General features: G+C 66.4%; 50 protein-coding genes (1 of these 50 cut by a window edge). 29 read left to right on the top strand and 21 right to left on the bottom strand.

Annotation, left to right across the window (positions count from 1 at the left end; all coding sequences use genetic code 11):
- Positions 1-1,042, bottom strand: a 1,042-nt coding sequence (sucC, locus tag ACIGHN_RS19455; protein ID WP_396505629.1) for an ADP-forming succinate--CoA ligase subunit beta, incomplete at its 3' end; no start/stop codon positions are given.
- 207 nt (positions 1,043-1,249) lie between these two features.
- Between sucC and argC the strand changes: the two genes are divergently transcribed.
- Entirely contained in the window at positions 1,250-2,182 is a 933-nt protein-coding gene (argC, locus tag ACIGHN_RS19460; RefSeq protein ID WP_056171188.1) for an N-acetyl-gamma-glutamyl-phosphate reductase, read from the top strand.
- Positions 2,183-2,227: 45 nt separating this feature from the next.
- Here argC and recX read toward each other — a convergent pair whose 3' ends face one another.
- Together recX and recA are read right to left on the bottom strand one after the other, a co-directional pair.
- Positions 2,228-2,680, bottom strand: coding sequence for a recombination regulator RecX (gene recX / locus ACIGHN_RS19465; RefSeq protein WP_056411201.1), 453 nt, complete (start codon positions 2,678-2,680; stop codon positions 2,228-2,230).
- Between the two features lie 85 nt (positions 2,681-2,765).
- Positions 2,766-3,833, bottom strand: a complete 1,068-nt coding sequence (gene recA, locus ACIGHN_RS19470; RefSeq protein WP_056411202.1) for a recombinase RecA — start codon at positions 3,831-3,833, stop codon at positions 2,766-2,768.
- Between the two features lie 142 nt (positions 3,834-3,975).
- On the opposite strand from recA, the gene ACIGHN_RS19475 reads away from it, so the two are divergent.
- Positions 3,976-4,533, top strand: a complete 558-nt coding sequence (locus ACIGHN_RS19475; protein ID WP_396505630.1) for a MarR family winged helix-turn-helix transcriptional regulator — start codon at positions 3,976-3,978, stop codon at positions 4,531-4,533.
- A 105-nt stretch (positions 4,534-4,638) separates the two neighbouring features.
- Here ACIGHN_RS19475 and ACIGHN_RS19480 read toward each other — a convergent pair whose 3' ends face one another.
- Positions 4,639-5,616 carry a LysR substrate-binding domain-containing protein gene (locus ACIGHN_RS19480; RefSeq protein WP_396505631.1) on the bottom strand — a complete coding sequence of 326 codons (978 nt, stop codon included), beginning with the start codon at positions 5,614-5,616 and terminating at the stop codon, positions 4,639-4,641.
- Positions 5,617-5,723: 107 nt separating this feature from the next.
- Between ACIGHN_RS19480 and ACIGHN_RS19485 the strand changes: the two genes are divergently transcribed.
- The 5 genes from ACIGHN_RS19485 (at position 5,724) to ACIGHN_RS19505 (ending at position 11,431) form a co-directional block, all read left to right on the top strand.
- Positions 5,724-6,689, top strand: a complete 966-nt coding sequence (locus ACIGHN_RS19485) for a tripartite tricarboxylate transporter substrate binding protein BugE (RefSeq protein ID WP_396505632.1) — start codon at positions 5,724-5,726, stop codon at positions 6,687-6,689.
- 178 nt (positions 6,690-6,867) lie between these two features.
- Positions 6,868-7,815, top strand: a complete 948-nt coding sequence (locus tag ACIGHN_RS19490) for an N-formylglutamate amidohydrolase (protein WP_396505633.1) — start codon at positions 6,868-6,870, stop codon at positions 7,813-7,815.
- Positions 7,816-8,008: 193 nt separating this feature from the next.
- Positions 8,009-8,683 (top strand): response regulator transcription factor, encoded by a 675-nt coding sequence (locus tag ACIGHN_RS19495; RefSeq protein ID WP_056171164.1) that lies wholly within the window; start codon positions 8,009-8,011, stop codon positions 8,681-8,683.
- A 64-nt stretch (positions 8,684-8,747) separates the two neighbouring features.
- Positions 8,748-10,199 carry a sensor histidine kinase gene (locus ACIGHN_RS19500; protein ID WP_056171161.1) on the top strand — a complete coding sequence of 484 codons (1,452 nt, stop codon included), beginning with the start codon at positions 8,748-8,750 and terminating at the stop codon, positions 10,197-10,199.
- A gap of 209 nt (positions 10,200-10,408) precedes the next feature.
- Positions 10,409-11,431: a tripartite tricarboxylate transporter substrate-binding protein gene (locus ACIGHN_RS19505; RefSeq protein WP_396505634.1), complete on the top strand. Its 1,023-nt coding sequence runs from the start codon at positions 10,409-10,411 to the stop codon at positions 11,429-11,431.
- A 252-nt stretch (positions 11,432-11,683) separates the two neighbouring features.
- Here ACIGHN_RS19505 and ACIGHN_RS19510 read toward each other — a convergent pair whose 3' ends face one another.
- From ACIGHN_RS19510 to ACIGHN_RS19520, 3 genes are all read right to left on the bottom strand, one after another.
- A complete protein-coding gene (locus ACIGHN_RS19510; RefSeq protein WP_396505635.1) occupies positions 11,684-12,439 on the bottom strand; it encodes an SPOR domain-containing protein in 756 nt (251 codons plus the stop codon).
- Between the two features lie 157 nt (positions 12,440-12,596).
- Positions 12,597-13,454 carry a biotin--[acetyl-CoA-carboxylase] ligase gene (locus ACIGHN_RS19515; RefSeq protein ID WP_056171154.1) on the bottom strand — a complete coding sequence of 286 codons (858 nt, stop codon included), beginning with the start codon at positions 13,452-13,454 and terminating at the stop codon, positions 12,597-12,599.
- Positions 13,451-14,152 (bottom strand): SET domain-containing protein-lysine N-methyltransferase, encoded by a 702-nt coding sequence (locus ACIGHN_RS19520; protein ID WP_396505636.1) that lies wholly within the window; start codon positions 14,150-14,152, stop codon positions 13,451-13,453. The genes ACIGHN_RS19515 and ACIGHN_RS19520 overlap by 4 nt, the downstream gene beginning before the upstream one ends.
- Positions 14,153-14,317: 165 nt before the next feature.
- On the opposite strand from ACIGHN_RS19520, the gene ACIGHN_RS19525 reads away from it, so the two are divergent.
- The 17 genes from ACIGHN_RS19525 (at position 14,318) to ACIGHN_RS19605 (ending at position 36,082) form a co-directional block, all read left to right on the top strand.
- On the top strand, positions 14,318-17,242 hold the full coding sequence (locus tag ACIGHN_RS19525; protein WP_396505637.1) for a DNA topoisomerase III: 2,925 nt from the start codon (positions 14,318-14,320) through the stop codon (positions 17,240-17,242).
- Positions 17,242-17,475 carry a hypothetical protein gene (locus tag ACIGHN_RS19530; protein ID WP_396505638.1) on the top strand — a complete coding sequence of 78 codons (234 nt, stop codon included), beginning with the start codon at positions 17,242-17,244 and terminating at the stop codon, positions 17,473-17,475. Before ACIGHN_RS19525 ends, ACIGHN_RS19530 begins: the two co-directional genes overlap by 1 nt.
- A gap of 209 nt (positions 17,476-17,684) precedes the next feature.
- Positions 17,685-18,461 carry a helix-turn-helix transcriptional regulator gene (locus tag ACIGHN_RS19535; protein ID WP_396505639.1) on the top strand — a complete coding sequence of 259 codons (777 nt, stop codon included), beginning with the start codon at positions 17,685-17,687 and terminating at the stop codon, positions 18,459-18,461.
- Positions 18,462-18,911: 450 nt separating this feature from the next.
- On the top strand, positions 18,912-19,517 hold the full coding sequence (locus ACIGHN_RS19540) for a YbhB/YbcL family Raf kinase inhibitor-like protein (RefSeq protein ID WP_396505640.1): 606 nt from the start codon (positions 18,912-18,914) through the stop codon (positions 19,515-19,517).
- 171 nt (positions 19,518-19,688) lie between these two features.
- Positions 19,689-20,027, top strand: a complete 339-nt coding sequence (locus tag ACIGHN_RS19545) for a DUF4124 domain-containing protein (protein ID WP_396505641.1) — start codon at positions 19,689-19,691, stop codon at positions 20,025-20,027.
- 154 nt (positions 20,028-20,181) lie between these two features.
- Positions 20,182-21,162, top strand: coding sequence for a glycerophosphodiester phosphodiesterase family protein (locus tag ACIGHN_RS19550; RefSeq protein WP_396505642.1), 981 nt, complete (start codon positions 20,182-20,184; stop codon positions 21,160-21,162).
- 182 nt (positions 21,163-21,344) lie between these two features.
- On the top strand, positions 21,345-22,124 hold the full coding sequence (locus ACIGHN_RS19555; RefSeq protein ID WP_396505643.1) for a tyrosine-protein phosphatase: 780 nt from the start codon (positions 21,345-21,347) through the stop codon (positions 22,122-22,124).
- Between the two features lie 144 nt (positions 22,125-22,268).
- Positions 22,269-22,649: a BPSL0067 family protein gene (locus ACIGHN_RS19560; protein WP_396505644.1), complete on the top strand. Its 381-nt coding sequence runs from the start codon at positions 22,269-22,271 to the stop codon at positions 22,647-22,649.
- 32 nt (positions 22,650-22,681) lie between these two features.
- On the top strand, positions 22,682-23,116 hold the full coding sequence (locus ACIGHN_RS19565; RefSeq protein ID WP_396505645.1) for an STY0301 family protein: 435 nt from the start codon (positions 22,682-22,684) through the stop codon (positions 23,114-23,116).
- Positions 23,117-23,261: 145 nt separating this feature from the next.
- Positions 23,262-23,726 carry an STY0301 family protein gene (locus ACIGHN_RS19570; RefSeq protein ID WP_396505646.1) on the top strand — a complete coding sequence of 155 codons (465 nt, stop codon included), beginning with the start codon at positions 23,262-23,264 and terminating at the stop codon, positions 23,724-23,726.
- Between the two features lie 204 nt (positions 23,727-23,930).
- The gene (locus ACIGHN_RS19575) at positions 23,931-24,404 is read left to right on the top strand and encodes an STY0301 family protein (protein ID WP_396505647.1); all 474 of its coding nucleotides are present in this window, start codon (positions 23,931-23,933) and stop codon (positions 24,402-24,404) included.
- A gap of 746 nt (positions 24,405-25,150) precedes the next feature.
- Positions 25,151-28,555 (top strand): type I restriction-modification system endonuclease, encoded by a 3,405-nt coding sequence (gene hsdR / locus ACIGHN_RS19580; protein WP_396505648.1) that lies wholly within the window; start codon positions 25,151-25,153, stop codon positions 28,553-28,555.
- Positions 28,556-28,579: 24 nt separating this feature from the next.
- Positions 28,580-30,163, top strand: coding sequence for an N-6 DNA methylase (locus ACIGHN_RS19585; RefSeq protein ID WP_396505649.1), 1,584 nt, complete (start codon positions 28,580-28,582; stop codon positions 30,161-30,163).
- A complete protein-coding gene (locus tag ACIGHN_RS19590) occupies positions 30,160-31,230 on the top strand; it encodes a YhcG family protein (protein ID WP_396505650.1) in 1,071 nt (356 codons plus the stop codon). The genes ACIGHN_RS19585 and ACIGHN_RS19590 overlap by 4 nt, the downstream gene beginning before the upstream one ends.
- A complete protein-coding gene (locus tag ACIGHN_RS19595) occupies positions 31,223-33,133 on the top strand; it encodes a restriction endonuclease subunit S (RefSeq protein ID WP_396505651.1) in 1,911 nt (636 codons plus the stop codon). The genes ACIGHN_RS19590 and ACIGHN_RS19595 overlap by 8 nt, the downstream gene beginning before the upstream one ends.
- A complete protein-coding gene (locus tag ACIGHN_RS19600; RefSeq protein WP_396505652.1) occupies positions 33,117-35,090 on the top strand; it encodes a chromosome segregation protein SMC in 1,974 nt (657 codons plus the stop codon). Before ACIGHN_RS19595 ends, ACIGHN_RS19600 begins: the two co-directional genes overlap by 17 nt.
- Positions 35,087-36,082 (top strand): DUF5655 domain-containing protein, encoded by a 996-nt coding sequence (locus tag ACIGHN_RS19605; RefSeq protein WP_396505653.1) that lies wholly within the window; start codon positions 35,087-35,089, stop codon positions 36,080-36,082. The genes ACIGHN_RS19600 and ACIGHN_RS19605 overlap by 4 nt, the downstream gene beginning before the upstream one ends.
- A 169-nt stretch (positions 36,083-36,251) precedes the next feature.
- On the opposite strand, the gene ACIGHN_RS19610 is transcribed toward ACIGHN_RS19605, so the two are convergent.
- The gene (locus ACIGHN_RS19610; protein ID WP_396505654.1) at positions 36,252-36,896 is read right to left on the bottom strand and encodes an NADPH-dependent F420 reductase; all 645 of its coding nucleotides are present in this window, start codon (positions 36,894-36,896) and stop codon (positions 36,252-36,254) included.
- A 121-nt stretch (positions 36,897-37,017) separates the two neighbouring features.
- The gene (locus tag ACIGHN_RS19615; RefSeq protein WP_396505655.1) at positions 37,018-37,854 is read right to left on the bottom strand and encodes a pirin family protein; all 837 of its coding nucleotides are present in this window, start codon (positions 37,852-37,854) and stop codon (positions 37,018-37,020) included.
- Between the two features lie 136 nt (positions 37,855-37,990).
- Here ACIGHN_RS19615 and ACIGHN_RS19620 point away from each other — a divergent pair, with 136 nt between their 5' ends.
- Complete coding sequence (locus tag ACIGHN_RS19620) at positions 37,991-38,911, top strand: LysR family transcriptional regulator (protein ID WP_396505752.1); 921 nt, start codon at positions 37,991-37,993, stop codon at positions 38,909-38,911.
- Positions 38,912-39,024: 113 nt separating this feature from the next.
- Here ACIGHN_RS19620 and ACIGHN_RS19625 read toward each other — a convergent pair whose 3' ends face one another.
- The 11 genes from ACIGHN_RS19625 to ACIGHN_RS19675 all read right to left on the bottom strand — a co-directional run bounded on the left by ACIGHN_RS19625 (position 39,025) and on the right by ACIGHN_RS19675 (position 53,917).
- Positions 39,025-42,615 carry an AAA family ATPase gene (locus ACIGHN_RS19625; protein WP_396505656.1) on the bottom strand — a complete coding sequence of 1,197 codons (3,591 nt, stop codon included), beginning with the start codon at positions 42,613-42,615 and terminating at the stop codon, positions 39,025-39,027.
- Positions 42,612-43,856 (bottom strand): exonuclease subunit SbcD, encoded by a 1,245-nt coding sequence (sbcD, locus tag ACIGHN_RS19630; RefSeq protein ID WP_396505657.1) that lies wholly within the window; start codon positions 43,854-43,856, stop codon positions 42,612-42,614. Before sbcD ends, ACIGHN_RS19625 begins: the two co-directional genes overlap by 4 nt.
- An 87-nt stretch (positions 43,857-43,943) precedes the next feature.
- Complete coding sequence (locus ACIGHN_RS19635) at positions 43,944-45,074, bottom strand: YhcG family protein (protein ID WP_396505658.1); 1,131 nt, start codon at positions 45,072-45,074, stop codon at positions 43,944-43,946.
- Between the two features lie 139 nt (positions 45,075-45,213).
- A complete protein-coding gene (locus tag ACIGHN_RS19640; protein ID WP_396505659.1) occupies positions 45,214-45,852 on the bottom strand; it encodes a flavin reductase family protein in 639 nt (212 codons plus the stop codon).
- Positions 45,853-45,893: 41 nt separating this feature from the next.
- Positions 45,894-47,021 (bottom strand): M20 family metallopeptidase, encoded by a 1,128-nt coding sequence (locus ACIGHN_RS19645; protein WP_396505660.1) that lies wholly within the window; start codon positions 47,019-47,021, stop codon positions 45,894-45,896.
- 75 nt (positions 47,022-47,096) lie between these two features.
- Positions 47,097-48,029, bottom strand: coding sequence for an alpha/beta hydrolase (locus ACIGHN_RS19650; RefSeq protein WP_396505661.1), 933 nt, complete (start codon positions 48,027-48,029; stop codon positions 47,097-47,099).
- Positions 48,030-48,077: 48 nt separating this feature from the next.
- Entirely contained in the window at positions 48,078-49,088 is a 1,011-nt protein-coding gene (locus tag ACIGHN_RS19655) for an ABC transporter ATP-binding protein (protein ID WP_396505662.1), read from the bottom strand.
- Complete coding sequence (locus tag ACIGHN_RS19660; protein ID WP_396505663.1) at positions 49,085-50,098, bottom strand: ABC transporter ATP-binding protein; 1,014 nt, start codon at positions 50,096-50,098, stop codon at positions 49,085-49,087. Before ACIGHN_RS19660 ends, ACIGHN_RS19655 begins: the two co-directional genes overlap by 4 nt.
- Positions 50,099-50,100: 2 nt before the next feature.
- On the bottom strand, positions 50,101-51,069 hold the full coding sequence (locus ACIGHN_RS19665) for an ABC transporter permease (protein ID WP_396505664.1): 969 nt from the start codon (positions 51,067-51,069) through the stop codon (positions 50,101-50,103).
- 18 nt (positions 51,070-51,087) lie between these two features.
- Entirely contained in the window at positions 51,088-52,062 is a 975-nt protein-coding gene (locus ACIGHN_RS19670) for an ABC transporter permease (protein ID WP_056171089.1), read from the bottom strand.
- Between the two features lie 226 nt (positions 52,063-52,288).
- Positions 52,289-53,917, bottom strand: a complete 1,629-nt coding sequence (locus ACIGHN_RS19675) for an ABC transporter substrate-binding protein (RefSeq protein ID WP_056411253.1) — start codon at positions 53,915-53,917, stop codon at positions 52,289-52,291.
- Positions 53,918-54,274: 357 nt separating this feature from the next.
- Between ACIGHN_RS19675 and ACIGHN_RS19680 the strand changes: the two genes are divergently transcribed.
- The 4 genes from ACIGHN_RS19680 to ACIGHN_RS19695 all read left to right on the top strand — a co-directional run bounded on the left by ACIGHN_RS19680 (position 54,275) and on the right by ACIGHN_RS19695 (position 57,159).
- Positions 54,275-54,667 carry a VOC family protein gene (locus ACIGHN_RS19680; protein ID WP_056171083.1) on the top strand — a complete coding sequence of 131 codons (393 nt, stop codon included), beginning with the start codon at positions 54,275-54,277 and terminating at the stop codon, positions 54,665-54,667.
- Positions 54,668-54,857: 190 nt separating this feature from the next.
- A complete protein-coding gene (locus ACIGHN_RS19685; protein WP_396505665.1) occupies positions 54,858-55,466 on the top strand; it encodes a methyltransferase domain-containing protein in 609 nt (202 codons plus the stop codon).
- On the top strand, positions 55,456-56,223 hold the full coding sequence (locus tag ACIGHN_RS19690) for a tRNA-uridine aminocarboxypropyltransferase (RefSeq protein ID WP_396505666.1): 768 nt from the start codon (positions 55,456-55,458) through the stop codon (positions 56,221-56,223). The genes ACIGHN_RS19685 and ACIGHN_RS19690 overlap by 11 nt, the downstream gene beginning before the upstream one ends.
- 60 nt (positions 56,224-56,283) lie before the next feature.
- A complete protein-coding gene (locus ACIGHN_RS19695) occupies positions 56,284-57,159 on the top strand; it encodes a PA4780 family RIO1-like protein kinase (protein ID WP_396505667.1) in 876 nt (291 codons plus the stop codon).
- A gap of 44 nt (positions 57,160-57,203) precedes the next feature.
- Here the strand turns inward: ACIGHN_RS19695 and ACIGHN_RS19700 are convergent, their stop codons facing one another.
- Positions 57,204-57,292: the 3' end of a DNA-3-methyladenine glycosylase gene (locus tag ACIGHN_RS19700; protein ID WP_082517035.1), read on the bottom strand. The gene runs 574 nt beyond the window's last position; 89 of the gene's 663 nt are visible here — the last part of the coding sequence; its start codon lies off the right edge, out of view; the stop codon is at positions 57,204-57,206.

Raw genomic sequence — 57,292 nt, forward strand, 5'->3', positions numbered from 1 at the left:
CCACCAACGGCGGCGGCATCTTGACGTGCGCCCCAATGCCCACCGGGGTGAACACGGCCTCCCGGGCCGTGAACGGGCCGGCGCCGAAGATGTTGACCAGAATGCCTTCGACCTTGGGGTTCTTGAGCATGATCTTGAAGGCTTCGGTGACCTTCTCGGGGGTGGCACCACCGCCCACGTCCAGGAAGTTGGCCGGCTCGCCGCCGAACAGCTTGATGGTGTCCATGGTGGCCATGGCCAGGCCGGCGCCGTTCACCAGGCAGCCGATGTTGCCGTCGAGGCTGATGTAGGCCAGGTCGAACTTGGAGGCTTCCACTTCGGCCGGATCTTCTTCGTCCAGGTCACGGAAGGCCACGATTTCGGGGTGGCGGAACAGCGCGTTGGCGTCGAAGTTGAACTTCGCGTCCAGGGCCATCAGGTTGCCCTTGGAGTCGCAGTTCAGCGGGTTGATTTCCACCAGCGACGCATCGGTTTCCATGTAGCACTTGTAGATCTTGGCGAAGATGTCTACGGCCTGGTCGATGGAGGCACCGGTCAGGCCGATGGCGGCTGCGACCTTCTTGCTTTGCTCGGTGGTGATGCCGGCAATCGGATCGATCATCTCGGTGATGATCTTCTCGGGGGTGGAGTGGGCCACTTCCTCGATGTCCATGCCGCCTTCGCTCGACGCGATCAGGGCGACCTTCTGCGTGGCGCGGTCGGTGACCAGGGACACGTACAGTTCGTTCTTGATGTCGGCGCCGTCTTCGATGTACAGGCGGCGGACCTTCTGGCCTTCGGGGCCGGTCTGATGGGTCTTGAGCTGCATGCCCAGGATCTCGCCAGCGATGCGCTTGACGTCGTCAATGGTCTTGGCAACCTTCACGCCGCCGCCCTTGCCACGGCCACCGGCGTGGATCTGGGCCTTGACCACCCACACGGGGCCGCCGAGCTTCTGGGCTGCTTCGACGGCTTCTTGCACCGTGAATGCGGGAATGCCACGCGGAACGGGCACACCAAAATTGCGCAAGATTTCCTTGCCTTGGTATTCGTGAATCTTCATGAGGTCTCTCTCAGGGAAGGGTGATAGTTACCCGTTTACCATGAACAGTTGTCTGGCCGCGGGCTTGGGACATGGCAACCGGCGACTGTATCATGTTGCGACGCACCATCCTTGTGCAGACCTGACGGCCCCCATGGCTTCGCCACGGGCAACTCACCCTTGTTTTCTTCGGCGGCCCAGCGGCTGCTTTCTTGCAGGAGTCACTCCATGTCCAGAGTCTTTATCGATGGCGAAGCCGGCACCACGGGCTTGCAGATCCGTGAGCGGCTGCAGGCCATGCCGCAGGTCGAGCTGGTCAGCATTGCGCCCGAGCTGCGCAAGGACCCGGCTGCCAAGCGCGACCTGATCGCTGGCGTGGACCTGGTGGTGCTGTGCCTGCACGACGACGCCGCCCGCGAGACCGTGGCCATGGTCGACGGCATCACGCAGAGCACCGGCCGCGCGATCAAGATCATCGACGCGAGCACCGCGCACCGCACGGCGCCGGGCTGGGTGTTCGGTTTTCCGGAACTGGCTGCAGGGCAGCCCGAGGCCGTGGCCGCGGCCGACCGCGTGTCCAACCCCGGCTGCTACGCCACCGGCGCCATTGCGCTGCTGCGCCCGCTGGTGGACGCCGGCCTGGTGCCCCAGGACTTCCCCCTGGCCCTGCCGTCGGTCAGCGGATATTCGGGCGGCGGCCGCACCATGATCGAGGCGTACGAGGCGGGCACCGCGCCGCTGTTCGAGACCTATGCGCTCACGCTGCAGCACAAGCACCTGCCCGAAATCATGCGCTACACCGGCCTCACGCGCCGGCCGATCTTCGTGCCGTCGGTGGGCAACTTCCGCCAGGGCATGCTGGTGCAACTGCCCCTGCACCTCGACCTGCTGCCGGGCGCGCCCAAGGCCGCCGACCTGCACGACGCACTGGCCGCCCACTACGCAAAAAGCAACACGCCCGAGCAGTGGGTCAGCGTGCTGCCGCCCACCGCGGACGGCAAGCTCGATGCCACCGCGCTCAACGACACCAACAAGCTGGAACTGCGGGTGTTCGCCAATGAAGAGCACCGCCACGCCGTGCTGATCGCCCGCCTGGACAACCTGGGCAAGGGCGCCAGCGGTGCCGCGGTGCAAAACCTCAAGTTGATGCTGGGGCTCTGAGGAGGGGGGGCTGCGCTGGAGCCGCCCGGTGCTGGCGGCCTCAACTCAAGCCTGCGGCGCCTCGCCGCGCACCACACGCCAGGTGATCTCGCTGGAGAATCCGCGTGTCACCAGAAAGCGCACCTGCTTTGCGCGCTGCTGGGGGTCTTCGGCCACCGCGCCGAATTTGCGCTGCCACACGGCGTGCGCGCGGGCCCATTCGGTGTCTTTCAGCCGGGTGAGCGCTTGTTGCGCCGTGTCGGGGTCGATCCCCTTGGCCTGCAGTTCCTGGCGGATGCGGTTGGCGCCCAGGCGGCTTGCGCGCTGGTGCAGCACCGACTCCACCACCCGGGTTTCGCTGATGAAATCGCGGGCCTCCAGGTCGTCCAGCAGGGCGGCCAGGTCCTCGCCCTCCTGCACATGGGGCGCGAGCTTGCGCTGCAGTTCAGCGCGGGAGTGCTCGCGCTGGCTCAGCAGCCGCAGCGCCCGGCCCTTGAGCGACAAAGTCGTGAAGCCCATGGCGGATGGTCGTTGTTATCAAATTCATAGCAGCTACCGCTTGTCAATCAAGCGGTAGCGGGCTATTTTCATCAATAACGGACGCTCACTCCTCGGTGGCGGCCGCGGCCTTGGTCACGGCGGCTGCCTGCAGTGCCACGCCCAGGCCTTCACGCACCTTGTTCTCGATCTCGCGGGCGAGGTCGGGGTTTTCGCGCAGGAACTCGCGGGCGTTGTCGCGGCCCTGGCCGATCTTCTCGCCGTTGTAGGCATACCAGGCGCCCGACTTCTCCACGATCTTGGCCGTCACGCCCATGTCGATGATCTCGCCCTCGCGGCTGATGCCTTCGCCGAACAGGATGTCGAACTCGGCCGTCTTGAAGGGCGGGCTCACCTTGTTCTTGACCACCTTGACCTTGGTTTCGTTGCCGATGGCTTCGTCGCCCTTCTTGATGGTGCCGGTGCGGCGGATGTCCAGGCGCACCGAGGCGTAGAACTTGAGCGCATTGCCGCCGGTGGTGGTTTCGGGGCTGCCGAACATCACGCCGATCTTCATGCGGATCTGGTTGATGAAGATGACCATGCAGTTGGTCTTCTTGATCGTGGCCGTGAGCTTGCGCAGCGCCTGGCTCATCAGGCGGGCCTGCAGGCCGGGCAGCGAGTCGCCCATTTCGCCTTCGATTTCGGCCTTGGGCGTGAGGGCCGCGACCGAGTCGATGACGATCAGGTCCACGGCGCCGGAGCGCACCAGGCTGTCCACGATTTCCAGGGCCTGCTCGCCGGTGTCGGGCTGGCTGATGAGCAGGTCGGGCACGTGCACACCCAGCTTCTGGGCGTACTGGATGTCCAGCGCGTGCTCGGCGTCGACGAAGGCGCAGGTGCCGCCCTGCTTTTGCATCTCGGAGATGACCTGCAGCGTGAGCGTGGTCTTGCCCGACGATTCCGGGCCGTAGATCTCGACCACCCGGCCGCGGGGCAGGCCGCCCACGCCCAGGGCCACGTCCAGGCCCAGCGAGCCGGTGGACACCACCTGGATGTCTTCGATCACCTCGCCTTCGCCCAGGCGCATGATCGTGCCCTTGCCAAACTGCTTCTCGATCTGGGCGAGCGCGGCGGCCAGCGCCTTGGCCTTTTCGGTGTTTGCGGGGTTGGTGCCTTTGACTGCGACGTCCATGAGAAACTCCTAGGAAAAACAACAGGTTGGATGTGTGTGCGTCCTCTGCGGTTAACCACAGGCTGGATGCTTGAACAGTAGTTTATGCGACCTGTTTCGCCAAAACCAAGCAGTATTTGGTCAGTTTGCCTGACAATCCGGCATGGCCGAAAACTCCCCGTCTAGCCCCACTGCCCACCCCCCGCCAGGGGCTGCCTGGCCCCGCGTGGACGACGGCTGGCGCCAGACCCACCTGGGCCGGCTGCTGGGCCATGCGATGCGCCGCTTCGATGCCCGGGTGCTGCAACTCATGGCGCACAACGTGGAGGTGCCGCTGGCGCTGTCCAACCTGGCGGCGCGCGACCAGGTGACGGCCGCGCATGTGCACATCACCCGCCACCTGGCGCTCCAGGGCGACCGGCTGACCGACCTGGCCCAGCGTGCCGGCATGACCAAGCAGGCCATGGCCAACCTGGTGGACCAGTGCGAAGCCTGGGGCCTGGTCACGCGCGAGGCCGACCCGCTGGACGCCCGCGCCCGGCGCGTGCGCTTCACGGCCACCGGCCTGGCCTGGGTGCAGGCCTTTCGCGACGCCGTCACCCAGGCCGAGGCCGAGTTCCGTGCCGAGGTGGGCCCTGACGTGGCCACGGTGGTGGCCATCGGGCTGGAAGCGTATGCGGGCGGCGATGCGCAGTGGCTGGCCGCCGGCCGCCGCGAGTGAGCCGCGCCGCTGACCACGCGTCCCCGCAGAGCCCACCTGACCCCGTGCAACGCGACCAGGTCCGCCCCGCGCATGGCTGCCGGGGCCCATGCACCGCTGCGCTGCTCAAGGCACCGGCAATGCACCCGTGCCCGCGCCCTGCGCCGCAGGCACCGCGGGCGTTGCGCCCGGAGGCTCGGCGCACACCAGCAGCCACTGCAGAAAGCACTGCAGCGCATGCAGCTGCGTGCGGCCCTCGGGGTAGCAAAACCAGTAGCCCATGTCGCTCAGGTAGCCGCCGCGCAGGGGCTGGTCCGCCAAGGGCTCGCGCACCAGCCCCGCGGTGATCTCGTCCTGCACCAGGCAGCGCGGCACCAGCGCCAGCCCCATGCCGGCCATCACCGCGCGGATCATGGTCTGGAACTGGTCGAACTGCGGCCCGGCCAGCGGGTCGATGAGGCCCGCCACCTGGTGCGTTTCGCTCCAGCGCAGCCAGGCATCGGGCACCGTCACGTGGCGCAGCAGCGTGTGCTGGGCCACGTCGCGGGGGCTGTTGAGCGGCCAGTCGGCCACGCGGGTGCGCGGGGCGATCAGTGCGACGTCGTTGCCGGTCAGGTAGTGGGCATGGGCGCCGGGCCAGTGGCCTTCGCCGAACAGGATGGAGCAGTCGAGCTCGGGCCGCTCGAAGTCGTAGCTGTGCACATAGGGCACGAAGTGCAGCGTGACCTGCGGGTGCTGCTGCTGAAACTGCGGCAGGCGCGGGATGAGCCACTTGGCACCGAACGTGGGCAGGCTGGACAGGTGCAGCGCACCGCCGCCGTCATCGCTGGTGATCAGCTCCAGCGTGGCGGCCTCGAGCTGCGCCAGCACCGCGCGCACGGCTTTTTCGTAGCGCTCGCCCGCCGGGGTCAGCGACAGGCGCTTGCGGTTGCGCTCGAACAGCGCCACGCCCACCCAGCCCTCCAGCTCCTTGATCTGCTTGCTCACTGCGCTCTGCGTGAGGTGCAGGGCCTCGGCGGCGCGCGAGACCCCGCCGAACCGCGTGACGGTCGAAAACGCCCGCAGCAGGTGCAGGGGCGGTGAAAGGCGGCGCAGGGAGGACATCGTAAGTTCTCACATCATTCCATTCAGGAATGTTATCAGGCATATCCATTGCTTGGTAGGGCTCACCAGTTCATTTAACCTTCAGATTCTTCATAGGAGAACCCCACATGCAACGCCGTCACCTGCTGTCCGCTCTGGCTGCCGTATCTTTCGTTCCTGGAATGTCTATGGGGCAAGAGGGCAAGCCCCTGCGCATCGTCGTGCCCTTCCCGCCCGGGGGCGCCACCGACATCACGGCCCGCAGCCTGCAGGAGTCGCTGGCCCGCATCCTCAAGCAGCCCGTGGTGCTGGACAACCGCGGCGGCGCGGGTGGCTCCATCGGCATGTCCGAAGTGGCGCGTGCCCCGGCCGACGGCCTCACCATCGGCGTGGCGACCCTGTCCACGCACGGCGTGAACCCGGCGGTCTTCAGCAAGCTGCCCTACAACCCCACCAAGGATTTCGTGGGCGTGACCGAGATCGTGAAGGCCCCGGGCGTGATCGTGATCAACCCCACGGTGCTGCCCGTCAAGGACTTCGCCGACCTGGTCAAGTACCTCAAGGCCAACCCCGGCAAGATCTCGTACGCCACCCCCGGCAACGGCACCATTGGCCACATGTGGGGCGAGCTGTTCAAGAGCAGCACCGGCACCGCCATGGTGCACATCCCCTACCGTGGTGCAGGACCGGCCGTCAACGACGTGCTGGCCGGCCAGGTGGCGGTGTACTTCGACCAGGTGGCCTCGTCGCTGCCGCACATCAAGTCCGGCAAGCTCAAGGCCCTGGCCGTGTCGTGGCCCGAGCGCCTGGACGTGCTGCCCGACGTACCCACCTATGCCGAGCTGGGCTTCAAGCAGGCCAACGAGCCCTCGTGGTTCGGCCTGGTGGCACCTGCCGGCACACCGCCCGCTGCGGTCGAACGCATCCAGCAGGCCGTCGCCCAGGCCTTGAAGGAGCCCGCGGTGCGCGAGCGCCTGGCCGGCCAGGGGCTGTACCCCTCGGGCACCACGTCCAAGGACTTCACCGCGCAGATCGGACGCGAGATCGACAAGATGAAGCGCGTGGCCGCATACGCCAAGATCGCGCTGGACTGACTCGCCCTGAACTGATACCCCCGGGAGGCCTTGTTCCGCAGGTGCAAGGCCCCCACCTGGGCAGGGTGCCGTCCCTGCCCGGCCGTTAGCCGGATGCCATGGCGCCTGAGGGATAACCATGGCCCTATTCCGGTCTGGGAGGCTAGGCCAGCCGCCCCCATTTGCGCACACTCTGCCTATGCATGCAGCCTTGAAACTCATCCACCACCGATTCCAGCAGGCCCAGCCCGGCCTGAGCGGTTCGCCCGGGCACACATCGCCCGCTCCTGCCACAGCTACCGCTGCCGCCATGGTGACCGCCGTGCCCGGCAGCACGCCGCTGGTGCTCGACTCGCCGCACAGCGGCACCCAGTACCCGGTCGACTTCGGCTCGGCGTGCGACCTGCCCACGCTGCGCCGCGCCGAGGACACGCACGTCGAGAAGATCTACGCCTTTGCCCCGGCCCTGGGCGTGGCCTGGATCGAAGCGCACTTTCCGCGCATCTACCTCGATGCCAACCGCGACACCACCGAGCTCGACACGTCGCTGCTCGACGGCCCATGGACCGACCCCATCTCCACCGACCCGCAGGTGCTCAGCAAGGTGCGCCTGGGCAAGGGCCTGGTGTGGAAGTTCACCGACGAGGGTGAGCCCATCTACAACCGCCTGCTCACCGTCGATGAAGTGCGTGCGCGCATCGACCGCTGCTGGCGCCCCTACCACGCTGCCGTGGCGCAGGCCATCCAGGCCGCCCATGCGCGCCACGGCTACAGCATCCACCTCAACTGCCATTCGATGCCCGCCGTGGCCGGCCGCTTTGCGACCGAGTTCCCGGGCCTGGAGCATGCCGACTTCGTGGTCGGCGACCGCGACGGCACCACCGCCAGCCCGGCGCTGTCCGCACTGATCTGCGACCACCTGCGCGCGTGCGGCTACAGCGTGGAATACAACCACCCCTACAAGGGCGTGGAGCTGGTGCGCCGCTACGGCAACCCCGCGCAGAACCGCCACAGCATCCAGGTCGAGATCAACCGCAAGCTCTACATGGACGAGCGCACGCTCGCCCAGAACCCGGAAGGCATGGCACGGCTGCAGGCCGACCTGAAGACCCTGGTGCACAAGCTGCTGGCGCACGACCCGCGCTGACGACGGCAACGACGGCGGCGGCGGTGGTTGTACACGCCCCACAGGCAGCGCAGACACCGGGCGGTCTGCGCCTGCCCGCCCGGTCGGCAGGTGTGAACCGGTTTGCGCCAGTGGCCTGCCGCTGCGCCCGCGCCGCCTAGAATCGGCAGCAGGCGCGGCGCCAGACCGCAGCCATCCACCAGGAGACACCCGCATGCGCATCCTCATTGCCGAAGACGACCAGGTGCTCGCCGACGGGCTGCTGCGCACGCTGCGGGGATCGGGCGCCGTGGTGGACCACGTGGCCAGCGGCACCGAGGCCGACGCCGCCCTGCTCACCAACAACGAATTCGACCTGCTGATCCTGGACCTGGGCCTGCCCAAGTTGCACGGCCTGGAGGTGCTCAAGAAGCTGCGCAGCCGGGGCTCGGCGCTGCCGGTGCTCATCCTCACCGCAGCCGACAGCGTGGAAGAGCGCGTGAAGGGCCTGGACTTCGGCGCCGACGACTACATGGCCAAGCCGTTTTCGCTGCAGGAGCTCGAAGCCCGCGTGCGGGCCCTCACGCGCCGCGGCATGGGCGGCACCAGCAGCGCCATCAAGCACGGCCCCCTGGTGTACGACCAGGCCGGCCGCGTGGCCACCATCGACGGCAAGATGATCGAGCTTTCGGCCCGCGAGCTGGGCCTGCTGGAAGTGCTGCTGCAGCGCGCCGGCCGGCTGGTGAGCAAGGAGCAACTGGTGGAGCGCCTGTGCGAATGGGGCGAAGAGGTCAGCAACAACGCGATCGAGGTCTACATCCACCGCCTGCGCAAGAAGATCGAAGGCGGGCCCATCCGCATTGCCACGGTGCGCGGCCTGGGCTACTGCCTCGAGAAAATTCCAGGCTAGCTCCTGAATTGATAGCTGCTGGCGCTTGATGGACAAGCGGTAGCGGCCCAAAAGGCTTGAAACCTTGAAAATCTTCCAGCGAGAGCAGCGCTCCCTCTTCGGCGAGATCCTCGACTGGATGCTCACGCCGCTGCTGCTGCTGTGGCCCGTCAGCCTGGCGCTCACCTGGCTCGTGGCCCAGGGCCTGGCCAACAAGCCGTTCGACCGGGCGCTCGAATACAACGCCCATGCGCTGGCGCAGCTGGTGTCGGTGTCCGGCGGCAAGGTGCAGTTCAACCTGCCGCAGCCCGCCAGCGAGATTTTGCGGGCCGACGACTCCGACATCGTCTACTACCAGGTCATCGCGCCGGGCGGCGAGTTCCTGTCGGGCGAGCGCGAGCTGCCCGAGCCGGCGGGCGACGAAGTCCCCCAGTCCGGCGAGGTGCGCCTGCGCGATGCCGAGATGCGCGGCATCGAGATCCGCGTGGCCTACATCTGGGTGCGCCTGCCGCTCGAAGGCACGCCCCTGGCCCTGGTTCAGGTGGCCGAGACGCGCGAAAAGCGCAGCGTGCTGGCCACCGAAATCATCAAGGGCGTGATGCTGCCGCAGTTCGTCATCCTGCCGCTGGCGGTGCTGCTGGTGTGGCTGGCGCTCGCGCGCGGCATCCAGCCGCTGAACCAGCTGGAGCAGCGCATCCGCGCGCGCAACCCTGACGATTTGTCTCCGCTGGACGACCGCACCGTACCGCTCGAAGTCGCGCCCCTGGTCTCGTCGGTGAACGACCTGCTGCAGCGCCTGAACGACTCGCTGGCCACGCAAAAGCGCTTTCTGGCCGACGCGGCGCACCAGCTCAAGACCCCCCTTGCAGGCCTGCGCATGCAGGCCGACTTGGCCCAGCGCGAGGGCACCAGCACCGAAGAGCTCAAGCGCTCGCTGCAGCAGATCGGGCGCTCCAGCATCCGCGCCACGCACACCGTCAACCAGCTGCTGGCCCTGGCGCGCGCCGAGGGCAGCGGCGTGGGGATTGCGCGCCAGCCCTGCGACCTGGCGCGGCTCGTGATCGAGGTGGTGCGCGACTCGGTGCCCCGCGCGCTCGACAAGCGCATCGACCTGGGCTACGACGGCGCCGAGCCCGGCTCGCCGGGCGTGCTGCTGGATGGCAATCCCACGCTGCTCAAGGAGCTGGTGCGCAACCTGCTCGACAACGCCATCAACTACACGCCCTCCACACCCGCCAAGCCCGGCGTGGTCACCGCGCGCGTGCTGGCCGACACCTTCGGCCACGTGCTGCTGCTGCAGGTGGAAGACTCCGGCCCCGGCGTGCCCGAGGCCGAGCGCGAACTGGTGTTCCAGCCGTTCTACCGGGCCCTGGGCAGCGAGGCCGACGGCTCGGGTCTCGGTCTGCCCATCGTGCTGGAGATCGCGCGCAAGCACGGCGCCGAGGTCACGCTGGAAGACGCGCGCCCCGGCCACCACCCGCCCGGCGCGTGCTTCAGCGTGCGGTTTGCGGCGCGGGACGCGGTGGCGGGGGGCTGACGGCGTGCCCGGCGCCCGTTGACTGTCAACTGAACGGGACATCACTGCAGGGCTTTGCATCGCACGGCATCGCGCCAACGCGCCGCACACCCAGCCCCGTAGCCGCACATTCCACCGCGGAATGTGATGAGGCCCAAACATCGTTAGCCAGCGCGGCATCGCCTGCCCAGAATGGGCCGCAGCACATGCCGCGAGGCGAGGACCCCACGATGCCCACCACTACCAGCCGGCGCAAGCTGCTGATCTCCACCGCCGCAGCCTGCCTGGGCGGCCCACTACAAGGCCTCGCCCACGCACAGGGGCAGCCGGCTTCGGCCGGCAGCGCACCGCAGGCCCGGCCCAGCCAGCCCGTGCGGCTGCTCGTGCCCTTTGCCGCAGGCGGCGCCACCGACATCACCGCGCGCGTGCTGGCGGGGCCGCTGTCGCAGTGGCTGGGCGTGCCGGTGGGGGTGGAAAACCGCCCCGGCGCGGGCGGCGCCACCTGCATGGCCGAGGTGGCCGCTGCCGCCCCTGACGGCACCACACTGGGCGTGGCCACGCTGTCCACGCATGGCGTGAACCCCGCGGTCTACAAACAGCTGCCGTACAACGCGCTCGACGGCTTCACCCCCATCACCGAGATCGTCAAGGCCCCGGGCGTGCTGGTGGTGCACCCCGGCCTGCCGGTGCGCGACTTTGCGCAGTTCGTGCAGCACCTGAAGGCACGGCCCGGCCAGTTGGCCTACGCATCGCCGGGCAACGGCACCATCGGGCACATGTGGGGCGAACTGCTCAAGAGCAGCGCCAATGTGCGCATGACCCACCTGCCCCAGGCCGGCGCCACGGCCGCGCTGGCCGAGGTGCTGGCGGGCCGGGTGCCGGTGTACTTCGACCAGGTGGCCTCGTCGCTGCCGCACATCCAGGCAGGCCGCCTGCGGGCGCTGGCCGTGTCGTGGAACCAGCGCCTGGCCGTGCTGCCCCAGGTGCCCACCTACGCCGAGCTGAGCCTGTTCTCCAACAACGACCCGTCATGGTTCGGCCTGGTGGCCCCCGCCGGCATGCCGACCGCCGCGGCGCGCCGGCTGCGCGATGGCGTGGCCGCCGTGCTCAAAGACCCCGGCGTGCTGGCGCGCCTGGCCGAGCAGGGCCTGTTCGCATCCGGCAGCCTGCCCGACGAGTTTGCCGCGCAGATCCGCAAGGAGGTGGAGAAGATGCGCCGCGTGAGCCGGTTTGCGCGGATCACGCTGGATTGAAGAGGGGGGCTGCCGCGTCCACCGCCGCAGGCAGGCAACACATCGCCTGCGGTGTTTGCCTAGGGTGCCATGTCGGTGGATTGCGGCGCGCCGCGGTCTGTCTCTGCACAACCCCGATGCATCCGGCAAAGGCGCGTAGCCTCAAGGATCTGAATGCTTTGAGCCTCTACCGCTGGTTGGGCAAGCGCTAAGAGCTATATTTTTTATAGCAACGAGCAACGAGCAACGAGCAACGAGCAACGAGCAACGGGCCTAGCCGCAGTTGCGCAGCGTCTTTCCCGCCATGGCCGTGCGCAGCACCTCCAGCTGCGGGCGCAGCGCGTCGGTCACTGCCGGCAGGCGCAGGGTGAAGCCGGCGGTGTCCGGCCGCTCCTGGATCACGCGCGCGGTGCGCACGCCCTTGGTGGCCAGGTTGGCCAGCTCGCGCTCGGCGGCGTCCTTGGAGGCAAAGCGGCCGAGCGACAAACCCAGCTCCAGCGTGCCGCCCGCGCGGTCGTGGTCCACCTTGCGGGCGCGCAGCTCGGCGCGCTTGCGGTCCAGCGTCTCCTGGTCTTCGAAGCGGCCCATGTAGACCATCCAGCGGCCCGGCACGGGCGTGGGGTCGATCACCCAGGTACCTTGCGGCAGGTTGGCGGCGGCAGTGCGCAGCGCCTCGACCTGGCGTTCGTCGAACACGCCGGCCTGCAGGCATTCGGCGGATTCGGTGGGGGTGGGGGGAGGGGAAGACGAAGAGGCAGCATCGCTGGACGCCGTGGCCGTGCCGGACGAAGAGCCGGGGGTGGCCGGGGCCGCCGAAGAGGAGGGTGAGGTACCGGAGGAGGACGACGGGGACGTCTTGCCCGGGTTTACGCGCAGTATCTGCAGCGTCTCGGGCCGGATCTGCTGGTCCATCCGCTGGGGCTCCGCCTGCTCCTCCGGAGCCAGCCCCCAGCTCTTGAGCAGCCCTTGCGACCACGCGTAGTACCCCGCATTGGCCAGCAGCAGCACGATCACGGCAAGTCGCAGCATGGTGTCCTTTCAGTCGCGGTGTCCGACCAGCGTAAGTCCAACGCACCTACCGTAAAAACTGGCGCTACCCCCGCCAGCGCCACCGTGGAGCCGGCTTTGCCGGGCCAGGGGTGGCGTCCCCCTGTGGGGGATGACGCGAAGCGGCTCAGGGGGAATCTCATGCCACCGGCCGCACGCTGATCTCGGAACTGGTGATCGCCTGCATGCCCGCGTCCGTGTGCACCAGCAGCGCGCCGTCCTCGCCCACGCCGTGCGCAGTGCCCGCCGTGCCGTCGCTCAGTGTCACCGCGCGGCCTTGCAGCACGTCGCGCGCCGCAAAGCGGGGCTGCATGGGGCCGAAGCCGTAGCCTTCGAACGAGCGCAGCAGGCTCACCAGCGGCGGCACGATGCGCAGCAGCGCGGCGGGTGCATCCAGGCCCGGCTCCACGTCCTGCAGGCTGCCGGGCGGCATGCTCATGCCGTCGCCGCTGCGCGGCAGCACGTTGATGCCGATGCCCACCACCACGTAGCGCTGGTAGCGCTGGGTGTGGGGCAGCCCGCCAGCGGCGGGCGCCGCGCCCTGCGGCGACACGAAGCTGGCCGTCTCGACCAGGATGCCGCCCAGCTTGCGGTCGCCGCCCGCGCCGCCCAGCCACAAGTCGTTGGGCCACTTCAGGCCCACGCGCGCAGGGTGCGCCGCGCCGACGGACGGCAGCACGGGCTGCAGGCTCTCGGCCACGCTCACACCCACCGCCAGCGACAAACCCGACCAGTCGGCCGGCGCCAATGGCAAGCCCAAAGACATCATCAAAGACGATCCGATATCGCTCTGCCAGGCCCGCCCCATGCGGCCACGGCCGGCGGTCTGCTGCTCGGCCACGAGCAGCGTGGGGTCGCACTGGCCGGCGCGTGCGCGGCGCATCAGCTCGGTGTTGGTCGAATCGATGCTGGGCAGCACCTCGACGGTAAAACCGGGTAACAACGGTGACACCGCTTCCCACACGGCCTCTGCGGGCCAGCGGATGGGCGCGGTCACGCGCGGCGGCCCTGGGCGGTCTTCGCCTGGGGCTGGGCCGGCTTCACGGCCTTGGAGGGTTTTGCCGTCTGGGGGGTCTTTGCGGTCTTGGCCGCTTTGATGGGCTTGGCGGGCTTGGCGGCTTCTGCGGCCTGGCTGGCCTTCGTGCCTGCTTTCACCGCCTTGGCTGTTTTGTCTGCTTTCGCCGGGCTGCGCGGCACCGGCGGTGCCCAGCCGCGCTTGGGCGCCAGCAGTGTGCCGCGGCAGTTGGCGTTGCCGCACCAGCAGGGGTATTCGGCCTTGAGCTTGGGGGTGTAGCGCTCTTCGATGATCAGGCCGTAGTCGTAGTTGAGCTCTTCGCCTGCCTTGATATTGCGCAGCGCCGTGATGAAAATGCGGCCGTCCCGTTCGTCGGCGTAGCAGTTGGGGTTGCAGCTGTGGTTGATCCAGCGCGACGAATTGCCGCCGAACTTTGCGTCGATCACGCGGTCTTCATCCACATGGAAGTAAAACGTGTGGTTCGGTTGCAGCGGGTCGTGGGGGTGGCGGTCCTGCGCCTCCTGCCAGCTGATGACCTCGCCGGTGTACTCCACCAGCACCTCGCCCTCGGCGATGTCCTGCACGGCAAACACGCCGTTGCCGTGCACTGCCGAGTGCCGGGTCTGGATGCGGCGACCCGGGGCGATGGTGGGGGCAGCAGGCGATGCAAAGCGGGGCATGGCAAAAACTCTGTTAACTTGATAGTGCACACGTGTGTGCGTGCGCGTGCATGTATGCGTACGTACATGCGCGCGAAACCCGAATTGTAGAAGCGCCCGGGCCGGACCCGGTCGCTTGGCCCCAGAACGCAGAACGAACGACGACAGGCAAGAGCCCCCCAAAAAATGACCAAGACCCTGGTAATTGCAGAGAAACCCTCCGTGGCACAGGACATCGTGCGCGCCCTCACGCCCGTGGCGGGCAAGTTCGACAAGCACGACGACCACTTCGAGAACGACCGCTACGTGGTCACCAGCGCCGTGGGCCACCTGGTCGAGATCCAGGCGCCCGAGGAGTTCGACGTCAAGCGCGGCAAGTGGAGCTTTGCCCACCTGCCCGTGATCCCGCCGTACTTCGACTTGAAGCCCGTGGACAAGACCAAGTCGCGCCTGAACGCGGTGGTCAAGCAGGCCAAGCGCAAGGACGTCACGCAACTCATCAACGCCTGTGACGCGGGCCGCGAGGGCGAGCTGATCTTCCGCCTGATCGAGCAGTACGCCGGCGGCGCCAAGCCCCTGGGCAAGCCCGTCAAGCGCCTGTGGCTGCAGTCCATGACGCCGCAGGCCATCCGCGACGGCTTCGACGCCCTGCGCACCGAGCAGCAGATGGCGGGCCTGGCCAGCGCCGCCCGCAGCCGCAGCGAGGCCGACTGGCTGGTGGGCATCAACGGCACCCGCGCCATGACCGCGTTCAACTCGCGCGACGGCGGGTTCTTCCTGACCACCGTGGGCCGTGTGCAGACGCCCACGCTGTCGCTGGTGGTGGAGCGCGAAGAAAAGATCCGCAAGTTCGTGAGCCGCGACTACTGGGAAATCCACGCCACCTTCGGCGCCGAAGCGGGCGAGTACCCCGCCAAGTGGTTCGACCCCAAGTGGAAGAAGGGCGAGGATGTGGAAATGCGCGCGGACCGCGTCTGGTCCGCCGCCGAGGCCACGGCTATTGCCAACGCCGTGCGCGGCAAGCCGGCCACCGTCACCGAAGAGAGCAAGCCCACCACGCAAGCGTCGCCCCTGCTGTTCGATTTGACCAGCCTGCAGCGCGAGGCCAACGGCAAGTTCGGCTTCTCGGCCAAGACCACGCTGGCGCTGGCGCAAAGCCTGTACGAGCGCCACAAGGCCCTGACCTACCCGCGGACCGACTCGCGCGCGCTGCCCGAGGACTACCTGCCGGTGGCCAAGCAGACCTTCGAGATGCTGGCCGACAGCGGCATGCGGCATCTGGCGCCGCACGCGCTCACCGCGCTGAACAACAACTACGTGCGCCCGTCCAAGCGCATCTTCGACAACAGCAAGGTCAGCGATCACTTTGCCATCATCCCCACGCTGCAGGCACCGAGCGGCCTGTCCGAAGCCGAGCAAAAGCTGTACGACCTGGTCGTGCGCCGCTTCATGGCGGTGTTCTTCCCCAGTGCTGAATACACCGTCACCACGCGTATTTCCACCGTCGCACCGCACAGCTTCAAGACCGAAGGCAAGGTGCTGGTCAAGCCGGGCTGGCTGGCCATCTACGGCAAGGAAGCGGCCGACGAGGTCGAAGGCGGCAAGGAGGGCGACAAGGGCCAGAATCTCGTGCCCGTCAAACCCGGCGAAAGCGTGAACACCCTGGCCGCCGACCCCAAGGGCCTCAAGACCAAGCCCCCCGCACGCTACTCCGAAGCCACGCTGCTGGGCGCCATGGAAAGCGCCGGCAAGCAGATCGACGACGAAGAGCTGCGCTCTGCCATGCAGGAAAAGGGCCTGGGCACGCCAGCCACGCGCGCGGCCATCATCGAAGGCCTGCTGACCGAAAAGTACATGCTGCGCGAAGGCCGCGAGATCATCCCCACGGCCAAGGCCTTCCAGCTCATGACGCTGCTGCGCGGCCTGGAGGTCGAAGAACTCTGCCGCGCCGACCTGACCGGCGAATGGGAGTTCAAGCTCTCGCAGATGGAAAAGGGCCAGCTCAGCCGCGAATCCTTCATGGCCGAGATCGCCGCCATGACCGAGCGCATGGTCAAGAAGGCCAAGGAATACGACCGCGACACCATCCCCGGCGACTACGCCACGCTCGAATCGCCCTGCCCCAACTGCGGCGGCACGGTGAAGGAGAACTACCGCCGCTTTGCCTGCGTGGGCAAGCCGGGTGCGGAAGGCTGCGGCTTCAGCTTCGGCAAGTCGCCCGCGGGCCGCACCTTCGAGACGGCCGAGGCCAACGCGCTGCTGCGCGACAAGAAGATCGGCCCGCTGGAGGGCTTTCGCTCCAAGGCGGGCTGGCCCTTCACGTCCGAGATCGTCATCAAGTACGACGACGAGGCGCACAACTACAAGCTCGAATTCGACTTCGGCGACGACAAGAAGGGCGAGGAGTCCGGCGAGCTGGTGGAGTTTGAAGACGCCTCGCTCGGCCCCTGCCCCATCTGCGGATCGGAAGTGCACGAGCACGGCAGCAACTACGTGTGCAGCAAGGCCGTGCCCACCGCGGCGCAGCCCACGCCGAGCTGCACCTTCAAGAGCGGCAAGATCATCCTGCAGCAGCCCGTGGAGCGCGAGCAGATGACCAAGCTGCTGGACACCGGCAAGACCGACCTGCTCGACAAGTTCGTGAGCATGCGCACCCGCCGCGCCTTCAAGGCCCACCTGGCCTGGGACAAGGACGCGGGCAAGGTCAACTTCGAGTTCGCGCCGAGCAAGTTCCCGCCGCGCCCCGGCGCTGTCGCCAAGGCCGCCGCGGCCAAGGTCGCCAAGCCCGGCGCCGCCGCCAAGAAAACCGCCAAGCCCGCAGCCGCCAAGAAGGCCCCGGCCACCAAGACCGCGGCCGCCAAGGCACCGCGCAAGGCCGCCGCCGGCAAGGCCCCCAGCGCCGCCCTGGCCGCCGTGATCGGCACCGATCCCGTGGCCCGCCCCGAGGCGGTGAAGAAGCTGTGGGAATACATCAAGGCCCACAACCTGCAGGACCCCAAGGACAAGCGCACCATCGTCGCCGACGACAAGCTGCGCGCGGTGTTCGGCAAGGACAGCGCCGGCATGTTCGAGCTGGCGGGCATCCTGGGCAACCACCTCGGAGGCGAATGATGACCCCTCAAGCTGAACGCACAACGTCGCGGGTAGGCCGCGTCTGGCGCGCCGCCCTCACCACGCTGGGGGCCGTCGTGGTCGTGGGCGCGCTGGGTGGCTGCGGCAGCACCAGCACCTCAGGCTCCGCGCGCTCCAGCGACCCCGCGAGCCAGCAGCAGCAGCAGGGCGGCAGCGGCGTGACGGTGTTCGGCGATATCGATGTGAACGTGACGCGGGAGCGCACGCGCTGAGGTATTGAGGTGAAGGCCTGTGGTGGTGAGGCGGCGAGGCTTGAGGTGCCGAGGTGTGCATCTGGTTCAGCGTCGCTCGCGTCCATTCGGCGCCGCGGTGGCCACCGCATGCAGTCGGCATGCCCGCATCGCATCGCATCGCATCGCGTCACCAGCCTGGACCGCACAGGTGATCGCCGCCCACCCGCACCCCTGGAAAGAGTGATGTGATGGGCGAGCCCGCACTGTCCCTGCAGATCGCCACCACGGTCCACCACCGCATCCACACCGTCACCGTGCGCATGGATTCGGTGGGCTGGGTGGTGTCGGGCACCAAGCACCTGGTCGCGCCCGGCGGCGGGCACCGCTACGCGAGCGGGCGGGTGTTCGTACTGCCGCGCGGCGCGCAGTGGGAGGTCGTCAACGACCCGGCGCCGCAAGGCCGCTATGTCGCGCGCCTGCTGTGTTTTGCGCCCGAGCTGGTGGCGCAGTTCCACCGGCAGTTCGGCCAGTTCGCGGCGGTGGCACCGGTGCAGGGCTGCGCCGGCATCGCTGCCGATGCGGCGTTCGAAGACAGCTACATGCGCGCGGTAGCCGCGCTGGAGAGCGACGGCAGTTCGCAGGCACTGCGCGAACACCGCGCGCTGGAGGTGCTGCTGCTCCTGGCCGAGCTGGGCATCGTCTTCGCTCCCCCCGGCGAACTGGGCTGGGCCGAACGCGTGCGCCGCCTGGTGGGCCCGAGCCCCCAGGCCGACTGGACGCTCGAGCGCATCGCCGCGGCCTTCGCCATCAGCCCCAGCACCCTGCAGCGCCGCCTGGCGCAAGAGGGCGACACCGTGAGCCAGTGCCTGCGCGACGTGCGGCTGGAGACGGCGCTGGTGCTGCTGCAAAGCTCCACGCTGCAGGTGTCCGAGATCGCCGGCCGCTGCGGGTACGAATCGCACAGCCGCTTCAGCGCCGCATTCCGCGAACGCTTCGGCTTCCCGCCATCGCAACTGCGGCCGTGACGCGTGGGCTGTTCTGATCTGCGGGCAAACGACAAAACGACAAACCGTTCACGCTGAGCTCGTCGAAGCGCTGCGCAGGGCTTCGACAGGCTCAGCCCGAACGGGTTGTGCAAGTGATGCCGTTGGAAATGCACTGAAAAAGAAGCCCGGTCCGTTCACGCTGAGCTCGTCGAAGCGCTGCACAAGGCTTCGACAGGCTCAGCCCGAACGGGTTGTGCAAGTGATGCCGTTGGAAATGCACTGAAAAAGAAGCCCGGTCCGTTCACGCTGAGCCTGTCGAAGCGCCGCGCAAGGCTTCGACAGGCTCAGCCCGAACGCCCTGGGGTGTGACCGAGCGCGACCCCCCTGACGCGCAGCGCACAGCGATTGACGCCGCCGGGCCAGCGCCAAAGCAGGGCGCGAAGCACCATCAAGGCCTTGTTCCACACCGCTATTGCAGGAGCCTTCTTGATGCAACAACGTCCATTGCTTCACCGCCGCCTTCTGACCACCATCGCCACACTGGGCCTCGCACTGACAGCCGGCACGCTGGCCGTCACAGCCGCCCACGCCCAGGCCTTCAGCCTCAGCAGCCCCGACTTCGCCGCGGGCGGCACGCTGCCCCAGCGCTTCGAGTTCAAGGGCTTTGGCTGCGCAGGCGACAACCAGTCGCCCGCGCTGCGCTGGAGCGGCGCGCCCGCCGGCACGCAAAGCTTTGCGGTCACCATGTACGACCCCGACGCACCCACGGGCTCGGGCTGGTGGCACTGGTCGGTGGTGAACATCCCCGCCAGCGTGACCGAACTGCGTGCCGATGCGGGCGCGGCGGGCGGCGCGCAACTGCCGGCAGGTGCCAGCCACGTGCGCATCGACTACGGCGTGGCCGCGTGGGGCGGCACCTGCCCGCCCGAGGGCGATGCGCCGCACCGCTACATCTTCACGGTGCATGCGCTCAAGGTACCGCGGCTCGACCTGCCCGCCGACGCCACCGCGGCGCTGGCCGGCTATATGGTCAACGCCCACAGCCTGGGCAAGGCCACCCTCACCGCCCGCTACGGGCGCCCCGCGGCCCGGTAGGCGCGCTGCGCACCCGGGCGCCCGGGCCATGGCAGTGGCCGCAGTGACCGCAGTGACCGTGTCGGGTGGAGCGGGGCGAGGTGGGCACTTGCGTTGTCTTGCCGTAAGCTCGCGGCGTCCGGCCCGTGCCAGCGCGGGTCGTCCCTGCCCACAGCCCTGAAGGTCCCACCCATGCGCAGTACCCGCGAACGAGCCCTCTGGTCCATCGCCCTCGCGCTGCTCTTGGCCGCTGCCGCCGCCGCATGGTGGACGGCCGACCAGTGGCTGCCGCACGCGGGCCCGTGGGCCGACCAGGCGTGGAAAAAAATCACCCGCCCCGGCCCGGACACGCTGCCACCGGGCCAGCAGGCCGGCCAAGCCCGCGCAGCGCGCGGCGGCGCCTCGGAGCCGCTGCCCGCGCAGCCCCGCAAGTGCGTGCAGGACGGCCGTGTCACCTACACCGACCAGCCCTGCCCCAAGGGCAGCCGCGAGCAACCCGTGGACGGCGCCGTGACCTCGCTGCCGAAGTAATGCAAGTAACTCCTGCCGGCGCCATCAAGATTGGAGCGCATGGCATTCCCGGTAGTAAGGCTGTCCCGCATGTGCCAGGCCCCCGGGCCCTGTCACCAGACTGCCTTGGTGCGTCGATAGAGTCGGCCTCTTTTCCAAAATGGAACGATCCCCCATGAAAGCCTTCTCCCTGGCAGCCGTCTGCCTCTGTGCCCTCATCGTCACCGGCTGCGGCGGCAGCGACGACGCTCTGGCCCAACCCCAGGTCATCGCGCACCGCGGCGCCAGCGGCTACCTGCCCGAGCACACGCTGGGCGGCTACGAACTGGCCATCCGCATGGGCGCCGACTTCATCGAGCCCGACCTGCAGATCACCAAGGACGGCGCACTCGTGGCCATCCACGACGACACCCTGAACCGCACCACCAACGTGGCCACGCTCTTTGCGCAGCGCAACGGCGGCTACAAGGTGGCCGATTTCACCCTCGCAGAAATCAAGACGCTGACCGTGGTGCCCACCGGCACAGGCAAGGTCAGCTACCCCGGCTTTGTGCCCAGCGCCACCAGCCCCTTCACCGTGCCCACCTTTCAAGAGGTGGTGGACTTTGCCAAGAAGCAAAGCAGCGCCGTGGGCCACGAAGTGGGCATCTACCCCGAGGCCAAGCAGGCCGACCCGATCATGGAAGACGGCATCCTCAAGACGCTGAACGCCAACGGCTACAACGGCACCAGCAAGATCTTCATCCAGTCGTTCAGCGACGCCACGCTGCGCAGCCTGCGCAACAAGCAGATCGCTCAGAACAACAAGATGCCGCTCATCCTGCTGGGCGTGGCCACCACCGCGGCCGACGGCAGCGTGCGCATGGGCGTGACGGGTGCCACCGGCGTGCAGCCGCTCACGCTGAAAGACGTGGCCAGCTTCAACGAAGGCGTGGGCGTGCTCATCAACAACACCACCTACCCCGTCACCAAGGCCTTCATCGACCAGGCCCACGCCGCAGGCCTGAAGGTGCACGGCTGGACTTTTGCGCAGGCCGACGCCACGCTGGCTGCTGCAGAGTTCCGCAAGTACCTGGACATGGGCATGGACGGCATGTTCGCCAACTACCCCGACCTGGCCGTGACCACGCGCAACGCCTACGTGCAGGGCAAGTAACGGCGCGCTGAGGGGAGCGGCCCGCCGTGTGGCCCACGGCGGTGACAGCCCGGGCTGCGCATTTGGGCTAGGCTTGGAGCCTGTGCCGGCCCGTCACTCCCGTGGCGCCGGCCCAGCACCACCACCAGCCACCCCACGAAAGTCCCCACGTACATAGCCACGTACAAAAGCACGCACTCGCCATGCCCCAGCAGCCCGCCTCCACGCACTCCACCGCCAGCCCCACCCGATCCCTCCCCTTCGCGGGCGCCAGCAACTTCCGCGACCTGGGCGGCTACATCGGCCGCGACGGGCGCGCGGTCAAGTGGCGCCACCTCTTCCGGTCAGACCACCTGGCCGCGCTCACCCCGCAAGACCAGGCCCTGCTGGCCCAGCTGGGCGTCACCCGTGCCATCGACTTTCGCGGCCAGGCCGAAAGCGCCGCCTACGCCTACGCCCTGCCCGGCGTGGCCTACCACCCGCTGGTGATCGAGCCCACGGTGGTGCAGCGCGCGCTGGAGCTGCAGCGCACAGGCCGCCAACTCACCGCGCAAGACGCCGTGGTGCTGATGCAGGACACCTACCGCGGCTTCGTGCACGACAACGCGCCGCGCTTTGCCGAGCTGTTCCAACTGCTGCTGGCAGGCAGCGAGCCGACGCCCGTCGTCTTTCACTGCACGGCAGGCAAAGACCGCACCGGCTTCGCCGCCGCCCTGATCCTGCTAAGCCTGGGCGTGCCGCGCGATGTGGTCATGCAGGACTACCTGCTCACCAATACCCTGTACCGCCGGCCTGAGGGCATGGGGAGCCACGTACCGGAAGAAGTTCTGTCGGTGCTGTGGCGAGTGCAGGAAGAGTTTCTGGATGCGGCGCTGCACATGGTGGACAACGACTTTGGCGGCGTGCAGGCGTATCTGGTGGATGTGCTGGGTGTGGATGCGGCGGCGCAGGAGGCGTTGGTGGGGCGGTATTTGCAGAAGTAGCGGGGGTGGCAGGTTCGGAGCGCAATTGGTTGCACCTCTCACGTTTGCGCTCTGTTTTTTGCTTCTAGACTCCTCCGGCTCAAGCAGTGCGGCCTTCCGACCCAGATGCTGGGGCGTGAACAACCTCTCATCTGAAAGTCATGTATGCCGTACGTTTATGAGGACCCGGAGTCGCTCGCCGGCGGGAAACTGGTACGAACCCATCAGTGCGTCGCGCTGGTCAAGCACTACGCCCGTGCGCCAGCCACCTCGTTGTGGCGAGAAGGAGCTACTGTCAAAGGCAATTTGCTGCTCACCAAGGGCACGGTCATTGCGACCTTCGTCAACGGCAAGTATCCCAACAAGCCCACCGGCAACCACGCAGCGTTCTATGTCTCTCAGGATGCCTCAGGCATCACCGTGGTAGACCAGTGGACCGGCAGCGGCAAAATCCGCAAGCGCGTCCTGCCTTTCCTGGGCAAGGACAAGACCGGTAAGTTCGTCGATCCCAGCGGCAATGGCGATGCCTTTTCAGTTGTGGATTAATCGTTATGCCATGCAAAGAATCTCTGGCATTCGTGCTCATAACCCTCGGCGCTCTTTCCGCCTGCGCACAGGCCACCGAAACGGCACTGGCGCCCTCTGCCAGCGTGTGTCCACGCTCGCTGCAGGTCCAGCAAACGCCTTCGGACAAGGTGCCACCTGATTGGCAGGTGCGCGGCAGCAACAAGAGTTTTCCCCTTTCCAATGTTGGGTTTTATCAAGGTCCCCCTGAGCTGCTCATGCAGAAGGTACCGTACCGCACCTACCGTAAAGGCAAGACGCTGCACTCTCAGTGGATCTTCCCACCCTCTACTCAACAGTATTGGGTGGCATGTGAATACTCCAGCACCGATGCTGTAGCCACAATGCCGCTGGACAAAAGTGTTACTGGCTGCACGGCAGAACACGACCTCAATACGTCACCGCCTACCGTTAAAAGCTGGGCCTGCCAAAGCACAGCGCGCCCCTGAAGCGCGACGTGAATGATGAATCGCCGCAAGCGGGTGAGCCATGCTGCAGCTAATCCGAGCGCGGTCGCTACAACCCGATGCGCTGGCTGAACATCCGCCGCCTCTCCACTTTGCCGTCGCCTTTATTTGTCGTGGAGTAGTCGCTATGGCAATTCGCTGGAGCTCAATATTTTTTCTTGCGCTATTTGCAGCCACGGGTAGCGTCATCGCCCAAACCGGCCACGCCTTGCCCAGCGTCGCGCACGAGGGCACATGCCCTGCGTTCATAGAGGTACAGCAAACGCCCATCGGCGAACTGCCGCCAGGTTGGCAGGCGGTTGGCAGCACGCGCAAGCATTACCTCAACAACGTATCGTTCTACTACGGGTCGCCCGATCCGATGGCGATACTGGCGCCCGACAGCGAGCAGCGCAGGGGCAAGACGTTGACGTCGACTTGGCCGCTCACGCCCCAAGACCTCCCTTACTGGGTCGGCTGTGAGTACGGGCGAACAGCCGCGATAGTCGCCAAACCGCTCGACAAGAGCCTGACATCGTGCTCCGTGCAACACGATCTGACCAGTTCACCCATCACCCTCAAGCGGTGGTCGTGCAGCAGTGGCGGCTTGTGATAAATCGGGCGAAAGAGGTAGCCGCGGGGCAGTGGGATGTTTGGGGATCGTGAAGAGCCGCTGGCAAGCGCAGTGGGTTCACGACTTCGTCAAGTTTTTGCTCATAAAGTTATAGCTGCTAGCGCTTGTTCAGTAAGCGGCAGAGGCCAATTCGGCTCAATTTTTACCTCACGCTCCCCCTCTACACCGAGCGCAGCCGTCACCATGATCATCCACCGCCACATCGTCTTCCTGCTCATCGGTCCTGGCTCAATGGCTCTCGCCATGGCGCAATCAGCACCTGGCCCCGACGCAACGCCAACGCCAACGGGCAGCCCGTGTCCGCAATCCCTGCAAGTCCAGCAAACGCCTTCGGACAAGGTGCCCCCTGATTGGCAAGTCCGCGGCAGCGACAGCAGCTATCCCCTGTACAACGTGGGTTTTTATGAAGGCCCGCCGGAGCTGCTCGTGCAACAGGTACCGCACCGCACGCAGCGCCGGGGCAAGACGCTGCACTCCCAATGGATTTTCACGCCCTCTACGCAACAGTATTGGGTGGCCTGTAAGTACTTCGGGACGTCTGCGGTAGCCACCAGGCCTCTCGACCGAAGCGTTACCGGCTGCACGGCAGAACACGACCTCGATAGATCACCGCCCGTCGTCAAACGATGGAGTTGCCAGAGCCAAACGCGCCGTTGAAGTACGCCTTACCGCTGGGTCGCTGACAGCTGTGAGACGGTTGTCCAGCGAATCCGCAGGCGCCGATGAGCAATGATGCGGTTAGCGCCCGATAGTCGGTGGCGCAAGGTTGTTACGCAACGTAGGCTCGCAAGCCAGCTAGATGAGTTATTCGAAAAAGCTTGCGTCTTCTATCCCGCCACGTACTCGAACTTGTCATGAGGGGTGGTCATTGACTTGATCCGTGCGTTGGCAATCACGAAGTGGGGTGTAGTGGACGGGACTCGGCTGTGGACTCGATGGCATGTCTCGCGCCAGGCCAGCTGCCTCTGACATTTGATAGTTGCCCCATTCGCTGTAAAACACTACATATTGATACATGAGTAAGCAGGCCCATATAGTGGCGGCGCAGCATGGCTTTCGATGCCGGCACTGCACTGGCCGTGTCTGATGTCGCTGCGCACCGCGACTGGCTAAGTGGGTGGAGCAAAAACGCGATGGCGACTATGGGCTGTGACACAAAGTGCCGATTGGGCTCAAATAAACCTACCTCAACTTTGACTTCAAAAACGACAGCAAGATACACAGATGCGTGGCGCACGCAGAGACGGTGCAGGAGGCTATGTGTTGTGCGGCAACTCGGGCGCCGCAGAGGTTGGTTCTGGCGTGAATGCGATGTCGATGTCGAAGACCATTCCTCAATTCCCTCTTTGAGGAAAATTGAGCTCGGCGCGCCTAGCGCAAAGTAGCCTCTGACCCTAGCACCTATGCCTCAACGTATTCAATCCAACTTCGACATGCTGCACTCGTATGAGGAGCAGTTGTGGCGCCTGGGGGCCTTGGCCGAGCGGTATTTTGCGCAAGACCCCAACACCAGCTTGCTCAAGCTCAGGCAATTCTCAGAAATACTGGCGCAGTCTCTGGCGGCCAGAGTCGGTCTTTTGACGAATCCTGCGGAAACCCAGTACGAACTCGTACGGCGCCTGCAAAACGAAGGGGCCTTGCCCAGAGAGGTTAAGCAGGTCTTCGACCAGATCCGCATCAACGGCAACGCTGCAAACCACGCGCTGGCCGGGAATCACGCGGGAGCCTTGTCTACACTCAAACTTTGCTGGCAGCTGGCGCTGTGGTTCCATCGCACGTTCAAAGACGCAAACCACCGATCTGGTCCCTTTGTTCCGCCCCAGCCACCGAGCAACGAAACCGCAGAGCTGCAAGCCGAGCTGACGCGGCTGCGGGAGGCCGTTGCAAACTACCAAGTTCAAAATGAGCAGGCCGGTGCAGAGCTTGCGCATACCAAAACGCAGCTTTCGTCGCTGAGTGAAGAGCGTGCTCTCTGGGAACAGTTGGCGACAGAGGCCGATGCAGCCAAAGCGCGCTTGGCAGACCAACTTTCGGCCCTGCAATCTGCAGCTGTTGCAGCTCCGTCAACGCAGTACGCTTCGCTGCTCCAGTCAGCCAACGTTGCAGCCACCAAGGTACAGCTGGACGAGGCAGAAACCCGTCGCATCATTGACGCCCAGTTGCGGCAAGCGGGCTGGGAAGCAGACAGTGAAAGCTTGCGGTACAGCAAAGGGGCCCGCCCGGTACGTGGCCGCAACATCGCCATCGCCGAATGGCCCTGCGATGGCTACTCCGCCGACTACGTGCTTTTTCAAGGGCTCACACCGATGGCAGTGGTCGAGGCCAAGCGAAAGAACATCGATGTGTCCGGCGCTCTGCAGCAAGCCAAACGCTACAGCCGCACATTCACGACCAGCTCAGACGTTCATCTCCATGAGCGCAACTGGGGCTCCCAGTCTGAATACCGCATTCCCTTTGTCTTCTCCGCCAACGGACGCCCGTATTTGCGACAGCTGTCTACCAAAAGCGGCATCTGGTTTTGCGACCTGCGCCACCCTGAGAACCGTAGCCAGGCGCTGGATGGCTGGTACAGCCCCGACGGGCTCAAGCATCTGCTGGCAGCAGATGAGGTCAAAGCCCACCAGCAATTGGACAACACCGAGTTCAACTTCGGCTTTCCACTGCGCCCATACCAACAACAGGCCATCCGCGAGACGGAGGCGCGCATAGGCCGGGGCCAGCGCGACATCTTGTTGGCCATGGCCACAGGCACCGGCAAAACCAAAACCTGTATTGCCTTGATCTACCGCCTGCTCAAAGCGCAACGCTTCAAACGCGTCCTGTTTTTGGTGGACCGATCGGCATTGGGCGAGCAAGCCGCCAACGCCTTCAAAGACACCCGCATGGAGCGGCTGCAAACCTTTGCCGAAGCCTTTGGCATCAAAGAGCTGGATGCCCAGGTGCCAGACGATGACACCGCCGTCCACATTGCCACTGTGCAGGGCATGATGCGGCGCGTGTTGCTTCCTGTTGATGGCGTTGCACCACCCACAGTGGACCAATACGACTGCATCGTGATCGACGAATGCCACCGCGGCTACACGTTGGATCGCGAGATGTCAGACACCGAACTCAGCTTTCGGGGCTTTGACGACTACATCTCCAAGTACCGACGGGTGCTCGACTACTTTGATGCCGTCAAGATCGGCCTGACAGCCACTCCGGCACTGCACACCACCGAGATATTTGGTGCTCCGGTGTTCACATACAGCTACCGCGAGGCCGTGGTGGATGGTTACCTGGTGGATTACGAGCCACCCATCCAGATCCACACCGATCTGTCCAAAGGGGGTATGCACTGGAAGGTGGGCGAAGAGGTCAAGGTCTACGACGCGCAGCGCAACCAGATCGAGCTTTTCAAGGCACCTGATGCCATCGACCTCAACGTTGAAGACTTCAACCGCAAGGTCATCACCCGATCTTTCAATGAGGTGGTGTGCAATCAACTCGCCCAAGAGATCGACCCCACGGGCAAGCGCAAAACCCTCATCTTCTGCGTCAACACCGACCACGCCGACTTGGTGGTGGATGTGCTGAAAGCCGCTTTTGAAGCCCAGTACGGTAGCGTAGAGGACGACGCCGTCATCAAAATCACCGGCAATGCCGACAAGCCGCTGGAGCTGATCCGCCGCTTTAAAAACGAGCGCCTGCCCAACGTAGCGGTCACGGTCGACTTGCTCACCACCGGTGTGGACGTGCCCGAGATCTGCAACCTCGTCTTCCTGCGACAGGTCAACAGCCGCATCTTGTTCGACCAGATGCTGGGCCGCGCCACCCGCCTGTGCGACTTTGACGGCGACCCCAAAGACAGCTTCCGCGTTTTTGACGCCGTGCGTATTTTTGAAGCCATCGGCAACATGACGGCCATGCGCCCCGTGGTGGTCAACCCCAGCATCAGCTTTGCGCAGCTGGAGCAAGAAACGCTGGCCGTGCAAGACACCGCCGCTCGCGAGCTAGTGCGCGAACAGTTTTTGGCCAAGTTGCAGGTCAAGAAGCGCCACCTCGGCGCACAGGCCAAGCAAGACTTTGAAACCAAGGCAGGCATGACGCCCGAGGCCTTCATCCAAAAGCTGCGCACCCTGTCGGTGGACGAAATCGCCAACTGGTTCATTCAAAACCCCCAGCTGGGCGAAATACTCGACCGCAAGCGCGAAGGGCGTGGCATGTCTGTTTTTGTCTCCGACCATCCCGATGCTCTCGCTGGCATCGAGCGCGGCTACGGCACCGCCAGCAAGCCCGAGGACTATTTAAAAGCCTTCAAGGACTTCATCGCCAGCCATGGCAACGAGCTGCCGGCGCTCATCACCGTGCTTACCCGCCCGCGCGACCTCACGCGCAAGCAGCTCAAAGAACTGGTGCTGGCGCTCGACCAGGCTGGCTTTACCGAAACCCGCCTGGCCACCGCCTGGCGGGAGCACAGCAACCAGGACATTGCCGCCCGCATCATTGGCTACATTCGCCAGGCAGCCATGGGCGATGTCCTGCTGCCCTATGCCGAGCGCGTGGACCACGCCCTGCAAGACCTGCTGGCCAAACCCTTGGCAGGCAAACCCTGGACGCAACCCCAGCGCGACTGGCTCAAGCGCATTGCGGCGCAAACCAAAGCCAATATGTTGGTAGACCGCGAAGCGCTGGACGACCCAGACCTTATATTCAAGCGCGACGGCGGGGGCTTTACCCGCCTGGACAGACTTTTCAACGGCCAGCTCCAGCCCGTGCTGGAAGCCTTTAATGACGCACTGTGGGCCGACGACCAAAAGTCTGCCTGACCGCTATTTCCCCGCTCCCTGTCAATGACTGCAATCAAACCCGCGGCGTCGGACATCGTCGCCAAGCTCTGGAACCTGTGCAACCTGCTGCGCGACGATGGAGTGACCTACCACCAGTACGTGAGCGAGCTCACCTACCTGCTGTTCTTGCGCATGATGCAAGAGACTAGCCAAGAAGACGGCCTGGTCATCTACAAGTCGCCCAAGAAAGGTGAGCCTGTCGAAAGAATGGAAGGCACCCGCTGGGCCGACCTGATGGCGGCATCGGCTCCAGACCGGCTGGACATGTACAAAGAACTGCTGCTGGACTACGGCCTGCACGGCCGTGGCAGCGTGCAGCAAATCTACGCCAACGCCAGCACCTTCATCACCAAGCCCGCCACCTTGTCCAAGTTGGTGGTAGAGATCGACAAGCTCGACTGGTACAGCGTGCAGCGCGACGACCTGGGCGACTTGTACGAAGGCCTGCTGGAGCGCAACGCCAGCGAAAAGAAAAGCGGCGCAGGCCAGTACTTCACGCCCCGCGATTTGATCGACAGCATCGTGGCCGTCATGCAGCCCACGCTGGACGACGTGGTCCAAGACCCCGCCTCGGGCACCGGCGGCTTCCTGATTGCCGCCAACAACTACCTGCGCGACAAGTACCCGGTGGATGATCGCACCGAAGCACAGCAGCGCAAGTACCGCCACACTACCTTTTACGGCATGGAGCTGGTGCAAGACACCCACCGCCTGGCGCTCATGAACATGCTGCTGCACGGCATCGAAGGCGGCATCCAGTTTGGCGACACTCTGGGCGAAGAAGGCACCCGCCTGCCGCAGGCCACGCTCAACCTCAGCAACCCACCCTTCGGCACCAAAAAAGGCGGCGGGCTGCCCACCCGTACCGACTTCACCTACCCCACTACCAACAAGCAGTTCTGCTTTTTGCAGCACATCTACCGCAACCTGGCCCCCGGTGGCCGCGCCGCCGTGGTGCTGCCCGACAACGTGCTGTTTGAAAGCAATGTGGGCGCGGACATCCGCCGCGATCTGATGGACAAGTGCAATCTGCACACTGTTCTAAGGCTGCCCACCGGCATCTTCTACGCCCAGGGCGTCAAGACCAACGTGCTGTTCTTCACCCGTGGCAAAACCGACAAGGGCAACACCAAAGAAGTGTGGGTGTACGACATGCGCGCCAACATGCCCCAGTTTGGCAAGCGCACTCCCTTCACCCGCGAGTATTTCCGTACCAAGCCCGATGCCCCGGCCAGTGTGCCGCGCGACAAGTTTGAAGACGTGTTTGGCGCCGACCCCTGCGGCGGCCCTGCAGCCCTTGCCCAGCGCGTGGACGCGGGCGAGGCAGGGCGCTGGCGCAAGTTCACGCGCGAACAAATCAAGGCCCGTGGCGACAACCTGGACATCAGCTGGCTCAAAGACGATAACGCCGAAACCGCAGAGGCCCAGCGCGACGAACCCGCGCTGGTAGCCCGCATGGTCATGCGCGAACTGGACGGCGCCATGGCCGACCTGCGCAGCCTGCTGGAAGAGCTGGGTGAGGACCCCGACGCTGCGCTGGAAGACCTCCTGGTCGACGACGCCACGGCCGATGAGGCGCAGCCATGAGCCAACTGGTTACCGCAGCGGCAGCAGACGGCCTGCCCACCAACCTGCACGCCGAACTGCGCACCCTCATCGCCAGCAGCCGCCAGCGCCTGGCCGGGGCGGTGAATGCCGAACTCACCCGCCTGTACTGGGCGGTGGGCCAACGCCTGGCCACCGAAGTGCTGGGCGGCGAACGTGCCCAGTACGGTAGCCAGCTGCTGGAGCAACTGGGCCAACAGCTCTCGCAAGAGTTTGGCCGGGGTTTTGAAGCCCGCAACCTGCGCCGCATGGTCAAGTTTGCGCAGGCTTTCCCCAGTGCAGAGATTGTGTCGACACTGTCGACCAAATTGAGCTGGAGCCACATGGTCGCCATCGTTGCGCTCAAAAACCCGCAAGCCCGCCAGTTTTACGCCCAGCAAGCCGCGCAAGACAGCTGGAGCGTGCGCGAGCTGACCCACCAGATCGAGCGCAAGGCGTTTGAACGCACCGAGCTGGCTGCACTGCAAGCTCCCACCTCCGTTCAGGCTGAGCCTGTCGAAGCCCCGAGCCTTCCCGCCCTCGTCTTCAAAGACCCGTATTTCCTCGACTTTCTAGGCCTTCGCCAAGGCCATGACGAGGCCGACCTGGAGGCCGCCATCCTGCGCCAGCTCGAAGCCTTCATCCTGGAGCTGGGCCGGGGCTTTGCGTTTGTGGAGCGGCAAAAGCGCATGGTCATCGACGGGGAAGACTTCTACCTCGACCTGCTTTTCTACCACCGCCGCCTGCGCCGCCTGGTGGCCATCGAACTGAAGCTGGGCCGCTTCAAGGCCGCGCACAAAGGCCAGATGGAGCTGTATTTGAAATGGCTGGACCAGCACGAACGCCAGAGCGGCGAAGAGGTCCCCATCGGCCTCATCCTGTGCGCCGAATCCAGCCGCGAGCAAGTGGAGCTGCTGCAAATGCACAAAGACGGCATCACCGTGGCCGAATACTGGACCGAGCTGCCGCCCAAGGCCGAGCTGGAACAGCACCTGCACCAGGCCCTGCTGGAAGCGCGTGAGCGGCTGGCACGGCGAGGGGTGTTGTTGGGAGGGGGCGAGGATGAGTGAGTTGCCAGAACGCTGGGCACAAGTTCCACTCGCTGCCATCACCAGCGACGTGACGCAGCGCGTGCCCTCCGATGACGAGACGATTCACTACATCGACATCGGCTCGGTAAATCGCACCACCAAGAGGATTGAGACTCCGCAAAAGCTACTTGGTAAAGATGCACCAAGCAGGGCGAGGAAGCAGGTTGCTGCGGGCGACACATTGGTTTCCATGACGCGACCTACTTTGAACGCTGTCGCCCTCGTGTCCCAAGAGTTGGACGGAGAAATTGCATCGACTGGCTTCGACGTGTTGCGTCCGGGTCCGGGCGTAGACCCGCGCTGGATCAGCTATTTGGTGCGAACTGAGAAATTCGTGGACTCTATGTCGGCGTTGGTACAAGGAGCGCTCTACCCTGCAGTACGTTCTAAAGATGTGCGTGCACACGTTGTACCGCTTGCTCCTGCCGCTGAGCAAACCCGCATCGCCAACCAACTCGACACCCTGCTCACGCGCATCCAGTCCTGCAACGACCGCTTCGATGCCATCCCCGCCTTGCTCAAGCGGTTTCGAAATTCAGTGCTTTCTGCCGCCGTATCGGGCCGCTTGACTGGTGATTTGCGCAGAGAAGACGCAATTGCCTCCAACTCAACAGCCTCTTCACTTTGGCGGATTCCGGCCAACTGGCGGTGGGCAAGAGCAGACGAAGTCACAGGATTTATCACCAAGGGAACCACACCTTCCAAAGAAAAAATGACTAGTGGTAGTGGTGAAGTCCCCTACATCAAGGTTTACAACCTTGGCTTTGATGGTCTGCTGGATTTCAGCGTTGATCCCACTTTCGTGGACTTATCAACGCATAGTGTTGACCTGAAAAGATCAATTACTTTGCCCGGTGACGTATTGATGAACATAGTTGGGCCCCCTTTAGGCAAGGTGGCCATAGTTCCAGACTCGCACCAAGAGTGGAACATTAATCAGGCAATTGCCCGGTTTCGGCCAGCGCCTGGCTTACTTTCCCCGTACTTGGCTCATTGCCTGATGAGTAGTGAGCTGATTGCGCATGCCGTGTCGCAAGCGAAGGCCACAGTCGGTCAACTAAATCTCACCTTAGAAATCTGTCGAGCATTACCAATCCCTATGCCGCCAGAGAAGGAACAAGCCGAAATCGTCCGCCGCGTAGACGCCTTGTTTGCCCTGGCCGACCGTATCGAAGCTCGCGCCACGGCAGCCCGCACCCAAGCACAACGCCTGAGCTCCTTGGTGTTAGCCAAAGCCTTTCGCGGAGAGCTTGTGCAACAAGACCCGCAAGACGAGCCCGCCAGTGTGTTGCTGCAACGCCTTGCAGCGACTCAGCCCGCCCAAGCCAAGGCATCGCGTGGGCGACCACGCATCAAAACGCAAGAGCTTTTCACCACGCCCGAAATTGCTCAGCCCGATGGTGTGTGGGCAGCGCCTGATGTGGTGGACGAGCATGTAGTAACGGCCATGCTGGTGGCTGTGCTCAAGGCCTGGGGCGGCCGCATGCCGCAGATGCAGGCTCGCCTTGCCGCCGTGCTGTGTCTGCATCCCCGGCAGATGACGGCGGTGCTGCCCGCACAGCAAGCCGCGCAATGGCAACGGCTGGTGGGCCCTGCTGCCGACCCGTTACCCACGCAGGTGGCGCGCTTGCAGCCCGCTACCGATGGCGCGTGGCGCAAAGCCCTGCTGGGTATGCGGGCGCGTGGTGACTTGGTGGAAGAAGGCTCTGGGCCGCAGGCCGTCTGGGCTTTGGGGCCCGGCGCGGGTCAGATGGAAACGGCAGGTTGGCCGCAGGGCCGTGCGGGCTGGGTGGTGGCGTACCTGCGGGCGCAGGGTGCCGAGGCCATCTTGCCTTTGCTGGAACCATTGACTGTGGAGTTTGTGCATGCAAGAGCAGCCTGAACTGTTTGAACGCCCCGCCTTGTGGGTCACCCCGCCAGCGGGGGCCAAGCAGCCTGCGCTGTGGGTGCGGCGGCTCACCATCTGGAAAGAACCGCACATGCTGGTGCGGACGGTGGAGCTTCGGCCAGGGCTGAACTTTGTGTGGTCGCCCGACCCGGCAGACTTTGGTGGCCGCAACGATGCGGGCGCGTTGGGGCACGGTGCGGGCAAGACGCTGTTTTGCCGCCTGCTGCGCTATTGCCTGGGCGAAGACCAGTTTGCACCCGAGGACCAGCGGCTGAGCATCAGCACCGAGTTTTTGAACGGGTGGGTTTCGGCAGAGGTAGTGCTGAACGGCATCCCTTGGGGCGTGTTGAGGCCGCTGGGCCTGGGGCGCGGGCATTTTGCGGTGGCGAATGTTTTGCCGGAACAACTGTTTGACCGGCAGAACGAGCCGACCGGGATGGAACCCCTGCTGAACGCCATTGAGACCCAAGTCCTCACGCCGCAAGTGGCCGCCTTGATGCCGGTGGATCATCCGCACGATGCCTGGCGGGTGGCCCTGGCATGGCTCACGCGTGACCAGGAATGCCGGTTCGACCATGTGCTGGATTGGCGTGCGGCGGAATCGGCGTCGGAATCGCCCACCCGATCCATGTCGCGCAGCCGTTTACAAGAGGCTTTGCGCGGCTTGATTGCCGCCATTTCCCCCGAAGAGATTGAGTTGCAACAGGCGATTGCCTCCAAAGCCGAAGCCCACAAAGCCAAGACCTTGGAGGCCGGGCGCAGGCAGTGGGCTTGCGAGCGGCTGCGCCTGGAGATCATCCGCAATCTGGACTTGGCACCCACCGATGTGCCCGAAGGGCGGCTGTGCATTGGCGTGCTTCGCCTGGCCGCCAGCCAGAAGCTGGCGCAGGCATCCAGGGTGAGCCCGGGGGTGGATGTTTCCAACCTGGGGGAATTGCGGCAACGCTGGCGCGACAGCGAGCAGCGCGTGAGTGAACTGGAGAAACAGTTGGCCGTGCTGGAAGCCAGCTTGCCCATTCGCGAAGCGCTGCTCAGGCAATACCAGTCAGAGCTGCCCGCCAGTTCGGCCAGGGTGCGGGGTGCGGAAGTCCCTGCCTGCCAAATCTGTGAAGTGCCCATTGACCGCGTATTGGCCCAAGGGTGCAAGCTCTCCCACAAGCTGCCCGACTTTGATGGCCTGCGTGCGCGTCACGACGCATTGGTGAAGCAAATGGACGGGGTGAAGAAAACCATTAGCGATGTCCGTGTCGAGATCACGTTGCTCAAGCAGCAGGTACCACCGGCAAGCTCCGCACGGGATTCCTTGCGGCAAGCACTGAACAAAGCTGAAAAGCTCAACGAAGGCCGTTCCACCAGTTGGTTCAAGGTGACCCGAAGCGTGGACGACATCAAGCGTCTGGCCCGTGATTGGGACGACTGGGATCAAGCCATCTCTGCCGCTGCAAAGTTGGTGACCCAGATGGAGGACACCCGGGATCGCATGGGTGCGTTCCGTGAGCAGAAGGGTCTGGTTTTTGATCGGCTATCGAACTACTTCGATGCGGTGATTCGGACGGTGGTGGGGCCCATGGCGTCAGGGCGCGTTTCGCTGGACGGCAATGGCGTGAAGCTAGCGGTTCAATTGGGGGGAGAGCGGTCTACCGCGGCCATTGAATCGCTGAAGGTGATTGCTTTCGACATTGCCGTGATGTGCATGAGCATGGAAGGCACTACCCACCTGCCCGCATTCCTCGTGCATGACAGCCCCCGTGAGGCTGATTTGGGGCTCAGCGTGTACCACCGCCTTTTCAGCACGGTCGCGACGCTGGAAGCCCAAGAAAACTCCGTTTTCCAATACATCGTCACGACCACCACGCAGCCACCGTCTGAGTTTCAGAAGCAGCCCTGGTTGCGTCTTGAGTTGCGTGGCTCGCCATCGAATGAACGCTTGTTGCGTTGTGATCTGCCATGAGCGACATCAAACTCTTTCGCTTGATCGGTGGCACCGCCACCGAACTGCAAGGCAGCGCCTCCGACCTGGAAAAGCCTCTGCAAACGCTGATCGAAGCCAACCTGCAGCCCTTGCTCAACATCCGCTTCATCGCCAGCGAGCATTCCACCGGCAAAACGCATGCAGGTCGCATCGATTCACTGGGCTTGGATGAAAACAATTGCCCCGTGATCCTGGAATACAAGCGGTCGGTGGGCGAGAACGTCATCAATCAGGGCCTGTTCTACCTGGATTGGCTGCTGGACCACAAGGCCGAGTTCAAGCTGCTGGTGCTGGACAAGTTGGGTGCCGCTGCAGCCGATGCGATTGATTGGAGCGCACCCCGCGTGGTGTGCATAGCGGCGGACTTCACCAAGTACGACGGCCACGCAGTGCAGCAGATTGGCCGCAACATCGAGCTGATTCGCTACCGGCAGTTTGGGGGTGACTTGCTTCTGCTGGAGTCGGTCAACGCTGGCAGCGATGCTGGCAGTAGCAAGACCACGACAGCCAAGCCGCCCAAGGCCACGCACAGCAAGCTGGCGGAGGCAGTGAATGTGCTGCCTGCTGCAGTAGACCCCATCGGCGCCAAGGGCACGGGACCTGACAAGTCGTTTGCCGAGCTGCTGGTGAATTTACCTGAGCCCATGCAATTGCTGCTGGCTTCATTGGAGGGCTACACGCTGTCGCTGGGCGACGATGTGCAGCGCAAAGAGCTGCGCTTGTACCTGGCCTTCAAGCGCCTGAAGAACTTTGCCACGGTGGTGTTGCACCGTAGAAATTACCTGCTGCTGTACCTGCACGTAGACCCTGCCACCGCCTTGCCGGTACTGCTCAACGCACGGGACGTGACGAACATTGGGCATTGGGGCACGGGCAATTTGGAAGTCACCCTCACTACGCAGGCTGATCTGGACGCAGTCAAGCCGTTCATCATGGTGGCGTATGAGGGACGGGGTGCAGTGGTTAACTGATTTGCTTCTCTTTTGGGAGCTGCCAGCGCTTATTCCAAAAGCATTAGCGCTAAATTTGGCTCTCAATCCAACGCCCACGCACTGCACAACAGCACCTGCACTGCGCACCGGCCTGGAGCGCGCCCCAGCTGTGTTCTTTGAGCCGGTGCCTTCGGGGCAGGCGTCCCCCTCAAATCTTGACGAACTGCGTACTCGACAAGGCCCCAAACGGCAGCTCCGACAGCCGCCCGCCCACCGCCAGCGTGCCCAGGTCCACCGGGAAGTAGCCAATGGCGTCCAGCACCTCGCGCACTGCAGCCTTCGCGGCGGCGTCGTCGCCGGCGTAGAACATGGCGCGCTGGCCGCCGGAGACCTGGGGCTGCGCCAGCACGTTCACGTCCAGGTGGTTGAACGCCTTGACCACGCGGGCGCCGGGCACGAATTCGCTGAACACTTCGCTGGACGAGCGTCCGCCCAGGTCGATGGCCTTGATGCCGTAGGCCGCCAGCGGGTTGGTGGGGTCCTGCGCGTCGGGCGAGTTGGGGTCCAGAAACTCCACGGGGTTGGTGCCGTCGATGACGATGCGGCCGTTCCAGGCGGGCAGGGGGCCCAGCGCCTGGCCCAGGTCTTCCCAGCGCACGGCGATGAGCACGATGTCTGCGGCGGCAGCTTCTGCCACGGTGCCGGCCCTGATGGTGGGGCCCAGTTCGGCCACCAGCGTGGCCAGGGATTCCGGACCGCGCCGGGTGGAGAGGGTAGCCGACAGGCCCTTGTGGGCCAATGCGCGGGCCACGTTGGAGCCGAGACCGCCAGAGCCGATGATGCCGATGTTCATGATGTTTCCTTGGGTGAGTAGTGAGTGAAGTGGGTTGAAAGAGAACGTGATGGAAAGTGAGTAGAGCCAAGGCGACACTGGACAGGCCTGCGGCATGCGGCGGGCCCTGTTCAGCCTCGCCCTAGGCCTGCCGCCCGGCCTGGCGCAGTTGCCCTGCAATGCGCCGGATTTCTGTGGCGCCCTGTGCCAGTGCGGCCGGGCTGGTGTGCACCGAGTAGCGGCCCATGACCAGGTCGTGCGGGTGCGGCACGGCAGAGCCCAGCACGAACCGGGTGGGTTCGGTGGCGACAAAGTCGATGCTTTGGCTGCTGGGCTTGAACGCCACCAGTTCGCCTGCGTCAAGGCCTTCGCCTGCAGTGAGGGCACCGGTAGCCACCGCGGCCCACGCCACCGTGTGGCCCTGGGGCGGGGTGTAGGTCCAGCGTTCGCCCTGGGCCAGTTGCACTGCCAAGTAGGTCATGCCACCCGGCGCCGCCACCGGGCTGCGCGCTGGTCCGTAGGTGCCCATCAGCACCCGCACCGGGCCGACCTGCGGCACCAGTTCGGGGGCGAGGTACTGGCTCTGGGCGGGGGCGTTTTCCAGCGCGGCGGGCAGGGCCACCCACAGCTGAAAGCCGCGGCCCGGCGTGTCGCCCACGGGGGCGCCGGTGTGCCACACGCCGTTGCCAGCACGCATCCATTCCACGCCGCCTGCGGGCAACAGGCCGGCTTGGCCGGTGCTGTCTTCGTAGCGCACATCGCCTTCCGACAAGAACGTGACCGTGGCGATGCCTGAGTGGGGGTGCATGCCAAAGCCCTGCTGCGCCGCGCCGGGCTGAAAGTGGACCAGGTCCAGAAAGATGAAGGGCTTGAGCACCTGGCCCAGGTCGCCGGGGCTCATGAGGCGGGTGATGGGGCCGTGCGTGGTGCCGCGGGTGCGGTGGGCGATGGCGCGTGGGGCTGAAGCTGGTGCAGACATCCTGAAAACCCTGAAGGTGTTGAAGTGGTGCCTGTAGCTTAAAAATTCATCGATTGATTGACTAGTTAGCGCAATATGATTGCACTCGTCCATAAATCGAATGAATAAGCCGATGAAAGAGCGAGCGAGCGCCGCCATGCTGGATCTGAACGACGTTGCGGTCTTTGTGCAGGTGGTGCGCTGCGGCAGCTTTGCCGAGGCCTCGCGCCGCCTGGGCGTGCCGCCCAACACCCTGAGCCGCCGGGTGCAGCAGCTCGAAGCACACCTGGGCACCCGGCTGATGCAGCGCTCGACCCGCCATCTCACGCTCACCAGCGCGGGCCAGGTGTTTCTGGAGCGCTGCAGCGGCGCGGTGGAGGGCCTGATGGATGCAGGCGAGGAACTGCTGGCAGTGAACCAGGAGCCCAGCGGCCTGGTGCGGGTGGCGGCCCCGGCGGACTTCTTCGATTTCTTTGCGATGGAGTGGCTGACCGAGTTCCTGGTGGCGCACCCCAAGGTGCGGGTGGACTTTGTGCTGAGCGACGGGCGCGCCGACCTGATCGCAGACCGGATCGACGTGGCGTTTCGGGGCGGCATCCTGGAGGACTCGGGCCTGTTTGCCCGCAAGGTGCTGGACGCGGGCACCGACGGCCTGGTGGCCAGCCCCGCCTACGTGGCCCGCCAGGGCGTGCCGGCCACGCTGCAAGACCTGGCAGCCCACGACTGCCTGGTGTTCGGCCACCCCAGCGGCAAGGCCACCTGGCGCGTGACGGGGCCGGATGGCGCGCCGGCCGAGGTGCAGGTGTCCGGCCGCTTCAGCGGCAACACGGCGCAGGCCCTGCGCAAGGCCGCGCTGGCGGGCTTGGGGATTGCGCTGCTGCCCTCCACGCTGACGCAACGCGACCTGCGCGCGGGCCTGCTGGTGCCCGTGCTGCCCGGTTACCACCAGGTGGGCCACGGCGTGCACATCGTCTACCCCAGCAGGCGCTACCTGCCGTTGGCCGTGTCGGCGTTCATGGATCTGGTCATCGACAAGATGGGCGCGGTGCAGGAGCTGCCGCCGCAGGCCTGCGGCTGATGCGGCAGGAATCCTGCGGCAGGCATCCACTGGAGCCGTTCACGCTGAGCCAGTCGAAGCGCCGCGCCAGGCATCGACAGTCCCAACCCGAGCGGATGTTGCCGGCGAGTGCCCTACACCACCAGCCGCGAGTACCCCACGCCCCCGCCCTTCACCACGCGGATCTGCGCCGGTATCCGCTCCTTCAGCGCCTCCACGTGGCTGATGATGCCGATCATCTTGCCGCTGGCGTTGAGCGAATCCAGCGCCGTGAGCGCCACCTCCAGCGTGTCGCCGTCCAGCGATCCGAAACCTTCGTCCAGAAACAGCGAGTCGATCGACGTCTTGTTGCTCACCAGGTCCGACAGCGCCAGGGCCAGCGCCAAGCTGACCAGAAAGCCTTCGCCGCCGGACAGGGTGCGCGTGTCACGCGCCACGTCGCCTTGCCAGGCGTCCACGATCTCCAGCTCCAGCTCGCCCGTGGATTTGCGGCGCAGCAGGTAGCGGCCGTGCAGGCGGGCCAGGTGCTTGTTGGCCAGCTGCAGCAGGTGGTCCAGCGTGAGGCCCTGGGCGAACTTGCGGAACTTGTCGCCTTTGGAGGAGCCGATCAGCGCGTCCAGCCGCTGCCACACGTCGCTGTCGGCGGTCTGCTGGCTGATCTGCGCGAACAGGGTTTGTTGGGTGGTGCGCAGCTGGTCGTCGCGCGTCAGCAGGGCGCGGTGGGCGCCGATCTGTTCGCTGACGGCGCTGCGCTGCGCTTCCAGCTCGGCCAGGCGGGCCGTCAGTTCGTCCAGTGACTGCGGTGTGAGCGCCTGGGCCTGCAGCTCGGCATGGCGGACGTGCGCGGCCTGCAGCAGGGCGTCGGCGCGTTGCTGTGCGGCCAGCAGGGCGTCGCGCTGGGTGGCCAGGCGCTGGCGCTCGGGCTCGGGCAGCAGGGCGGCTTCGAACCGACCCAAGTCGGCGAAAGGGCTGGCCTGCAGCGCGGCGTGCCATGCGTGGGCCGCGGCCTCCAGGGCCGTGGCTTGTTGGGTGCGGGTGGTTTGTGCCTGGGCTTGGCGGCCTTCCAAAGCCGCCAGGGTGCGTTGCAGGCGCTCTATTTCCGCCACGCTGGCCTGCAAGGCTGTGGCGGCATCGGCCGTGCCATCGTGGGCCCTGTCGTCGTCCAGGGTAGCCGACAGGGGTAGCTGCAGGTTCGCGTCGGCGGGCTGGTCTGCACCGCCAGCGGAAGTGGCTTGCAGCGCAGCCCAGCGTTGCGACCACAGTTCAGCCTGCGCCTGTGCAGCGTCGCATTGGGCTTGCAGGCGCGTGATGCTCTGGGCCAGCGTCTGCAGCTCGGCCTGGGTGTGGCGCCAGCGTTGCCATTCGGCATCGCGCGCTTGCAGCCAGGGCGCGTGGTCGGCGGGCAGGTCGTAGCCGGCGGCTTGCACGGCGGCGCGCAGGCGGGTGTCCAGCGCGGTGCATTCGGCCTGGACGGTGCCGATGGTGTCTGCCAGCGTGGCTTGCCGCGCGTGCGCTTCGTGCACGGCTTGCTGCTGCAGGGCCAGTTGGTGCGTGGCGGCTTGCAGGGCCTGGTCGCACTGGCTGGCAGCGGCCTGGGCTTGCTGCACGCGCTGCTCTGCGGCCTCTGCGTTGTGCAGGGCGTCGGCCAGGCGTGCCTGAGCGGCTTGGGCGGCTGTGTGCCCGGCCGCGAGTTGGTCGGCGTGTTGCCAGTCTTCGGGGTGCAGCGCGGGCAACGAGGTCAGCGCGTTCGGCGCTTCGGAGGGGGCCGCTGCGTTCAGCCCGTTCTGTTCGCTCTGCACGTTCGGCGCATTCAGGGGTTCGATGCAGGTGGCCCACTCAGCATCCCACTGGCCGATGCGCTGGGCGGTCTTTTGTTGCTGGTCCATGCGCTCGGCCAGCCGGGTCTTGCTGGTGGCCAGCGACTCTGCCACGGCCTGGCCTTGGGCAGTCAGCGCCTCCAGCTCGGCCTGTTTGTGTTGCAGCGCAGCCTCGGTGGCCGACACGTCCAGCGCCTGGTAGGCGTCGATGGCGGGGTGCGCGGTGGCGCCGCACAGCGGGCAGGGCTCGCCGGGTTGCAGGGCGTGGCGATGCTGGTCCAGGCTCTGGATGCGGCGTTCTTGCTCCAGCAGCTGGCGCTTGTCGGCCACCTGTTCTTTCAAACCGTTGTACTGCGCGCGCAGTGCCAGGCGTGCGGCCTCCTGGCTGGCGGTGGCCGCTTCTATGCGCTGCACTTCCGTGCCCAGTGAGGCCTGCTGCTCTGCCAGTTCGCGCCGCTGCTCGCCCAGTTGCACAGCATGGCGCCAGGCGGCCACGCGGCCCTGTGCGTGTTGCCAGCGCTCGCGCAGGGTGGCGATGGTGTGGCCGCCCAGCTGTTGCTGCTGCTCTGCCTGGGCGGTGCGCAGTGCCGTGGTGGCGGTGGCCTGGGCTTGCGTGGCGGCGTCCACGCGCGCGCTCTGGGCGATGATCTGGTCGCTGCGCTGGGCGATGTCTGCCTGCAGCGCCTGCAGCGCCTGCAGCGCCGTGTGGTGCTCGGCCAGCTTGCCCTGCAGTTGCTGTTGTTGCAAAAGCTGCTGGCGCCATTCGCCCAGGCGCTCGCCCAAGTGGGCGTGCTGCGCGTGGGTGGTGCAGTAGTCGGTGTGGCGCTGCTGCGCGGCCTCGGCCTGCGCCAGCTCGGTCTGTGCGGCGTCGGCCACGCGGCGGGCCAGCACGGCGGCGGCGTGGTGGTGCTGGGCGTGTTGTGCGGACTCGCGCTGGTGCTGCGCCTGCAGGCTGGCCAGCAGGGTGTCGCTGGCTTCGCAGGCGGCCTGGGCCTGCTGCCACGCCGCATGCGGTGCGCGCAGGGCCTGGGCGGGCTCGCTGTCGGCCAGGCGTTGCAGGTCGGGGTCGGCGGCCTGCAGTGCGGCAGCGGCCTGCTGCTGGCCGGTGGTGGCGGCCAGCACGGCCTGCGCGCTGTGGTCCACGTCGATGTGCCACTGGCGCTGCGTGCTGGTGGCGGCGTGGGCGTGCTGCACCTCGGCCAGCGCCCGGGTCCATTCCTGCAACTCGGCCTGCATGGCGGCGCTGCGCTCTGCGGGCAGCAGCTCCACGCCGTCGGCGCGGGCCTTGAGCTGGTTCAGCTGCTCGCGGGCGTCGCGCGCCTGTTCGAACACGCGGCGGGAGATGTCGCCATAGATCTCGGTGCCCGTCAGCTCTTCGAGCAGCTCGGCGCGGTCGTTGGCGCTGGCGTTCAGAAAGGCTGCGAACTGGCCCTGCGCCAGCAGCATGGACCGGGTGAAGCGGCCAAAGTCCAGCCCGGTGATGTCGGCCACGCGGCGCAGCTTGTCGTTGCTCTGGCTGCACAGGACGGTGCCCAGGCCGGTGGCGGTGTCGACCTGGGCCAGCTCCACCTTGGGGTCTTGCAGCGCGCCGTCCACCTTGTCGCGGGCGCGGCGCTGGCTCCAAAAGGCGCGGTACACGGCGCCCTTCACTTCGAACTCCACCTCGGCCAGGCAGTCGGCGGTGTGGCGCGTCATGAGGTCGTTGGACGACTTCGAGACGCTGGGCAGGCGTGGCGTCTGGTGGTACAGCGCCAGGCAGATCGCGTCGAGCAGCGTGGACTTGCCCGCGCCCATGGGGCCGGTGATGGCGAACAGGCTGTTCTCGGTGAACGGCGGCTGGGTGAAGTCGATGGCCCATTCGCCCTTGAGCGAATTGAGGTTCTTCAGGCGCAGCTTCAGGATCTTCATGCCGCGCCTTCGGTGATGCTGCGGACCACGTCGGTGTACCGCTGGTTCAGGGCCTGCCGCAGGTCGGGCGACAGGTCTTCCTGCGACAGCCGCCGTGCAAACACGTCGCCCGGGCTCAGCTCGTCCAGGGTTTCCAGCGCCTCGGAGAACAGCGTGGCGGTGGCGCTGGCGCGCTGGCGGCGCACGCGCAGCACTTCCACCGGCAGGCCCTGCGTCATGGTGTTGATGCGCTCGGGCAGGTCTTGCAGGTAGTCGTCTTCGGCCACGGTGACTTCCAGCCAGGCCGGCTTGTCAGCCGTGCCTTCCGATGCGGCGGCGGCGATGGCCGCGGGCAAGGCGGCGAGGTTGCCACTCACGGACACCAGCGCCTGAAACCGCGGCACGGGCAGCGGCGTGACGCCTGCAAGGCCGGTGGCATCCAGGTCCACCAGCAGCACTTCCTTGTGCTGCCGCGCCTCGTCAAAGCCCAGCGGAATGGGCGATCCGCAGTAGCGGATGTGCGCGAGGCCGCCCACCTTCTGCGGCTTGTGGATGTGCCCCAGCGCGATGTAGTCCACCGGCGGAAATGCGGCGGTGGGAAAGGCGTCGAGCGAGCCCACGTAGATCTCGCGCACCGACTCGTTGCTGCTGGCGCCCACGGTGGTGAGGTGGCCGGTCGCGATGAGGGGCACGCGCCGGCCCAGCGTCTGCTGCAGCTGCGCCTGCAGGGCCAGGCCCGCGTCATGCACGCCCTGGTAGTACGCCTGGATGGCTGCCTGCAGGGACTGCTGCTTGTCCTCAGCGCTCTGCCCGGCCTGGCTTTGCCACACATCGCGCGGGCGGATGAACGGCACGGCGCAGACGATGCAGCCGGGCTCATTGCTGCCGCCATCACCGCCGCGCCGGGGCAGCACCACCACATGGTCGGCCGGGTCGCTGACGGCCGCCACCACCGTGGTGTTCAGCACCGCGAGCAGCGCGCGGCTTTCGCCCAGCGTGGCGACCGAGTCGTGGTTGCCGCCCAGCAGCAACAGCGCCACGCCTGCGCGGTGCAGGCTCACCACCAGGTGGCTGTACAGCTCGCGCGCATAACTCGGCGGGGCGCCGGTGTCGAAGATGTCGCCCGCGATCAGCACCGCATCCACCGCATGCGCATCGACCTGGACCAGCAGCCAGTCGATCAGCGCCCGGTGTTCGGCCTGGCGGCTCTTGCCCATGAAATGCTGGCCCAGGTGCCAGTCGGAGGTGTGGAGGATGCGCATGGGATGGGTGGGTGGAATGGGCTGAAGGAACTGTACGAGCCGAATAGGTCGAATACTATGCTTTTGATAGCTGCTGGCGCTTGCTGATCAAGCGGCAGGGGCTTGTTTCGTCTCAATGTCCGCCCATTCCGCCAGCTTTTGCTGCAGCTCTTCCTTGCTGGGCAGGTACAGCTGGTACTCCCTGGCGTGGATGTTGGCGCCCTGGGGCAGGGTGATCTCGACCAGCGCCTCGTGCTTCTTCTTGCACAGCACGATGCCGACCGTGGCCGCTTCGGTGTCGGTCTTGACGTGGCGATCGAAGTAGTTGACGTACATCTGCATCTGCCCAAGGTCCTGGTGCGTGAGCTTGCCCAGCTTGAGGTCGATGAGCACGTAGCAGTGCAGCAGGCGGTTGTAGAACACCAGGTCCACGAAGAAATGCTCGTCGTCGAAGGTGAAACGCTTTTGGCGCGCCTCGAACAGAAAGCCCTTGCCCAGCTCCAGCAGGAAGCGCTCGATCTGGCTGATGATGGCCGCCTCCAGGTCCGATTCGGAAAACCGGGCCTGCTCGGACAGCCCCAGGAACTCCAGCACCAGCGGCTCCTTGAGCAGGTCGCTGGCGCGGCTGACGGTGTGCCCCTGCTGCGCCAGCTGGCGAATGCCGTCCTGGTCGCGGCTCAGGGCCAGGCGCTCGTAGAGCCCGCTCTGAAACTGGCGCTTGAGGTCCCGCAAGGTCCATTGCTGCTGGGTGGACTCGATTTCGTAGAAGCTGCGTTCCTCGGCATGCTTGATGCCCAGCAGGAAGACGTAGTGGGACCAGCTGAGGGTGAAGGGGCGCTCAGATTGTCCAGACGCTGTCTGGCCGATCTGAAACGGCGCGGTGCCAAGCGCCAGCGATGATTGTCCAGACGCTGTCTGGACAATCAGCACGCGCTCCCGGTACGCCAGGTAGAAGCTGCGGCAATAGGCGATATTGCTGCGCCCGAAGCCCTTGCCGAACTCTGCGGTCAGCCGCTCGGACAAGAGACTGAGCAAGGCATTTCCATAGCCCGCCCGCTGCTCCCCCTGCTGCTCGAACTCGACAATGTGCCGCCCGATCTCGAAGTGGGTGTGCACCTGCACCAGGTCGACGCCGCGGGCCACCGTGCTGCGGGCCGACTCGATCAGCGTTCGGATGCTGGCAAACAGCGCCGACTCGGGGTCGGTCAGGGCGGAAGCAGCGCGGGGCGTCTTCGTCATGGCGGGTCCTCAGGCAGGGGGTGAAATGCGCAGATGACTGTATTTTTGCACAGTGTTTTGCGCGGCCAGCCTCATCCGCCCCGCGCGCTCCAGGCCCCTGCGCATCACCTGTGCATCACCCGCGCACCACCACCACCGCTCACACCCTGACCGACGCCCCCGTCGCATAGAACTGCCCACCCGCCACGTAGTGCAGCGTGCGCAGCGTATCGGGCGCGGTGTCGAACTCCCAGTGCCCGTGGCGGAACGCGCGCTCGTCCGCCCAGGCGGCCACCACTTCGCCGATGAAGAGGTCGTAGGTCTGCTGGATGTGGGGCTCGGGGATGACGCGGCACAGCAGCCAGGCGGCGCAGCCGTGCACCAGCGGGATGTGGGTACTGATGTGGGTGCTGGCGTGGCTGGGGGCGTGGAACAGCGGCACGCCGTGCTGCTGCAGCTTGTCCGGGTGGGTCTTGGCGCTGTCGGTGCCGATGGCCACGGTCATCGCCGCCATGGGCACGGTGGGCAGCTGCAGCGCGAACTCGCCGCTGGCCTCCACCAGCTCGCGCGTGCGCGTGGCCTTGTCCAGCACCAGCGTCACCTTGGGCGGCGCAAAGTCCAGCGCACAGGCCCAGGCTGCGGCCATCACGTTGTGCTGGCCGGCGTGCGCGGCCGACACCAGCACGGTGGGGCCGTGGTTGAGCAGGCGGTAGGCCTTGTCGAGCGGGACGGGGGTGAAGTGCTCGGGGGCTGCGGTGGCGATGGTGGCGATGGTGGAGGTGGTGGCAGTGGTGGACATGCTGGCTGTGCTGGACGGTGGTGGAGGTCTTCCCCCGAAGCCTACGCCAGATGCGCCAGCAGATGGCGCCAGAAGTTCAAGCGTGCTTCCAGCGTGGACACCAGGATGTGCTCGTGCAGCGTGTGCGCGCCGTCGCCATCGGCGCCCAGGCCATCGAGCGTGGGCACGCCCAGGGCCGAGGTGAAGTTGGCGTCGCTGCCGCCGCCCGTCATGGGGGCGTCCTCCAGCGTGAAGCCGGCGTGGCGGGCAGAGTCCTGCGCACGGGCCAGCAGGGCCTGCACGGCTTCGCTCTTGACCATGGGCGGGCGGTTCACCTCGACGTCGATGTCGAGTTCCATGTCGGCACCCACCGGGCGCAGCGCCTGCATCTTGTCCACCAGCTCGTCCGCCGCCTGCAGGTCGGGCAGGCGAAAGTCCACCACGCAGCGGCAGCGGTCGGGCACGGTGTTGGTGGCGGTGCCGCCTTCGATGGTGCCCACGCTGACGGTGACGCCGCGCGCGTAGTCGGTCATGGCCTCCAGCGCCAGGATCTGGTGCGCCATTTCGCGGATGGCGCTGCGGCCCTTCTCGTGCTGCACGCCGGCATGCGCGGCGCGGCCCTTCACGCCCAGGCGCAGCATGCCGGTGCCCTTGCGCGCCGTCACGCACTTGCCGCCGTTGGCGCGGGCGGGCTCGCACACCAGGGTGTAGCGCGCGTTGCGTGCAAAGGCCTCGATGTGTGCGCGCGATGCGTGGCTGCCGGTCTCTTCGTCGGGCACCACCACAAAGTCCACCGGCAACGCGGTGGCGCCTGCGGCGGCCAGGTCGCGCAGCGCGGTCAGCGCCAGGTAGATGCCGGCCTTCATGTCATAGCCGCCGGGGCCGTAGAAGCGGTCGCCTTCGATGCGGCAGGGGTTGTCCTGCAGCGTGCCGATGGGGTGCACGGTGTCCGAGTGGCCCAGGATCAAGAGGCCCGGCCGTACGTCGCCCGCAGCCCGGTTGCTGATGTGCAGCAGCGGCCCCACCGCAGCGCCCAGCGGCGTGACCGTGGCTTGCAGGCCGGCGCTTGCTGCATAGCCCTGCATGACCGCGACCATGCGCGCCAGGCCTTCGGGGCTGCTGGTGGGGGACTCGCATTGCATCCACGCGGTGATGCCATCGACGAGGGACTGGGTGGTGGGTGAGGTCATGGGGGCGGCTCCGAAAAAGGGTGTGGCGATGGGCGATGGGCGACGCGTTGGCGTTCGGCTTCGGGTCGGACGCGGTCAGGCCGTGTGCCGGCCCGCCAGCGCGGCCAGCTGCGCAGCGTCGGGCAGGCGGTGGTGAAACCACAGATGCGCGCACACGGCCGACATGGCTTCGCCGTCGTGGCCGATGCCTGCGATGGTGTGCAGTTGCCACGCGAACGGCAGGCCCCGGCGCGCCGCCTCGGCCTGGGCCGTCGCGAAGTAGTTGAGCGCGCGCGCATAGCGGTGCGGGCCCTGGCGCAGCGCGGCGGGCTCGGACGGCAGGTGCGGGTCGGCGGTCTCGGTGTCCTGGTCCCCCGCAAGGATCGTGAGCGGGGCGGCGAACAAGCGGGCCAGGCTGTCGGCATCGGCCGGGGTGCCGCTCAGCCCTTCGGGGAAGGGCAGGTCGAGCAGCGGCAGCGTGTACCACCCCGGGTTGCCCGCGGCGACCTGGGTGAACACGCCAGGGGTCAGCACGCTCAGCAGGCGGTGCACGAACTGCCCGCCCGCCGAGTGGCCGAACAGGTAGAGCGGCTGGTCCGCCAGCACCCCGGCGGCTTTCAGGTCGTCCACCAGCCGGGTGACCACGGTGTACGACCAGGCCTCGGGCGCCGTGGTGGGGGCGGTGTCGGCCAGCGCGGCGCGGTCGGTGGTGGCCAGCAGGTTGCCGTTGTTGTAGCTCACCACGTCGGGCCACTGCGCGTCGGAGAACGTGGGCGCGATGATGACCAGGCCGTGCTCCTCGGCGGCCGGAATCCAGAAGTCGCGGTAGTCGTCGCCGTTGCGCATCACGCCGTGCTGCACCAGCACGACGGGGCTCTGGGCGGTGGCGTGCGCGGGCCGGTAGGTGTGGAGGGTAATGGTGCGCGCATCGGGTGTACCGGTCGCAACGCCGTTGCCGTATTCGACCGCGTGGCGGCCCACGCGCAGCACGGCGTCGCGCAGGGTTTGAAGGCGTGGTTCGTGGGGCATGTCAGGTGGGTCAGCTGGGTCGGGTGGATCAGGTGGGGTCAGGCGGGTTCAAGGGGCCGTGTGGTTCAGGTGGCAGGCCGACCAGTGACCGGGTGCAATGGCTTCCAGCGGCGGCACTTCTTCGCGGCAGCGCGGCATGGCGTGGGGGCAGCGGGGGTGAAAGGTGCAGCCCGATGGCGGGTTGAGCGGCGAGGGGATATCGCCCTTTATCGGCACGAACACGCGCTTGCGCCGCGCGAGGTCCGGCACCTCGGCCATCAGCGCCTGCGTGTAGGGGTGGTTGGCGCGCGCAAAGATCTCGGCCGTGGTCGACATCTCCACGATCTTGCCCAGGTACATGATGGCCACGCGGTCGGAGATGTGCCGCACCACGCCCAGGTCATGGCTGATGAACAGGTAGGTCAGGCCGTGCTGCGCGCGCAGGTCCATGAACAGGTTGATCACCTGCGCCTGGATGGACACATCCAGCGCCGCCACCGGTTCATCGCACACCAGAAACTTCGGCGACACCATCAGCGCCCGGGCAATGCCCACGCGCTGGCGCTGCCCGCCCGAGAGCTGGTGCGGCAGCCGGTCGCGGTACTCGGCGGCCAGGCCCACCTCGGCCAGCGCCTGGTCGATGCGCGCGGGGATCTCGGCTGCGGGCGCGAGCTTGTGCACCTGCAGCGCCTCACCCAGGATCTGGTGCAGGCGCTGGCGCGGGTTGAGCGAGGCCTGCGGGTCCTGGAACACCATCTGCACGCCCAGCGTGTAGGCCAGCTTGTCGGCGCGGTTCAGGCCCGCCACGTCGGCGCCCTGGTACAGCAGCTCGCCCTCGGTCTGGTGGTGCAGGCCGGCCACCACGCGGCCCAGGGTGGATTTGCCGCAGCCCGATTCGCCCACCAGGCCCAGCACCTCGCCGGGCGCGATGGACAGGCTCACGCCGTTGACGGCGTGCACGGTGCGGGGCACGGGCTTCCTGCCCGCCAGCTCCAGCGCGCGCCCTATCAGGTCCTGGTGTTTGGTAAAGCGCTTGTGGACATTGCGCAGCTCGATGACGGGAGGCAGGGTCGTACTCATGCGGCAGGGTCCAGGGCAACAAGGGGGGCAAAGCAGCGGTAGGTGCGGCCGCCGGCCACCGTGCGCTCGGGCTCGGTGGTGGCGCACTGGGGCAGGGCGCGGCTGCAGCGCGGCGCAAAGGCGCAGCCTGCGGGGCGGTTGCTCAGCGTGGGCGCCATGCCGCTGATCTGGCGCAGGCGCTCGCCGGGCGCGATGGCGCCGGGCAGCGAATCGAGCAGGCCGCGGGTGTACGGGTGCGCCGGGGCGTCCAGCACCTGCGCCACCGGGCCGGACTCCACGATCTTGCCCGCGTACATCACGGCCACCTTGTCGGCCAGCTCGGCGATCACGCCCAGGTCGTGCGTGATCCAGACCAGCGCCGTGCCGTGCGTGCGGCAGATCTCCTGCATGCGGTACAGGATCTGGCCCTGGATGGTCACGTCCAGCGCCGTGGTCGGCTCGTCGCAGATGATCAGCGCGGGCTGGTTGAGCATCGCAATGGCAATCGCCACGCGCTGGCGCATGCCGCCCGAGAACTCGTGCGGGAAGTTGCGCAGGCGCGATGCGGGGGCGGGGATGCCCACCATCTCCAGCGCCTGCACGCAGCGCTGCAGGGCCGCCGCGCGCGAGACCTCGGGGTGGTGCGTCTGGATGGCTTCGAGCATCTGCTCCTCGATGCGCAGCACCGGGTTCAGCGTCATCAACGGGTCCTGGAAGATCATCGCGATGCGGTTGCCGCGCAACCGGCGCATCTGCTCTTCGGTCAGGCCGCGCAGGTCCTGGCCCTGGAACAGCACCTCGCCGGCGATCACCTCGCCGGGCGGGTCGATCAGGCCGAAGACGGAAAAACCGGTGACCGATTTCCCCGAGCCGGACTCCCCCACCAGGCCCACGATCTCGCCGGGCTGGATGGACAGGTCCACACCGCTCACGGCCGGCCAGGCGCCTTCTTCGGTGTGGAAAACGGTGTGCAGGCCACGCACTTCAAGCAAAGGCGTTGTTGTCGTCGTCGTCGTCGTCGTCGTGGTCATCGTCAGCCCCTCGGGTCCAGTGCGGCGCGCAGGCGGTCGGCGATCACGTTGATCGTCAGGATCAACAGCAGCAGCGCCAGGCCCGGGAACATGCTGATCCAGTAGTCGCCCGACAGCAGGTACTGAAAACCGTTGGCGATGAGCAGGCCGAGCGACGGCTCGGTGATGGGCACGCCCACGCCCAGGAACGACAGCGTGGCTTCGAGCACGATGGCATTGGCGATCTGGATGGTGGCGAACACCATCACCGGGCCCAGGCAGTTGGGCAGCAGGTGGCGCAGCATGATGCGCCACGCCGGGAACCCGAGGTTCTGCGCCGCCTCGATGTATTCCTTGCGGCGCTCCTGCAGCGCGCGGCTGCGCATGATGCGCGCGTAGTGCGCCCACTGCACGGTCACGATGGCGATCACCACCTTGTCCACCCCGCGGCCCAGCATGGCCAGCAGCACCAGCGCCACCAGGATGGTCGGAAAGCCCAGGATGAAGTCCACGATGCGCATCAGCACCGTGTCGACAAAACCGCCGATGTAGGCGGCCACCAGGCCGACGAGGCTGCCGATCACCGTGGCCAGCGCCACGGCGGCCAGGCCCACGGTCAGGCTGATGCGCAGGCCGTACAGGATGGCGCTGAGCATGTCGCGCCCCTGGCTGTCGGTGCCCAGCCAGTAGGTCAGGCCGTCCATGCTCTTGGAGCCTGGCGGCAAGCGGCCGTCCATCAGGTCCAGGGCCGCCAGGTCATACGGGTTCTGCGGCGCCAGGAACGGCGCCAGCATGACCACCAGCAGCAGCACGATGAGCGCGATCACCGAGCCCTTGACGGACGGGCGGCTGCGCAGATGTTTGAGGATGGCGCGGCGCCGCGGCGTGTCCGACAGCGGTGTCGCGGCGGATGGGGCCGGTGTGTTCAGTGTGATCGACGTCTTCGGGGTGATCGGCGCGACCGGCGTGGAGGGAGATTCTGGAATTGTCATCGTTGTCGGTGCCCGCGGTTATTCCGATTCCTGCAGCTGCACGCGCGGGTCGAGCGCGGCATACAGCATGTCCACCAGCATGTTGATCATCACGAAGATGAAGGTCACGAGCAGCACATAGGCCACGACCACCGGGCGGTCCAGCTGGTAGATGCTGTCGATCAGCAGCTTGCCCATGCCGGGCCAGGCGAACACCGTTTCGGTGATGGTGGAGTAGGCAATGAGCGTGCCGAACTCCATGCCGATCACGGTGACCACCGGGATCAAGATGTTGCGCAGGATGTGGCGCGTCAGGATGCGCCGGGGCTTAAGGCCCTTGGCGCGCGCGAACTTCACGTATTCCTGCGTCTTGGCGTCCACCACGCCGGTGGCCGTGAGCCGCAGCACCAGCGCGATGTTGGCCAGCGCCAGGTTCACGGCCGGCAGCATCACGTGCTTCCACCCGTCGGCCGTCAGCAGCGACAGCGGCACGCCGAACACCGCCACCGTGTCGCCGCGCCCCGCGGCGGGCAGCCATTGCAGCCACACCGCAAAACACAAAATCAGCACCATGCCCTGCCAGAAGCTGGGCAGCGAAAAGCCCAGCACCGAGCCCGCCATCAACCCGCGCCCGGTGGGCTTGTCGTTCTTCAGACCGGCGATCAGGCCCAGCGGAATACCCACCACGATGGTCAGCGTGATCGCCACCAGCACCAGCTCCAGCGTGGCCGGAATGCGCTGCACGATCAGCTCGATGGCAGGGATGCCGTGCACGAACGAGGTGCCCAGGTCGCCCTGCAGCGCGCGCACCAGGAAGCTCGTGTACTGCTGCCAGATGGGCAGGTCGAGCCCCAGGCGCTTGATCATCGCCAGGCGATCGGCCTCGCTGGCTTCGGCATTGACCAGCAGTTCGATCGGGTCGCCCACGGCATACACCGCAAAGAACACCACCAGCGACACGGCCAGCAGGACAAAAAGGCTCTGCATGAGCCTTCGCAGGATGAAGATGAGCACTCAGGCACCCCCTCGCGAAATGGATGGACGCCTCGGCCCAGCGGCACGGCGCCGGCCGCTGGGCAGGGTGAAGAAGGGGGCTTTGGACATGGCTGGCCTGTGACGACGTGGCTGGGCGCGGCATTGCGCGGCATTGCGCGATGAGGGCGCGACGTGGCGCTGAAGGAAAAATAAAAATACGGAGTGCGCCAGGCGCACCCCGTATCGTTCACTGACCCGCGACGGCTTACTTGGGCTTGACCGAGGTGGCCAGCGTGTACTGGTCGCGGCGGCCTTCGTAGCTCAGGCCCTTCTTGAAGGCCCAGATGCTGCTTTCAAAGTGCAGCGGGATCAGCGCCACGTTGTCGAGCGCGAACTTGGTCGCGGCTTCCAGGCCGGCCTTGCGCTTGGCGGGGTCCACCAGGTCGGCAGCCGGCAGGTACAGCTTGTCGAACTCGGGGTTGTAGTTCGCGCCGTAGTTGCTGGTGCCCTGGCCCTTGGGCGCATCCAGCGATGCCACCCACAGCTGGAACAGCGCCGATGCCTCGCCCGTTTCCGCAGGCCAGCCGCCCATGGGCAGGCTGAACTCGCGCTTGGCGCGCTTGGGGAAGTAGATCGATGCCGTCATCGCATCCACGTTGGTCTTGATGCCGATGCGCGTGAAGTACTGCGCCACCGACTGGGCCACCTGGGCGTCGTTCACGTAGCGGTCGTTGGTGGACGACAGCGTCAGCTCGAAGCCATTGGGGTAGCCGGCTTCGGCCAGCAGCTTCTTGGCGCCTTCGGGGTCGAACTTGATCTCGGGGGCCTGGGGCAGCGCGCCGAACATGCCGTCGGGCATGTACTGGTAGGCGGGCGTGGCCATGCCGTCCATGATGCGCTGCACGATGGCCTTGCGGTCGATGGCCATGTTCATGGCCCGGCGCACGCGCACATCCTGCAGCGGGTTCTTGCCGTCCGCGGCCTTCACCTGCGGGCTGGGGTTGCGGCCGATGTCGGGCTGCAGGAACACCAGGCGCGTCGACGGCGTGGCGACGAAGTCGAACTTGGCGTTGTCCTTCACACGGGTCAGGTCGCGCGCGGCGGGGTTTTCGATCACGTCGTAGTCGCCCGACAGCAGGCCCGTCAGACGCGGGCCGGCGCTGGGCACGGGCACCATCTTCACGGTCTTCCAGTGCGGCTTCTCGCCCCAGTAGGCATCGTTGCGCTCCAGCTGGATGCCGGTTCCCTTGACGTAGGATTTCATCAAATACGGGCCGGTGCCGATGGCCGTCTTGCCGGTGTTGAAGTCGGTCACGGTGGGCCAGGCACCGGTCACGCCGCAGCCCGTCTTGGGGGCGAACGCGAGCTTGCCGCTTTGCGCAATGCCGCTCCACACGATGGGCAACGACCGCGCCATTTCAGCGGGCAGCAGTGGCAGCGGCGCGATGGTCTTGATGATGACGGTCAGGTCATCGGGCGTCTTCACGTCGGTGATGCGCTTGGTGGTGTCGGTGTACGACTCCGAGACATTGGTCTCGTTGTTCAGCGTGCGGCAGATGGTGAACAGCACGTCCTTGGACGTGAACGGCTTGCCGTTGGAGAACTTGACCCCGGGGCGCAGCTTGAACTCCCACGTCAGGTCGTCCAGGTTCTTCCACGACGTGGCCAGCGAGGGCACCAGCTCCATCTTGGCGTTGCGCGCCACGAGCGAGTCGTACACGTGCGCCGAAAAGGCATCGTTCGCCGTCATCTTGTGATAGTGCGGGTCGGCCGCCGTCGGCTCTGCGGCCAACGCGATGGTGAGCGACTGCGCGTGCACCACGCCCACCGCACACACCGACACTGCCACGCCACCCGCCAGGGCGGACACGGTCTTTCGGATGCCTACATTCATTTTCGGATTCCTTTTTTATCAACCACTCGATGAAACACACGCAGCGAAGCCGGCCGTGGGGCCCGCGTTCGCTATGTATGCATATTATCGGTTCATCCAGGGGCAGAACCCCACTCGGGTATTCCGCAGTGCGCGTGCGCGCAGTCGCCTGCTGGGGCGTGGGCAACATGGCGCTGCCTGGGTGGAGTGCTATCTATTCAATAGCGGTTGGCGTTTGCGGGGCGGGTGGTGGAGGCCATCGGGGCGCCCTGCATGCGCGCAACGTGGCACGCTGGCGACCGGCTCACGCACCGATGAGCCAGTAACATCCCCCCGCCCACAACCCGCCCCTGCAGGGGCCCAACGGAGACAACAACAATGTTCAGTCATGTGATGGTCGGCGTGAACGACCTGGAAGTGTCCAAGAAGTTTTACGACGCGCTGCTGGGCACGCTCGGTGTGCCGCCCGGCGTGGCCAACAAGAACCGCTACTTCTACCGCGGCCCCAACGGCACCTTCGCCATTTCCACCCCCATCAACGGCGAGCCCGCCACGCAGGGCAATGGCGCCACCATCGGCTTTGCGGTGCAGTCGCCCGAGCAGGCCGACGCGTTCCACGCAGCCGGCGTGGCCCACGGCGGCACGACGTGCGAAGACCCGCCAGGCTTTCGCGAAGGCCCGTCGGGTGCGCTGTACCTGGCCTACCTGCGCGACCCGGACGGCAACAAGCTGTGCGCGCTGCACCGCCCGCCCAAGCCTGCTGCGGCGTGATCGGCAGGGCCATGTCGTCACCGCTGCCGCCGCCGTTGCCCTGCCGGCCCGTGGCCGCTGCACGGCATGCACCCCGCCGCAGGGGTGAGGCGCCGGTGGCGCAGCGCCTTGGTGCGTAGGGGATACTTGGCCGCTTCGTTCCCCGCCCGCCCACCGGGTGAGGGGAACCCCCCAACACGAGGACCCGCCATTGAAATCCGCCAGCGCCACCACTTTTGACGAGGCCTACTACCAGCGCTTTTACTTCGACAAAAAGACCAGCGTGGTGGACCCGGCGCACATGGAGCGGCTGGGCACGTTTGTGTGCAGCTATCTCAAATACCTGCGGGTGCCGGTGCATCGCGTGCTGGACGTGGGCTGCGGCATCGGGCTGTGGAAGGGCATCGTGGCGCAGCATTTTCCGCAGGCCAGCTACCAGGGCGTGGAGATCAGCAGCTACCTGTGCGAGCGCTTCGGGTGGGAGCAGGGCTCCGTGGTGGACTACGCGGCGGACAAGCCGTTCGACCTGGTCATCTGCCAGGGCGTGCTGCCCTACCTGAGCCCGCCGGACCTCAAGGCCGCGCTGCACAACCTGGGCCGCCTGAGCCAAGGCGCGCTGTATGTGGAGGCGGTATCGCGCGAGGACTACGAGCGCGACATCATCGACGAAGACCTGACCGACAACCGCGTGTTCCGCCACCGCGCCGATCTGTACCGCCGCGGCTTGCAAGAGGGCGCGATCGAGCTGGGCGGCGGCGTGTGGCTCAGCCGCAAAGCCGAGCTGCCGCTGTTTGCGCTGGAGCAGTCGGGTGGGTCGTAGCGAGGCGCCAGGCACGGCCCTGCCGGCCAGCGTGGCGCCCCACGCCGTCTCCCGCCTGCGCACCGAGCGCCTGGCCCGCAGCGCCAAGCCCTTCCTCGCGCGCGGCGGCCCCAAGGGCGTGCGTTGCGCCGGCTGCCGGCTGGTGCCCAGCCACTGCATGTGCGCGCTGCGCCCCGAGGTCCCCACGCGCGCGGGCATGTGCCTGCTGATGGCCGACATCGAGCCGCTCAAGCCCAGCAACACCGGATGGCTGATCGCCGACGTGGTGGCCGACACGTTTGCGTTTGGCTGGGCGCGCACCGAGGTGCAGCCCGGCCTGCTGGCGCTGCTGGCCGATCCGCAGTGGCAGCCCTACGTGGTGTTCCCCGGCGAGTTCGTGGCGCCGGAGCGCGTGGTCACGGAGGTCGCGCCACCGAATGGCAAGCGGCCGCTGTTCGTGCTGCTGGACGCCACCTGGCCCGAGGCGCGCAAGATGTTCCGCAAAAGCCCCTACCTCGACCACCTGCCCGTGCTCAGCCTGCAGCCCGAGCAGCTGTCGCGCTACCACCTGCGCCGCTCCACGCGCATGGACCACTTCTGCACGTCCGAGGTGGGCGCGCTGTGCCTGGAGCTGGCCGGCGAGCCACACGCCGCGCACACGCTGGAGGCCTACCTGGACGTGTTCACCGACCACTACCTGCAGGCCAAGCACCAGCTGCCGGTGGATGGCAGCGATGCCGTGCACCAGCGGCTCATGGGCCTGCGCAGCGCGCGCTGAAAAAACCCCCGCGCCACCGGCACGGCGCGGCAGGCGGCGCCACACGGGCAAAATGCACCGATGAAAGCACCCCCCCGCCTGCAGTCCCTCGTTGAAGAAGGCTTGATCGACACCGTAGTCCGCCAGCTCATGAGCGGCAAGGAGGCCATGGTCTACGTGGTGCGCTGCGGCGACGAAACCCGCTGCGCCAAGATCTACAAAGAGGCCAACAACCGCAGCTTTCGGCAGGCGGTCGATTACACCGAGAACCGCAAGGTCAAGAACTCGCGCTCGGCCCGCGCCATGGCCAAGGGCAGCAAGTTCGGCCGGCAAGAGCAGGAGGCCGCGTGGCAAAGCGCCGAGGTCGATGCGCTGTACCGCCTGGCCGCCGCGGGCGTGCGGGTGCCGCAGCCCTACAACTTTCACGACGGCGTGCTGCTGATGGAGCTGGTGACCGACGCCAACGGCGACGCAGCCCCCCGCCTGAACGATGTGAGCTTCACGCCCGAAGATGCCCGCGCCCACCACGCCACGCTGGTGGCCGAGGTGGTGCGCATGCTGTGTGCGGGCGTGGTGCACGGCGATTTGTCGGAGTTCAACATCTTGCTGGCGCACCTGCCCGGCGAAGACGCCCAGCCCGCGGCGGACGGCCCCGTCATCATCGACCTGCCCCAGGCGGTGGACGCTGCCGGCAACAACCACGCCCAGCGCATGCTGCTGCGCGACGTGGCCAACCTGCGCGATTTCTTCGGCCAGTTCGCGCCCGAGCTGCGCGCCACCCAGTACGGCCCCGAGATCTGGAGCCTGTACCAAAGCGGCCTGCTGACCAACGAGACCCCGCTCACCGGCCGCTACGCGCCCGAGCACGTCGATGTGGACATGCAGGCCGTGCTGCGCGAGATCGACGATGCGCGCGACGAAGACGCGGCGCGCAGGCTGCGCATGGCCGCAGGCTGAGACGCCGGGTTCAACGCGCCGTGGTCGCGCCAGCCGGGCATGCGCTACCTGCCGACGCTTGGCGCCGCTGCGAACCCGCGGCTCAGGTAGCGCGAGCCGCGCAGCCCGAAACGCCAGGGCACATCGACCGCCT

This window comes from Acidovorax sp. NPDC077693, assembly GCF_044542805.1.
Taxonomy (GTDB): Bacteria; Pseudomonadota; Gammaproteobacteria; order Burkholderiales; family Burkholderiaceae_C; genus Acidovorax.

Coding starts and splice junctions, on each gene's coding strand:
- ACIGHN_RS19650 (WP_396505661.1), bottom strand. CDS start 48,029: ATGCCCCACGAACCACGCCTTCAAACCCTGCGCGACGCCGTGCTGCGC.
- ACIGHN_RS19485 (WP_396505632.1), top strand. CDS start 5,724: ATGCAACGCCGTCACCTGCTGTCCGCTCTGGCTGCCGTATCTTTCGTT.
- recX (WP_056411201.1), bottom strand. CDS start 2,680: ATGGGCTTCACGACTTTGTCGCTCAAGGGCCGGGCGCTGCGGCTGCTG.
- ACIGHN_RS19645 (WP_396505660.1), bottom strand. CDS start 47,021: ATGACCTCACCCACCACCCAGTCCCTCGTCGATGGCATCACCGCGTGG.
- ACIGHN_RS19620 (WP_396505752.1), top strand. CDS start 37,991: ATGCTGGATCTGAACGACGTTGCGGTCTTTGTGCAGGTGGTGCGCTGC.
- hsdR (WP_396505648.1), top strand. CDS start 25,151: ATGCCTCAACGTATTCAATCCAACTTCGACATGCTGCACTCGTATGAG.
- ACIGHN_RS19555 (WP_396505643.1), top strand. CDS start 21,345: ATGCCCCAGCAGCCCGCCTCCACGCACTCCACCGCCAGCCCCACCCGA.
- ACIGHN_RS19525 (WP_396505637.1), top strand. CDS start 14,318: ATGACCAAGACCCTGGTAATTGCAGAGAAACCCTCCGTGGCACAGGAC.
- ACIGHN_RS19535 (WP_396505639.1), top strand. CDS start 17,685: ATGGGCGAGCCCGCACTGTCCCTGCAGATCGCCACCACGGTCCACCAC.
- ACIGHN_RS19530 (WP_396505638.1), top strand. CDS start 17,242: ATGACCCCTCAAGCTGAACGCACAACGTCGCGGGTAGGCCGCGTCTGG.
- ACIGHN_RS19475 (WP_396505630.1), top strand. CDS start 3,976: ATGGCCGAAAACTCCCCGTCTAGCCCCACTGCCCACCCCCCGCCAGGG.
- ACIGHN_RS19675 (WP_056411253.1), bottom strand. CDS start 53,917: ATGAATGTAGGCATCCGAAAGACCGTGTCCGCCCTGGCGGGTGGCGTG.
- ACIGHN_RS19480 (WP_396505631.1), bottom strand. CDS start 5,616: ATGTCCTCCCTGCGCCGCCTTTCACCGCCCCTGCACCTGCTGCGGGCG.
- ACIGHN_RS19505 (WP_396505634.1), top strand. CDS start 10,409: ATGCCCACCACTACCAGCCGGCGCAAGCTGCTGATCTCCACCGCCGCA.
- ACIGHN_RS19540 (WP_396505640.1), top strand. CDS start 18,912: ATGCAACAACGTCCATTGCTTCACCGCCGCCTTCTGACCACCATCGCC.
- ACIGHN_RS19665 (WP_396505664.1), bottom strand. CDS start 51,069: ATGACAATTCCAGAATCTCCCTCCACGCCGGTCGCGCCGATCACCCCG.
- ACIGHN_RS19495 (WP_056171164.1), top strand. CDS start 8,009: ATGCGCATCCTCATTGCCGAAGACGACCAGGTGCTCGCCGACGGGCTG.
- ACIGHN_RS19590 (WP_396505650.1), top strand. CDS start 30,160: ATGAGCCAACTGGTTACCGCAGCGGCAGCAGACGGCCTGCCCACCAAC.
- ACIGHN_RS19545 (WP_396505641.1), top strand. CDS start 19,689: ATGCGCAGTACCCGCGAACGAGCCCTCTGGTCCATCGCCCTCGCGCTG.
- ACIGHN_RS19695 (WP_396505667.1), top strand. CDS start 56,284: ATGAAAGCACCCCCCCGCCTGCAGTCCCTCGTTGAAGAAGGCTTGATC.
- recA (WP_056411202.1), bottom strand. CDS start 3,833: ATGGACGTCGCAGTCAAAGGCACCAACCCCGCAAACACCGAAAAGGCC.
- ACIGHN_RS19585 (WP_396505649.1), top strand. CDS start 28,580: ATGACTGCAATCAAACCCGCGGCGTCGGACATCGTCGCCAAGCTCTGG.
- ACIGHN_RS19660 (WP_396505663.1), bottom strand. CDS start 50,098: ATGACCACGACGACGACGACGACGACGACAACAACGCCTTTGCTTGAA.
- ACIGHN_RS19560 (WP_396505644.1), top strand. CDS start 22,269: ATGCCGTACGTTTATGAGGACCCGGAGTCGCTCGCCGGCGGGAAACTG.
- ACIGHN_RS19550 (WP_396505642.1), top strand. CDS start 20,182: ATGAAAGCCTTCTCCCTGGCAGCCGTCTGCCTCTGTGCCCTCATCGTC.
- sbcD (WP_396505657.1), bottom strand. CDS start 43,856: ATGCGCATCCTCCACACCTCCGACTGGCACCTGGGCCAGCATTTCATG.
- ACIGHN_RS19655 (WP_396505662.1), bottom strand. CDS start 49,088: ATGAGTACGACCCTGCCTCCCGTCATCGAGCTGCGCAATGTCCACAAG.
- argC (WP_056171188.1), top strand. CDS start 1,250: ATGTCCAGAGTCTTTATCGATGGCGAAGCCGGCACCACGGGCTTGCAG.
- ACIGHN_RS19635 (WP_396505658.1), bottom strand. CDS start 45,074: ATGACGAAGACGCCCCGCGCTGCTTCCGCCCTGACCGACCCCGAGTCG.
- ACIGHN_RS19600 (WP_396505652.1), top strand. CDS start 33,117: ATGCAAGAGCAGCCTGAACTGTTTGAACGCCCCGCCTTGTGGGTCACC.
- ACIGHN_RS19625 (WP_396505656.1), bottom strand. CDS start 42,615: ATGAAGATCCTGAAGCTGCGCCTGAAGAACCTCAATTCGCTCAAGGGC.
- ACIGHN_RS19575 (WP_396505647.1), top strand. CDS start 23,931: ATGATCATCCACCGCCACATCGTCTTCCTGCTCATCGGTCCTGGCTCA.
- ACIGHN_RS19615 (WP_396505655.1), bottom strand. CDS start 37,854: ATGTCTGCACCAGCTTCAGCCCCACGCGCCATCGCCCACCGCACCCGC.
- ACIGHN_RS19640 (WP_396505659.1), bottom strand. CDS start 45,852: ATGTCCACCACTGCCACCACCTCCACCATCGCCACCATCGCCACCGCA.
- ACIGHN_RS19510 (WP_396505635.1), bottom strand. CDS start 12,439: ATGCTGCGACTTGCCGTGATCGTGCTGCTGCTGGCCAATGCGGGGTAC.
- ACIGHN_RS19605 (WP_396505653.1), top strand. CDS start 35,087: ATGAGCGACATCAAACTCTTTCGCTTGATCGGTGGCACCGCCACCGAA.
- ACIGHN_RS19490 (WP_396505633.1), top strand. CDS start 6,868: ATGCATGCAGCCTTGAAACTCATCCACCACCGATTCCAGCAGGCCCAG.
- ACIGHN_RS19680 (WP_056171083.1), top strand. CDS start 54,275: ATGTTCAGTCATGTGATGGTCGGCGTGAACGACCTGGAAGTGTCCAAG.
- ACIGHN_RS19570 (WP_396505646.1), top strand. CDS start 23,262: ATGGCAATTCGCTGGAGCTCAATATTTTTTCTTGCGCTATTTGCAGCC.
- ACIGHN_RS19595 (WP_396505651.1), top strand. CDS start 31,223: ATGAGTGAGTTGCCAGAACGCTGGGCACAAGTTCCACTCGCTGCCATC.
- ACIGHN_RS19610 (WP_396505654.1), bottom strand. CDS start 36,896: ATGAACATCGGCATCATCGGCTCTGGCGGTCTCGGCTCCAACGTGGCC.
- ACIGHN_RS19520 (WP_396505636.1), bottom strand. CDS start 14,152: ATGCCCCGCTTTGCATCGCCTGCTGCCCCCACCATCGCCCCGGGTCGC.